Here is a 57,671-nt window from a genome sequence, read left to right as displayed (position 1 = left end):
CGCTTAAGTGGTCGTCGTTTCTCGCTTACCCTAGGTGAACCTGTTCGCTTTAACCTCCTGACTTCTACCCACGACACCTTAACCAATAACACCGCTATTCAAAATGGCGTGATGGTTGACGTTGACCCCGGCTTATTTGCTCCTCTTCCGCCTTATATCACCACCCTTGAAGGTGAAGGCGCTGAACTGCAAGCCAACCAGAAAGAGCGTGTAGAAGTACAACTGGCGTGTCAGTTGACCGAAGTCGGCACGCTTAAGATGGAATGTGTCAGCGCAGAAGACGATAGCAAACGTTGGGAGTTGGAGTTCGAAGTTCGTAACAAGCAAACCGACGACAACGAGCAAGTTAAGCTTCACCCTAAGCTGAACGAATGTAAGGAGCTGATCGCTCGCCTTTACAGCGGTAATAAGAAAAGCGCGGAAAGTAAAGAGATCAAAACCTTAGCCAAAGATCTTGAGAAGAAACTGGGCAAACGTGATGAATGGGATTTCACGACCCTACGTCAACTGTTCGATACCTTTGCACAGGGTCGTAAGCGTCGTCGCCGTTCTGAACAACACGAGAAAAACTGGCTTCGTTTGGCTGGTTTTGCACTGCGTCCTGGCTTTGGCGATCCAACCGACTCATGGCGCATTGAGCAAGTTTGGGGTCTCTACCAACAAAACATTCAGTTCAAGAACCATCAAGGTTGGACTGACTGGTGGGTGTTCTGGCGTCGTATCGCAGGTGGTTTAAGCCAAGAGCAACAAGAGACCATCTTGGCGGACATCGCGAAATACCTACACCCTGGCGCGATGAAAAACCCACAGTCAGCCAAAGCGGCACAAGACATGGGTTATGAATCCATGGTTCGATTAGCTGCATCGCTTGAACACCTAGAAGTCGAAGACAAGGTTCTATTGGCTACGTGGTTCTTGAGCAAAGCCATCAACCATAACCAGTTCGAACAAGCACACTGGTGGGCAATGGGTCGCTTGGCATCACGTACGCCTTTGTATGGCAGCCAGCATAACGTCATTCCTCGTGAACAAGCGGAACAGTGGTTGCCTAAGCTGTTAGAGCAGAACTGGCAGAAAGAGCCAATGATCGCTTTCGCAGCCGTAATGATTTGTCGTAAGACGGGCGACCGCCTATTCGATATCTCAGACGACTACCGTGAGCAGGTACTGGCTAAGTTGAAGCAAAGCAAGGTACCTGAATCTTGGGTATCACTGGTTGAAGAAGTCAAAGAGCTATCTGAGAGCGAATCGAAGCGTATCTTCGGTGATGCACTACCAAGCGGTCTGACACTGGTAAATAACTAGGCTCTCACGCTTATAAACGCAACAAAGCCCTTCTCGTGAAGGGCTTTGTTTTATCTGATTCTAATAGCTGACGAAAGACGACTCGTTAGTTCATTTCCGTATTGATCACCACATCACGCGTTTCATTATCCATATCACTGATGCCGACCACTGAGATTTCACGGTCAGATAAATTCTCAATCATGCTGTCTTCTAACCCACCGTCCGTCATCCACGCATAGAATTTTTCCGCAATACGATCCGAACCTTCCCCGACAAACGTTAATGTGACCTTCTTCATTTGTGACACTCCATCAATTTACGATTCAACCACTTAAGCGTAGTATGTTTCGCAAATATCGACATAAACTAGGACTAACTTCTTTTATGAGTATCGAAAAATTTGACGCGATTTATCAGCGCGCTGCCGAGCGTAAAGGTGGTGAAGATCAACTTGAAGCGCTTTTGTCTCATCCACTAAGCAAAGAAGAATTGGCGGCGATTCCAGATGACCGTTGGCTGGCCGCTTTTTCGATGAAGGTATTCCAAAGTGGGATTTCGTGGAGCGTGGTTCGCAACAAGTGGCCGAACTTCGAAGAAGTGTTCTTCGGATTTAAGATTGAGCCGTTGTTGATGCTGTCAGACGAGCAATGGGAAACCAAAGCAACCGACAAACGCATCATTCGCCACCTCACTAAAGTCATGTCGATTCCTGCTAATGCTCGTATGATCCACGAAGCAAAAATCGAATACGGCTCGTTTGGCAAAATGGTTGCCGATTGGCCGCAAGAGAAAATCACCGACCTATGGGCGTATTTGAAGAAACGCGGTAATCGCCTAGGTGGGAATACCGGTCCTTACACACTGCGTCAAATGGGCGTTGATACCTTTATCTTGTCTAGCGACGTTGAAGCTTACCTGCGTAATTGCAAGATCATTGAAGGTGGCAAAGATACGAAGAAATCGCTCGATGCCACCAACAAAGCGTTTGTTCAATGGCAGCAAGAAAGTGGTAGAAGCCTGTCTGAGATCAGCCAAATCATTGCGTTCAGCACTGGCGACAACCGCATTTAAGCCAGCTGAACATAAATAGAAACGGCGCATTAAATATTGTATTTAGTGCGCCGTTTTTATTTTCATTGGTCTATTTCACCTAAACACAAGCTTACTTTGAAGCCAGTGATTCCCACTCCGTCAGTAGCTGCATGATACGGTGAGAGTCTTCCCATGTGGCACAAGGGTTCTCTAACGATGTACGCCCCGCTTCAACCGCCTGGCGGATATTGCGCACTTGATAGTAAAAAGCATCCCCTGCTGCCGGAACAGACACTTCACGCTTCGACGTCTCGTAAATTTCCACACTAAACTGGTTATCTTGCGTTGGTAACCATGGATTCGAGTCTAACGTAATGCATCCTGTACTACCCAGGATGGTGAATTGGTGTTTTAATCCATGATCTTCGGCAGTGTGTACGCTCGCCGTTTGCTGCTCTCCGAATTGCATCATCAAGCTCGACTCGCAGATATTACCGTCATGGCCTCTTCGGCCAATCGCTGTCATAGAACGGTTCTCAAAAGCTTGCTCACCCAACATGGTTTTCACCACCAAGTGCACCAGTGACATTGGGTAGCAGCCCAAGTTATACAAAGCACCTTTACTGTCTGGATTCACAAACTGTGCAATCGACGCGATATAAGACGTATGGATCGAGCGAAGGTCACCAATCTCTCCCGATTTAAGCACCGAAACCAACTCGCTGATCAACGGGTGATGCAAGTACATCAAACCCTCAGCAAAGAATACCTTGTGCGATTCGACTGCTTTTAAGGCCAGCTCGGTTTTTTCCATATCTACCGACAGTGACTTCTCACAAAGAATCGCTTTACCCTGCTCTGCCGCTTTAACGATAAAGTCATGATGAAGGTGATTTGGCAATGCTATGTAAATAATGTCGACTTGCTCATCGGCAATCAACGCATCGTAATCGTTGAACGTATTCTCGATGCCATATTGCTCAGCGAATGTCTTTAAGTTCTGCTCCGAACGCCCAGCAACCGCGTACAGTTCACTCTTGTCATCGCCTTGGATTGCCTCAGCCATGACACCTGAGATAAAGCTTGTGCCTAAAATACCCCATTTCATGTTCGCCTCTCCTATTGAGCTTGGGTTTCGAATGCTTGAACTAACTCTGCCATTTCAGCTGCAATGAACGCTTGTGTATGCGGCATAGCAAAATGCGCTTCAATCGCGGTGCGGTTTTCATATCGCTCCCAAAGAATCACACGTTGTGGATCTTTAGAATCGTAGGTCGCATTCGCTTGCAAGCACCCCGCTTCGCTTTGCATATCAAGGCAAAATTGTTCAATGGCTTCAACTACTTGTTGTCTTGGCTTATCGGCATTCATTTTCAGTTCGGCGGTAACAAAAATCGTCTCATTCATGATGGATCTCTTTCTCCATTCTTAATCATACGCCCACTGTAATTAACCTCGTTTGATTGATAAACTCTGCTTTAGTTATTTCTTTATCAACTCTGGGTGTGCAATGGATAAATTAACAAGCATGAAAGTTTTCGCTTACGTGGTCGAACACGGCAGCTTTCGTAATGCTGCACACCACTTTGATATTTCACCGACTATGGTTGGCAAGCACGTGAGCTTTCTTGAGCAAAGCTTAGGTACACAGCTGATTCATCGCACCACGCGTAAACAGTCCCTGACCGAAGCTGGCAGACTCTACTACCAAGAGTGCCACCGCATTATTGAAGACATCACCAACGCAGAGAACCTGATCCAGACGCTGATCAACCGTCCAACCGGAACTGTAAAAGTTAACTGCCCTGTCACGTATGGCAAAAAGGTCATTGCTCCTATCGTGGCTGACTTCTTAGCTGAATTTCCCGATTTGAACGTTGAGCTGATGTTGGACAACAATTTGATTGACCCATATCGAAGCGAAGCTGACGTGATTATTCGAATCGGTGAGTTGGTCGATTCGTCGTTAGTCGCGAGAAAATTGGGTGAATACCACATGACTTACTGCGCCTCACCCTCTTACCTTGAGCAACATGCCCCTATCCAATCACTTGATGACTTAGCACAGCATCATTGTTTGGGGTTTCAGTATCACCAAGGAGAAAGCCAACAAGTGGTGAACATGCCATCTAATACCTTTGGAAACAGCAACACCCGATTAACGTCTAATAATGGCGATGTACTTAAGTTTGCCGCGTTAAAAGGCTCTGGTGTTCTTCTGCAACCAAAGATCTTAGTTGAGCAAGAAATCCAATCTGGCGCCTTGGTAGAAATTCTCCATTCACACATTCCCAAGCCAAAACCGATCCACCTGCTTTACCGTTCAAAACAGCTTTCCCTTAAAAATCGCACCTTAGTCGATTTTGTTCTTTCGCATGTGAATCCGTAACGCCACACCATAAAGCGGCGACAATTTAACCATTTAATTAACTTTTATTGTCGATATGACAAATATTATTGCTTATTAATTGTCTTTATTTTTCATGTTGTTAGTAAAGAACGCTCATTTAGTGAACATCATTTATTGATTCACACCAATTGCATTGCTCTGACAAAGTGACTACGATTGCCGCCTTTCCTGAGTGAACTATCAAAAAAATATCGAGAAATTTAATCTAATTTCTCTTCCTGTTCGTGTGCAATCACAACATTTACACTCATTTCAAATTGCATAAGCACATTCCTTTGCTTATGAAAACGACATTGATTTCTCAACGCTTTTAGTCACGTATGTGACTTTTTGGCTTGAGAGAGATTTTTATTCAAGGTAGGTCACAAGGACGCTACCCCTTGACTGCATTTACTGGAGGATAAGATGCCTAAAGGTCTAATGCTGACTGACTTAGCCATCGCTGGCTTACTATTGATTTTGGCAAAAGTCATTCGCGTTCACGCGCCATTACTACAGCGTATGTACATTCCATCGGCGGTTCTCGCAGGATTATTCGGTCTAATTTTTGGACCAGCCCTGTTAGACGTACTGCCTTGGACCGATACGTTTACCGCTAACGCAAGCCTATTAACTGCTGCACTTTTTTCTGCGTTAGGTCTGGCAACGGATGTTCCATCACCTAAAGCCGTCGCACAGCGTGCTGGCTCATTGTGGGCATTTAACCAAATCGCTTCTGTTTCTCAGTGGTTGTTTGCGGCAATGTTTGGTCTAGTTCTCACAACCTTCTTCTGGCCAGAGATTAATCCCGGCTTTGGTGTGACAATGTCTGCGGGTTTTATGGGCGGACATGGCTCTGCATCTGTTGTTGGTGAAATCTTCACGGGGCTTGGCTGGGAAGATGGCTTCACACTTGGCTTAACGTTCGCAACCGTGGGTATTTTCATTTCAATTTCTGTCGGCATGCTCATGCTGCAATTCGCATTGAAGATGGGTTGGATTCGTAGCTTTACGACATTCGATAGCATGGATGAACACGAACGCAAGGGGCTCGTTAAGCCTGATGATCAAGAGCCGGTAATGAAAGACACCATGTCTTCCCTGTCGGTTGATTCTTTTGCGATTCACGCGGCGTTGGTTGTAGTGGTAACAGCTTTCTCGTATGTAGCGGCTAACTACTTATCTTCTTTCCACGATAAGGTACAAATCCCTACGTTCGTAACTGGCTTCCTTGGCGGCATGCTCGTGCGAATCGTCGCGAAACAAACGAAAGCTTCACGCTATCTTTGTGACGGTGCATTCAAACACGCTGCGGGCATCAGTACCGATTATTTGATTATCTTTGGTATCTCAGCCATCAAGATTACCGTCTTAGCCCAGTATTTAATGCCGATGGTAGTGCTTGCAATCGGCGGTATCGCCTTCACACTATGGCTAATCTTCTGGGTTGCCCCACGTATCATGGGAGAAGATTGGTTCGAGAAAGGCATTTTCTCTTGGGGTTGGTTAACCGGTACGGTTGCCATGGGTATTGCGTTGCTTCGTATTGTTGATCCAAAAATGCGTAGCAAGGTGCTTGATGATTACGCCATCGCTTATGTCCCTGGCTCAATCACTGACATCTTCATCATCTCTTTGATGCCAATCGCGATGTATAACGGCATGCACTGGCAAGCGCTTGGTGTAGGATTAGGTTACATCGCAATTGTCTTATTTATTTGGCGATTCATTTTTAAACGTAACAGCAGTGCTCTGACACACGAATCTTAGTCGCTTTACTCGGGAGGATTTTATCCTCTCGAGTTCATTCCTTGGTTTTTATCAAAATCACTCCTCACCTCGAAAGTAAGCAACTTGTTTTATATTTGAGATTTGCAATCCCGATCTCTTACTATCATCCTTTTTTAATACTTGACCTGAAAGTTTCTATATCAGAATAGCCGCCTATTCGTTTCTAAAACATGGAGAAAGGCTGTGCGTCGCTCTCAAGGATTTACTCTTATTGAACTCATTGTGTGCATCATCATTCTTGGTATTGTAAGCGTCGTTGCATTTCCTAAATTTCTTGGCTTACAAAAAGATGCCAGAGTGGCGGTTCTATATGGAGCCAGAGAAGCACTCATGACCGCCAACAACTTTGTCTACACCAAAGCAGTGATTCAATCTCAAGAGACAGTAGATGGCGGCATACAATATAACATTGATCTAGATAATGACGGCCATAACGACCTAATTGGTTACTTTGGATTTATCAAAAATGTTATTCCAGCAAAAGAGCTAGCAGGCTTTGATCCGCAACTCACTATCAACACTTGGTATGGGGTAGATAGCCCAGACGAGCCCTACTTCCTTATTGGTTTTGCAAACAAGCCTGTTGGTCCAGAACATATGTGTTATGTCGAAGTTTACTACCCAGAAACTCCTGGTGGCCAAGTGAAATACAAAATACAAACTGACGATTGCTAATTCCCATAGAGAGTGGCAGTAACACTTTTACTTTTGGTGTCTTCATCGTTATTGCAAGGTCATGGCTCCAAAACCACCATTAACAACTATTTCACATAATGTCGTCGCACAGTTAGCTCATAGAGATAAAACCAGTAATTTGCGCCGACACATGGTTATAATTGAAACAATCTATCGTTTTTAAACCCGCCTATAACTTGTGCTTGTAAACTCATCATTTCGCTCAATAATAGTTCTATAACAAATTCAATAATTTAAAGCGGGAGGCGTAATGAGAATATTCTGGCAGCTACGTTGGTATTTCCAACAAAAGTGGAGGCACTATGTCGGATCCATTCTGCTTTTCGCTGTGATATCAGCACTACAGCTTGTTCCGCCCAAAGCAGTTGGCATCATAGTTGACGGCGTCGTAGACAACACTTTAGATACAAATACGCTGATTCTATGGCTCTCAGGGTTAACTGTACTGATCTTTACCATTTATGGGTGTCGCATCTTATGGCGAATTTGGCTTTTCGGCGCAAGCTGGGAGCTCGGGACCATTCTACGTAACCGTCTATATAGGCATTTATCGACACAGCCACCTCGTTTTTTTGAACGTTACAAGACGGGGGATCTGATGGCTCGTGGCACTAATGATGTGCGTAATATCGTTATGACAGCCGGCGAAGGGGTTTTAACCGCCGCAGACTCTTTGATCACTGGTATTGCGGTTTTAATCATTATGGTAACGCAAGTAAGCTGGAAGCTCACCGTAATGGCGCTTCTTCCAATGCCATTTCTTGCCATCATCATCTTCTTTATTGTGCGCATCCTACATCAACGCTTTCGTGTCGCTCAGGAAGCCTTTTCTACCATGTCAGACATGACACAAGAGTCACTTAATGGCGTGCGAATGCTGCGTGCTTTCGGATTAGAAAACCAAGAGCAGCAACGTTTTGAAGAGGTTGTGGATGATACTGGCGAAAAGAACATCGCTGTTGCAAGAGTCGATGCTAGATTTGACCCGGCAATTCAGTTAACCATCGGTCTTTCTTTCCTTCTTAGTGTCGCTGCTGGTGCTTACCTTGTTGATAAAGGTGAGATCACGCTTGGTGATCTGACCGCATTTACGATGTATTTAGGGTTGATGATATGGCCGATGCTGGCATTCGCATTCCTATTTAACATTTTAGAAAGAGGCTCTGCCGCATGGAACCGACTACAAGAGATCTTTGATGAAAAGCCAGAAATTATCAGTGGCAATAAGCCAATAGAAAATAAACCACTTCCGTTGAAAATTGATATCGACGATTTCCACTGGTCTAGTGATTTACCACCCGCTTTGACGGAAGTAAACATCGAACTGGAACCCGGAAAAATGTTGGGAGTTGCAGGGCCTGTAGGAAGCGGAAAATCGACCCTGTTAACACTACTTTTGCGTCAACATGATTTAGAAAACGGCTCAATTAAATTCGGTGATGTCGAGATCAAGGATGCCTTACTACCGCAGTGGCGCAACCGTTTTGCCGTGGTTAATCAAAGCCCGTTTCTATTCTCCAAATCTATCTTCGACAATATTGCCTTAGGCAACCCTAATGCAGAGAAAGAAGAAGTCTATAGAGCAGCAAAGTTAGCCTGTATACATGACGATATTGAGAAGTTTCCTGAAGGCTACCAAACAGAAGTCGGCGAAAAAGGCATTACACTCTCCGGCGGGCAAAAACAACGTATTGCGATAGCACGCGCTATGCTGCTGAATGCCCAAGTGTTGGTTTTGGACGATGCACTTTCCGCTGTCGATGGACGGACCGAACATCAAATCCTTAAGAATTTAGAAACATACTACCGTAATCAAGCCCTAATCGTTATTGCGCACCGCCTCACCGCTTTGGAAGCAGCAGACGAGATCATTGTATTGAATCACGGACACATTACTGAACGTGGGCAACATAGCGCTTTATTAGCGCATAAAGGCTGGTACGCCGAGATGTTCGAGTACCAAAAACTAGAGCAGGCGATGGAGGAATAATGAATGAACCACACCAGCACGTTTAAACGGTTAATGTCTTACCCATTATCTCAACCAAAGCCAATGATTAAAGGACTCGCCTTACTGTTTATTGCAGCGTTAGCCAGCGCCGGCGGCCCTTGGTTGATTCAATATTTCATTGATGAGCACATCGCTAAAGGTGACTATTCACAAAATGTTCTGATTTCGCTAGCAGTAGGTTATATCGCTCTTCAGATCGTATCGGCAACATTCCAGTATTTTCAGTCATTGCAATTTAGCATTGTCGCGGCTAACACGATCAAAGCGATTCGTAAGCAAGTATTTTCTGGCGTGATTAAGCAGCCGTTGTCTGCGTTTGATTACACTCCTGCTGGAAAATTGGTGTCGCGAATCACCAACGATACGGAATCTTTACAGCAATTTTATGAGCTTTTGATCGCGACCGTGGTGAAAAACGTGGTCATGATTGTCGTAATGCTTGGCGTTATGTTTTTCATGAGCTGGAAGCTCACACTCGTTGTGCTTGTATTGCTGCCGATCGTCATCGGCTTTATGTACTTGTTTAAGCAGCTAAGTACAGAAAGCTACCGAAAGATGCGTGACCTATTGACCGATATAAATGCGAATCTGAGTGAATCCATTCAAGGGATGAGTGTCATTCAATTAATGCAACAAGAAGAGCGTTTTAATAAACAGTTCAACGAGCTAACCGCAGAGCATCTGGTGGCATCTAAACGAGTGATTCGGCTAAACGGCTATCTGCTAAGACCATTAATGGACTTACTCGCTGGTCTTGCGTTGCTTTGCTTGGTTGCGATCTTTGGTTTTAATGGTATTGAGTTGATTGGTGTGGGGGTACTGTATGCATTTATCAGTTATCTTGCGCGAGTTACTGAACCACTAATTGAGATGACTCAGCAACTTGCTCTACTTCAGCAGGCGTTAGTATCAAGCGAACGTGTTTTTGAATTGATTGATGCGAAAGAACAAACTTACGGGGGCGATCATCAACCATTAAGGTCAGGTGCTATCGAACTTAAAGACCTCACATTTAGCTACGATGGTAAACAGGACGTCCTAAAAGACATTTCGTTGAAGGCCAACCACCAAGACTTTATCGCGCTTGTCGGGCATACAGGAAGCGGTAAAAGCACCTTAGCGTCACTGTTAATGGGCTTTTATCCAACTCAATGTGGTGAACTGCTCATAGATGGTCGTCCACTTAAAACATTAGGGAAAGACGTACTTCGCAAAGATGTGGCAATGGTTCAACAAGATCCACATATTCTCCCTGCTTCAGTCAGAGAAAACATCTCTCTCAGTCGGGCGGTTGATGACAATCAAATATGGGATGCGTTAGACAAGGTAGGTTTGGCAGAACAAATTCATCGTTACCCTAACGGGCTAGACACGCAGTTAGGTCAAGGCGAAACTAATTTATCTGCAGGTCAGAAACAGCTTTTGGCGTTAGCACGTGTGCTTGTGGTAAAACCTAAGATATTGATATTAGATGAAGCAACCGCAAATATTGACTCAGGAACAGAGGCTTTAATCCAAAAGAGCTTGGCGGTCCTCAGACAAGACATGACGCTCGTTGTTATTGCTCATCGGCTTTCAACTATCTTAGATGCAGACCAAATCATTGTTCTTCATCATGGGGAGTTAGTCGAGAAAGGCACACACAAAGCACTCTTAACGCAAAATGGTCGTTATGCTCAAATGTATCAGTTACAGCAAGCAAACCGACATCTACAACAGATTGAAGAAGACACCAAGCAACTCGAAGAAGCGGTGTGATTTTAAGCCCGTGCCTTCTTTTTATTTAGTCGGCATGGGCATAATTGGTGTAACTTCAAAATTTAACCTTGTTAGCTTCCAATTTCTTCATAATGTGAACTAATTTTCTATTTCTTACCTATTATTGACATAACCCCTCGCTATATCACGCAAGGTCGTTGTAAAATCGTACGGTACTTAAGTCTACTGCCTGTGGCATTGGGCTGAATTCCGCTTTCTAATTATGCACATTAATCTCATGACACAAGTCCATGGACAAAGATAAGTTTACTAACATCTATCGCTTGCCTGGTTCGATTCAAATTCGTATCGGTAAATGGCAAAAGACGTTCCGCGGCACCTCTGATTTAGTTTTACATCAGGCGCTAATGGAGCGTAATAAGCAATTTAAGAAGCCAGACTTTTTACCTAAAGGCTGGTGTGTCACTCCTATTGATGAAAACGACATTACCATTACGCATCACGGTAAATATATCCAAACCGTTATGCGCACAATGCTGGACAGAAAGGTCTCATACAAGCGACTGTTCCTATCTCGAATGAGTCTCGAAGAAGGTGAAAAAGTGCTCCACAATTACAAGCTGGAGTGGGTAAGAAAACATAACCAGATCGCCAAAAAGTACAATCAAATTAAAAAGAAACAATATATGAACTTTGCAAGAGAAGAAGAGGAAACCCTCTACCCTTCGATTCCAAAGGGTGAGTTTGACAAAACGTTATGGAACAAACTTGTCGTATCATCGTTTGGCCCGCAGAAAAAGTACAAAAACCCGCACTTTGTCCGTAAAGCCGATTTCTAAATAAACACCCCTAAAGTTAGGGGTGTTTATTTATACGTTAACTCACCAGTCGTAAGTTAAACTTGCAATAACATTTTGTCGGTCGCCATACCAACAAAAGCCATCACATGTCGCTATGTACTTTTTATCCGCGATGTTTTTAGCTGCGACTTGTAGCTTGTAATCGCCGATTCGATAACTGACCGTCGCATCCATTAAGAAATAACTTGGTACTTTTAGTCTCTCTTCATTGTCTCCGTATGACTCACCTGTATAGCGCGCGCCTAAGCCAACAGCAAAGCCATCAAGAGGTCCATCAAAGAAACGATAATGTGCCCAAGCTGATGATACGGTATTCGCCACTTGGGAAGGTGTTTTGCCAACCCATGCCTTATTGATGTCTTCTTTTATCTCTGCATCAACGTACGCAATGTTCCCGATCAATGTTAAGGATGGTGTCACATTAGCTACAGCTTCAAACTCAACGCCGTTATTTTCTATTTTTCCTATTTGCGTTAATTCACTCAAGTAGATACGAGCCAAGTTTTCTTTTGTTGCCCGATACGTTGCAACATTGAAATAACCATCAAATGAATCCGGTTGGTATTTCATACCGATTTCAAATTGATCACCGCTTTCAGGCTTCGCTGGCTTACCATTGCTGTCTTCTTGAATAATTGGATCAAAGTACTGAGAGTAACTAAAGTATGGCGTGAAGCCAGAATCAGAAATATAAGCCGTTCCCACGCTAAACGTCCACTCTCCATTATCGACTTTCGTGCGAGCACCCGTGGTAACATTATGTACTTCATTACTTGTATCGTCGTAACGTGCCCCCAATAACATCGCCCATTTATCGTTGATCAGCATATGATCTTGAAAGTAGACGCCGAGTTGCTGATTATCGATTTTCGTTCTTTGCTTATCGGTTTCGCTCAATGGTTGTAGCGTATTCGGATCGAGTAACATTATGTTATCCGAATAAGTAGGATTAAATACATTAAACCTAGGATCGGGCAAAGCTCCCATTGGTGTGTTTAATAATGCACTACCATTAGCAACGATAGGGTCATTGGCAAAATCTTTACCATCGATACTGATCATTTGAAAATCTATGCCCAACATCAAGTTATGCTCAACACTTCCCCAATTTACTTGGTGCATCAAACGATTATCGATATTAAAAGCATCAGATGACCCATCTTCTGTTGAAGCACCCCGAAGTATGGTTTTGCGTTCATTTGATGGGTCCAAAGCCGGCCCCAACGCAGGCACGTCAGCCGAGTAAACGTACGAATACATTTGTCTTAGCTTAACATCCATTTCGCTGTAACGAGCTGCTTGAACAAATGAAGTGGTATCATTAAATGCATGAGAAAACTCATAGCCTAAAGACACCTGCTCACGCTCAAACGTCTCCCAGTTAGGATTGCCTATCGCTAAACTATCACTGATCTTTCCATTTTTGTTTGGCGTTAACGTTCCTTCAACTGGCAAAAATTGCAGATAAGGATCTGAGTCGTCTTTTTGATAGCTCGTTAGAAAGGTAATTTCAGACGTCTCATTAAATTTGTACGTCATCGATGGAGAGAGAAGAATGCGCTCTGCTTCTACACCACTAATTCTCGTCCCATTTTTTCTCGCTAACCCTTGAAAGCGAAAAGCTAGCTGCTCACTCACCTCAGAGTTTACGTCAAGAGAAAGTTGTTTACGGTCTTCAGAACCGTACTCCAAAGATACAAGTCCTGACCCCCCATCAAATTGAGGTCGCTTACTGACAAGATTGATAACCCCACCTGGAGGGTTTTGCCCATAAAGAACAGACGCTGCACCACGTAAAACTTCAACCCTCTCTAACGCAAACGGATCTATTTGCCAACTATAGAAGCCAGAAGAATATAAACGGGTACCATCTTGATACAACCCACTGTTCGCCTGTTTAAAACCACGAATAATAAACCAATCTTGCTTGTTATCTTCGCCGAAATAATTAGTTTGAATGCTTGGTGTGTACTGTAGTGCGTCAGAAATGCTAATAGAGGCACGATCATCCATTTGCTCTCGCGTAACAACAGACACCGCTCTTGGAGTCTCATTGATAGCAATATCAGTTTTCGTCGCTGCCCGACTCTTCGCTCCGAGATAACTAAAATCTGGACCAACTGCACTGTCTTGCTGCTGTCCAATCACAACTATATTTTCATCTTCCTGAGCCAAGACATTTGGCGTTGATACAGCTAATACAACCGCCATCGACGTTGGTGTCAGCATAAACTGCCGAGTCATATTCTCTCCTTTTTGTCGGCAGCCAAACCAACCCTTCATGACTTCAGCGACCGCTGAAAGAAAAGCGAGTTACGGCATCGCCAGTTGTTTCCGTAAAAGACAAACCAGAGGTTTTGCATAAAGCACTCGCATAGGTTACGAATGCCACTACGAGTGCTTATTTGTATAAGTACTTTCTTGGTTGAGGCTTAGCTCATTTCTATAAGCGGCGTAAACCCCACATTAAATACAAACCGCCAATGAGAGACGCCATAAGCCCTGTTGGTATTTCTTGCGGGTAAAGGACCTGTCGTCCCAACCAATCAGCCAACAACATCACCCCTGCCCCCAGTATCGCGGCGCATAACATGTGTTGTGACGCTTTGTTAAAACCAAATAAGCGAGCTAAATGCGGAGCCAACAACCCAACAAAGCTAATCGGGCCAACAACCAATGTCGCACTGACCGTGAGACAAGCAACTAAAAGAAGCAGTATTGCGCGTGAACGATCAACTCGAATTCCAAGTGCTTTAGAGGAAGCGGCACCGACAGGAAGAATATCCAGCCATCTTACGCAGAGAAAACTCAACCCTATAAAGACAAGTGCAGATAAAGACAATGGGAGTAACGTTTCAACCGAGACATAGTAGGTAGACCCAGACAACCAAGCCAATGCTTGATAACTTCTTGGGTCACCAGTGGCTAGAATAAAGCTCTGTATTGCATTCATCAGTGCGGTTATCGCAATACCAGTCAACAAAATACGCTCCGGCTGAAAGCCTGACTTACGGTTTAGCAGCACAATGACTAATACCGTCGCTAATGCACCTACGAGCCCGCCTAGAGAAAGAGTGAAAATTGACGAACCAAACCCAGTAAACATCGCGATGATCAATCCCATTGCTGTCCCTGAACTGATACCGATCACTTCAGGACTTGCCATTGGGTTTCCACTTAGGCGTTGAATCATGGTTCCAGCAATCGCTAACATTGCCCCCGCAATTGCTGCTGCAAATAATCTAGGTGCGCGCCACTCCAAAAAAATCCAATTTTGGCTAGCAAATAAGTTTGCCCACCCTTCATTTTGCACAGCAACCGTGGCAAAAAGAACAACAGAAATTAACGTGCCGATCAACGCCAATGAGATCGCTTTAGGGTTTAGCTTGTAAACATGTTCACGATGTCGAGTTAACACTGTTTGAGTATGGCCCTGCGTCTTTTGTGATAAGCGAGGTAACAGCCATAACAGTAGCGGAGCGCCCAGTGCAGCGGTTGCAGCTCCCGTTGGTATAAAACTCGCCATTAGCCCTGGCAGTTGCTGAATAACCAAATCGGTTAAAGTCAATAACATGGCACCAATCAGCATTGATACCCAAAGCTTATACTGGATTTTATTGATACCTATCAATCGAGTAATCGCTGGCGCCGCTAACCCGATGAAACCGATGATTCCTACCGCAGAAACCACCCAAGAAGTGATTAACACCGCAAGCCCAAGACAGACAAAACGCAACTTAGCTAACGAGACACCTAAACTCTTGGCACCTTGCTCGGAGAGTTCCAACAGACTTAACGGCTTTGCAATCACAAATGCAATGATCGTAGCAAGTGCGATTCGAGGGGCAAGATACGAGAAATCTCCCCATCCACTCTGAACAAGCGAACCCGCTCCCCATATCATTAACCCATTCAGCTTTTCGGTATTCATCATCAGAATAACCGTACTTAATGATGCAAAGTACAGGTTTATCACTAACCCAGAAACGACGACAACCGTTGGAGATAACGCTCGTCGCCATGACAACAGCATCACCAACCCCATCGATATCACACCGCCGATGAGAGCAACCAAATTAGGCGCGATATCCAACATCCAAGGTGCGAATAGCGTAGCTAACATCAAAGCAAAACTTGAACCGCTCGCCACACCAAGTGTCGTGGGTGAAGCGAGAGGGTTACGCAGCACTTGCTGCATCAATACCCCAGCAACCGCTAATCCAGCACCAGATATAATCGTGGTGAAGACTCGAGGCCACCAGCTAAAGTGAAGTAAAACAGAATCGATAGATTGAAAGTTAGGCTCCCATAAACTGATTAGAGCCAACGAAAATGAGCTTACTTGGTACAATTGGAAAGCACCAATAGAAAAGGTAAATGCCGAAAGTAACACCACAAAGCTTAAAGGCATCGTTTTCATTGTGTTAACTCCTCGACCTTACTCGCCGTAACTAACTCTGCGAAACGGAAGGCTGAAGGCATAGAACCAAAACTCCAAACGGGCGCGACTTGCATTACCTTTTCACCAGATTGTTGAACAACATATTGCCAAAATGGGTCTTGAGAGAGCTGCTCCGCTCCACCGTAAGGTAATGGCTCTACGATAACAATTTGAGCTTTTATGCCAGCTAACTTGTCGATGCCAACTAGGCTAAAGCCCCAGCTATTCGTCTTTTCATTCCATGCATTACTCAGCCCAATCTTTTCGATAGCCTGAGAGTAAAGACTATTTTGACCAAAAACACGAACGTGCTTCGTATCCATAAACTGAATCATTAAAAGCGGCGGCTGGTCTTTGTTTATGCGCTGTTTTAATAAAGAGAAACGTTTTTCATATTGTTGGATAAGCGCCTCTGCTTCCGCTTCTCTTCCCAGTTCTTCACCAAACCTCCGAGTGAAACGAGTAAGTACCGACCAATCTGTGATCCCGCTTTCATATAAGTCAATGGTGGTAACGGGGGCAATATCGACTAAACGATGCTTCATTGAGGAGAAGTACGGGGCAATAAAAATACGGTCAGGTCTGAGCTCGTAAATACGCTCTATATTGGGTTGAGTTCTTAACCCTACATCCTTAGTTTGAGGTGGTAACGGTGGCGATTTTACCCAAGCATCGTAATCTTGCCCTTGAGCGACGCCTACGGGCACAACCCCTAACGCCAACATCGTTTCAGTTTGTGTCCAATCAACCGACATCACCCGATGTGATGCGTCAGCTAGTGCTTGAAAAGAACTGACCAAAAGCGCACTAAGTGAGAGAGCGAAAGAGAAATGTTTAAGTCGAGTGTTTGTACTGCTCATTATTCCAACCTTTAGCTTGGCATCGCCACCGGGTAACCCGCAGGGTGGTCAGAGATCATCATCTCTATCCCATATATGTCCCTCAACTTAGGTTCAGTAAACACCTGTTCAACATTGCCTTGTGCAATCAAATCACCTTGATGTAATGCAACGATGTAGTCGCAAAATCGTGCAGCCAAGTTGATGTCGTGTAATACGATAATAACGCCCAAGCCCAGTTCTTGACTGAGTTTAGAGATAAGCTTCAACATATCGACTTGATGGCTGATATCTAGCGCAGACAAAGGCTCATCAAGAAGCAAATACTCGGTTTTTTGGGCTAACAGCATAGCTAGCCACACACGTTGACGCTCTCCTCCAGATAACGTGTCCACTAAGCGATCTGCGTATTTTAGTGTGCCTGTCATCGCCATTGCTTCTTCAACAATGTCGTGATCTTTCTTACTCAAACGTCCAAGTAAACCATGCCATGGATAACGACCAAAACCGACTAAATCTCGACCTAAAATACTGTCGGTCACTGGAAGATGCTGAGGCAAGTAGGCAATATGTTGGGCGAATTTTTTCGCTGAGAGATCGTTAATGCTCGTTCCATGCAGAACCACGTCACCAGCGGTGTATGGCTGTTGCTGTGCCAACAACTTTAACAATGTGGATTTTCCTGAACCATTGTGTCCAACAAGAGCGTATGTTTTTCCGGGTTCAAATGTCACATCAAACGCTTTTAGCAATGACTTGCCTTCAATCTCAAACTGGAGTGCTTTAGCTTCCAACATCCCTACTTCACCTAATAGCCATTTACGAATAACAGTTATTCAGAGCTCTCATTCGTTGATCACGTTTGCCGTTCTTATTCAACAGAACGATTAATAAGGGAGGTTTTATATAACAACAAAGATACAAATGCAAACCGTTGTCATTATCATTACATCAACAAGATCATTGAGAGAATTGCTAAGTGTTAGTGATAATTTGCTCTGCTGAACTTCATTAGTAAATTATAGGCAGGTCAACGAGAGCAGCGGTCTCCCACTGCTCTCGCATAAATTTCAACGAATACTGCAGCGTATGAAGAAATGAAAAATGCCGCAGTGAATACATTAATGACGAGCGTCAGCGCCAAACTCTACTTCTTTATAGATATCGGCCAGCGACTTTTTACCTTGTTTGTCTTTGGCTGAACGCTTTTTCTTAGTTTGATAATGGTATTCTTGCTCCTGAAGTGCTTGTTCGTGCTCTTTTGCTGACTCAACAAACTCAGGATTTGCAAGTGCTTGTTGGCGTAAGCGGTTTACTCTTTCAAGGGTTTCCCACAACATACTTCACCTCCAAACTTATTACTGTATATAAAAACAGTATTGTTTAAATGTTCCTCCTCGTCAACATTTCAACTTTGTTACTGCTCTTCACATTAACCCCAAGCCTGTATAGTGCTCGGGATATTTGTGGATGATTTGCTTTATATAACCTTGATGCTCTCGCAGAGCATCAACACATTCTCGAGATAACCATCCCTGATATACCCATTTTTCAAGTTCTAACAATGCGTATGGGATGGACCACGCTTGTCTGTACGGATGGTGCGTCGTCATAAAATCAAAGGCATTCGCGACAGCCATAATTTGCGCGGCGATTGGTATATCATCATTGGTTAAACCATAAGGATAACCAGTGCCATTTAAGTTTTCGTACTGATAAGTAACCATCTGCAAAAACAAAGTCACACTCGGGTGAACCGGATTTCCGATACGGGCAACTATGTCATCCGCTGAATCGATACAACGCTCAATATGTTGAATCAATATCGCCTCTTGTTCTTGAGAGTAATTTGTTCGGCGGCTAGCAATTTCAACTGGCAGCTGACTATCACCGAGCGCATGGAACTGAGCAAAAATACCAATATCTTCGACCATTTCGTCATTCAGGTGATAACGATCCGCTAACTGCGTTGCGATAATTTGACTGTAGTACTTCATGCGTTTGGTATGCGCGTAATACTCAGGTGAATAGCCTGGCATCATACATTGCATTCGGTTCGCTAGCGTTTCTATCGCATTGACTACTTGAGTCTCTGATTCAACCGCAAATCGAATCATTTCGAAATAAGGTTTAAGACCATTCAGCGCTTCTAAACTAAACGCATCACGTTGAGTGGAGTTCAAAAATACAAAACCAGTAAAAGCTTTATTGTCATAACAAGGAATAGCAGCCGACGACTGATATCCGTGTTTGAGTAAAATTTGAACCCGAGGACAGTGCTTAATATCATGAAGGTCTTCGACGATACGAGGAACCGCGTTTTTAGAGGCAATATTGAGGTGGTGGAGTTTACGGAATGCTGATTCGTGATGGGCTAAACACCAAGTGTCGAACTCACTTTCTGCAAATGACTTGAGCACATCTTGGTCTGGGTGATATTTTGCAAATGACACCCTATCAATACATGGCAAGTGCGCCTGCATCCTGCCTTTTAGCGTTTGCAGTTGCTCGTTAAGCGGTTTTGCAAACGGGTAAAAACTCCGGTGCGCCATGCTTCACCTCCACACCAAAGCAGAGAAACAAGAAAAGCTCATTGTGTTGCAAATTCAATGGTATTTTGAGCGGTTTTCTCCACTTAAATTATCGATATACCACAACTTAAGTGTACGAAATAAAAGCACATTTCTACCAATTTTTTCACCGGATATCTTACGGTAATTTGATCCAGATTAAAAAAGCCAACGAGCGAAACTCGTTGGCCTAACAATACTGATTGATTACGATGGATTCAGTAACTAGAAGTTATTCAAAGAACGTTCTAAACAACTAGCCTAGAGCAGGAAGCACACCCAGCGTAATTAACACCTGAGCGAATACGATGCCAGTGCCAGCGATGCCCGTTATCACTAACGCACCTTGACCACCTGCGACGCGGTACTCCCCAGTAAAATCATCCGATTTACGAACCTTGATCACCATAACCAAAGGCAAAAAGATGGCTAAAATCGCTAAGGCAATCGCTGCATAGCCCAAAGCCATAATAAAGCCTTGAGGATAGAAAAGTGCGAAGCCTAGCGGTGGAGTAAACGTCACTAGTGCCGCAATCAAACGATTAGGCTTATCGTTACTTCCTTTGATGGTATCACCCAAAAATTCGAATAGACCCAAACTCACGCCAAGGAACGATGTCAACAATGCCAAGTCAGCAAACACACCAACAATGCTACCCAAATTTGATTGGTGTACTGTCTGAGATAGTTGACCAATCAGTGCGCTCAACCCTCCGTTCTCAACAAGCGTACTTTGGCTAACCACACCCAACGTCACGATTTGCCAAAAGATATAAATAACGAGTGGAATCGTCGAACCAATAATAACGGCTTTGCGTAAAGAAGAAGTGTCACCGTCTAAGTAATTCACAATTGCAGGTATACTTCCGTGGAAACCAAACGAAGTAAAGATCACCGGAATCGCCGCTACAACAAGGCCTTGTTCGATTGGCATACTTAACAAGTAAGATTCCGTAACGTTTGGAGCAAGAAAAGAAAGCACCGCAACCATCGCAATGAGCTTCATCGCGAACAGAACTCGGTTTACTTTATCGACCGTACCGGTACCCACTGTCACAACTAAAGTCACAATCAAGGTAAAGATTATCGTTGATGTAGGCCCTGAAATATCGAGGTCAAACCATTGTGCAAGGCGGTCTCCGAACTGAGCACCACCGCCAGCGATATACGCTGCACATAATGAGTAGAAAAGAAACAACATCGCAAAACTTGCCACCCACTTGCCTTTTTGACCTAGGATCTGTTTCGCCAAAGTATGAAGTGTAGCACTACTCTCCGCATGTTGATGAAGCTCAAGCATAAGCAAGGCAGTGAAAGCCATCAGAGCCCATAAGCCTAGCATGATGATAATAGAAGTTGAAAAACCAATGCCGGCAGAGGCAAGTGGAAGCGCTAGCATACCAGCGCCTATTGTAGTGCCCGCAATAATTAGCGTACTACCGAATACTTTAGAACGACTCATTGTATATTAATCTTTACACTTTATTAGAAATTATCAGTATTAGATCGGGCAACGGCGGACCGAAACCAACACCATATTTGTATTGCCGTCGATATTGTAGGATCTTTAGCAGAAGATCAAGCAAAGTGTAAGGATAAAAAACCACACATGTAAACTAAAATTTACACCCTACTGATAGTTAACAATAACTGTGTGCATTCTTCCCTGTTCATGAACTTGGGAACAGGGTAATTCCAGTGCGCCTCTTTCAGAATTAAATCAACAAGCGCATCAGCATCTTCACGTTGAATGAGCGCACTGGTTTGCTCAATATCAATAGTTGAAAACAAGGACTCCAGATTCGCCAAAAAATGCTGAGCACTTGCGTTACCTAACTGCCCCTCGGCCGTCAACTCATCGAGCTTTCTTAGTTGAGGCTCAATCTCTGATAATGAAAAGCGCAGCACAGGCAACAAGGCTAATCCGTTTGCCATACCATGAGGTATTCCATATCTCGCACCGAATGTGTGAGCAAAGGCATGAACATAACCCAAACTCGCTTTGGTAAATGCTAAACCCGCGTAATAGGATGCCATAGCCATTTTATGACGAGCTTCGACATCATCCCCTTGCATCACAGCCCTAGGAAGATATTTAAAAATGAGTTTAATAGCGGCAACCGAATAAGCCATCGTTTCTTGAGTAGCGTTTTTCGATACATAGGCCTCAATAGCATGGGTTAATGCATCAACGCCAGTATCAGCCGTGATCTTAGGAGGTAAACCAATCATTAAATTCGCATCTAAAGCTGCCATTAGTGGCACCAACTTTGGATCCATTAAAGGGGTTTTAATGTGTGAGGAGGGATCTGACACGACCGCAGCGATAGTAACTTCACTTCCGGTTCCAGCCGTTGTTGGAATAGCAAAAAGCGGCGCTGGCATTCGCCATACCTTCAATAGTCCAGCTAATTTTTTTATTGGCCGTTTATTGGTAACTTTCGCAGCGATGACTTTTGCACAATCCATTGCAGAGCCGCCACCCAAAGCTAATATGCCCTCACAATGAAAACGATGATAAGCCTCTAGACCGCTCTCTACCTGATCATAGGTAGGATCGGGCTTAACTTGCGAGAAAACATCTAACTGTAAATCGAGTTTTGCTGCAGCCTCAAGCACCTTATCTACAATACCGACTTGGACTAACCCTTCGTCGGTAACTAACAAAACGCGTTTAAATCCCAGCTCGGTCATCGATTCTAATAGCTCATTCATCGAACCAGGGCCGGAAAACAAGGTTGGTCTCGGCATAGGAAGGATAAGGGCTGCTATTTTTAACCCTGCGGTGTAAGTCCGATATAAACGATGCTTCAACATACGAAATCCTTTTCATTTAGAGCTATCATTCTAGCTACTTTTACCACCTATGCTTACTTTGCAATCACACATTTTCAATAAACTTATCTCACCCAAAAGGCTAACATCGCTGGGAAGCCGTACCATTTTATTATCTTTCCTCAACAACATGAGCTACAGAGAAAATATTTTCAACGACGCTCTATTGTCATGTTGTTAACAAGCTGCTTTACCTAATACTCTGTTAGTTACAGAGCAAGCCTCGAAGAGGTCTTCTTATTTTTTGCCTTCAAGAACAACAATATAAATTCTGTTAATCACACATCAATACCGTGTGTCTCTGGTTGAGCCCGAACACGATTTACAAAAATAAAAATAAGAATGCGTTACATCATGATTTATTGTCGTTTTCAAATAAGTCAACAAGAGCAACAATAATCTTTCAAAACTTATACTTAGTTCAAATATCTGACTCTTAACCATGAGCTTCAGGTGATATTATTATGCAACTAGGATTATTATCCCGCCCATAATCAAAACTATGTCTAAACGCCCACCTTTTTGGGGTCTATTCGCTGTCGTACCCAATTTTTCCTATCACCTTCTGATTTGGGTTTAGCGTGGGCTAATTAGCAATGTCGGTATAAACCATGAATCATTCTTGCCATTCCCATACGGACATGGGCTTTGAAGTCGATCTGAAACAAGCACTTATCTGGGTTGCTCGAGCACTCGACTATGTAGGTGTTGATGATACGCACCATAGCCACCGTGTCGCTTACATCGCTTACCAATGTGCTCGGGTCATGAACTGGGAACCAGAAAAAGCGGAGTTTTGCTACTTCGCAGGGATGATCCACGATTGTGGGGTCTCCGAAACACAAGAACATAAAATGTTACTTGAGGAGTTGGTGCCACAAGATGTAAAAACACATTGCTTAAGAGGATACCGAAGCCTCAAGCAGTGTCGTTTGTTGCGTCAGTTTGCGACACCTGTTCTTTACCACCATACACATTGGAGTGAACTAAAATATCTTGATTTACCGCCTTTTGAAAAAGAGGTCGCTGCCCTACTCTATTTAGCCGATCGTCTCGATTTTATGCGTTCCAAATACGTCATGAACTGCCACTGTGACATTGTCACACTTCATGAAGAACTAATTGCAGAATGCATCATGGCAAACGCTGGAACTTTGTTTAATCCAGACATGGCTAAGGCAATGGTTAAGCTCGTTATGACCGACGCATTTTGGTTCGCGATGGAGTCTGAAAATATAGAAACCATCGGATTAAACTTTAAAAGCATTGATTGGCTTCAAAAACAGCTCACCATCCAAGATATGAATAGTTTGGGCATCTTTATCGCTCGAATTGTTGACGCAAAAAGCCCATTTACTTATCAACATTCGCAAAAAGTGGCGGAGTTATCTCGGTATCTAGCCATCAAGCTTGGGTTCTGTGAGCACGACCAAGAGATGTTATTTATTGCTGGGTTGGTGCATGATATCGGAAAGTTAAAAACACCAGATGAGATTCTTCATAAAGAAGGCTCTCTTAATAAACAAGAGTATACGCGTATTAAACGCCATACAATTGATACTCAGCTCGCATTACACAAAGTGTTTCCCAACGCTAAAATAGCGGAGTGGGCCTCTAATCATCACGAGCGTTTGGACGGTTCTGGCTATCCTTATCATAAAACAGGAGACGAACTCGATGTACCATCACGTATTGTCGCGGTTGCCGATGTTTTTCAAGCTCTGTCTCAGGACCGTCCCTACCGAGGACGAATGGCTCAAGCACAAATCGCCGCGATTATGGGCGAGCAAGTCGCTAAACAAGAACTTTGTTCTGACGTCTATGCAGTGCTAGAGCGAAACATGACCGAGTGTTACGAGCTATCAACTAATGTTTAATCGATAAAGGGCGTATCTACGCCCTTTGCTGATTTTGTGCAGGTTGCAAACCAATCATTTTGCAATATCAAGTACATTGTCTCGCACACCATTGATTCTGAACCAACCTGCAATACTGAAACGCTCAGCATTGGTCGGTAAAACCTCATGCGGGAATTGCTCAGATAAGAATAAAAGTAAGCGTCCCGATTGAGGAGGGATGGTTGCTATCTTATTATCATTTAGATCGTAAACCACCAATTCACCTGCATCCTTTTCCGTCCAAGATTCGTTCATGTAAAAAACGGTTGTCAATCGACGGTTTTCATTGCCCTTAAAACAATCTAGATGCTTTTGGTAGAAATCCCCTTCCTCGTACTTGGCAAAGTGAGCTTCATACTCAAAAAGTCCTAGAAACAAGTGACGGTTCACTTCTTGGCGTATTTCTTCCATCTTATCTAAGTAAGAAGTAACCGCGTGCCCCATATTGGGCGATAACCATTGAATTTTGTCACTTCGAATTGACTCAATACGAGTCACATCGTCATTACGACCAATACGCGCTTTTTTCCAGTTACTTGGAATGCAGTCTCGTAATTGAGCCACTTCTTGTTCAGAAAGAAAATCATCCCAGATATAGTAGCCATGGGTTGCTAACGCATCGATCATTTTATCCATTATTGTCGTTCACTCATATTAGTTGGGCGGTCTATATAAAAAATCTTCAACCTCACAACAAATGCGATTTTTTGTCGAAACGACAACAAAATAAAAAGAGAGCAAAAATAGGTGATGACGAATATAAAAATGCCGCTCATATGAGCGGCAATATCTTTTATTATTGACGAGCTTCTAATCTCGTTGGATGAACTCGCAACGGACTAAGACGTTTAATAGTCGGGCGTTGTTTGTTTTTTAACTGGATATGACAAAGTTCCAGAATTAAGCCGAATGCCATCGCAAAGTACACATAACCTTTGTTGATATGAATTTCGAAGCCTTCTGCCATCAATAAACCACCTAACAAAACGAGGAATAACAAAGCAAGTGTCTTAAAACCAGGGTAACACGACACCAGGTTATTGATTTTTTCTGCTGTCATGACCATCACGATAGCAGAAGAAACAATCGCTGCGACCATAAGTGGGACATCACTTGTCAAACCAACGGCGGTTATCACCGAGTCCATCGAGAATACAGCATCCACGGCAACAATCTGCAACAGAACTACCGCTAAACCAGTACGGGCGTGAGTTGAGTGAGCAGACTCGTTGTGATTTAACCAACTCCACAACTCTTTCAGGCTTTTAGCCAAGAGGAATGCACCACCCGCAATCATGATGACGTCTCTTCCGGTAAACGCTTGGTTCGCCAAAGAAAATAGCGGTTGAGTCAATTGCATGATCCAAGAGATTGAAAACACTAAACCAATACGAGCAATAACAGCAAGACCAATACCAAGGTTTCTTGCCAGCTTACGTTGGTGCAGCGGCAGTCTTTCACATAAGACAGAGATAAAAACGACGTTATCAACGCCTAAGACAACTTCAAGCGCAAACAAAGTGGCGAAAATAGCCCAAGCTTCTGGTTGCATAAAAAGTTCTAGCATGAGCATGTCTCCAATAATAAGAAGACATATGGTGAAGGGTTTTGTCGACTAAAGGGGTCGTCCATTAATTATTTATACCTTTGTTACTGAGGGATCATGAGTAAATCACCAAACAATCAACAAAACAATATCTATTTTAATTAACAAGGAACAAGTTTAATTCGTGTACAAATCAATCAACTCCTCCAAACTGATTAAAATTACATAGAAGCTTTAGAATTGAATAAATGAAAGCATTAAAGTCCAACAAAACTAAGATAAATTTCTAGACTTATAAGCACCATCAATCCTTATGCAACCCATTAAATGCATTGAGCTCAAAGAGAAACAGGCGTATTTCCGAGATAAACAATAGTAAAAATTTGTTTCATGCTGATATACTGCCAAAAATCATAAGAAACCATGCTATTTATGGACTACATTGCTCTTTCGCGTATAAGCCTTAAACATCTAACTGTTTTACATATGTTGTTAACCACTCACAGCGTCACACTTGCGGCAGAACGCTTGTGTGTAACACCATCGAGCGTCAGTAAAACGCTCGGACAGTTGCGCGAAACGCTAAAGGATGACCTTTTTTACCGTGATGGCACTCGCTTAGTGCCGACAGCATTTGCGCTGCATATAGGCCCATCAATCCATGGCATACTCTCCAGTATGAATGGGTTATTACATCAAGGCTCTTTTAACCCGGCTTACTATCAAGGTAGTTTTTCATTAGCAATGCGTGAAAGTTCGTTTGAGCTCTTTGCGCCAGTTCTACAGCACTTGTCCCAACAACTGAGTAACCACGCGCACTTGAATGTCCATGCGAAAGAGGAAATGAGCTTCGATGCATTAGCAAGAGGTCAAGTGGATTTTTTGTTGCTTCCTCACGATCTCAGCCAACCACCCACACAAAATAAAGACTTGGTCTGGAAAACCATTTTGAAAGACGAAATGGTTTGCTTAATGAGAGCATCGAACCCACTCGCTGAGCAACCCTTATCTGTTGAAAGTTACCTTTGTGCAAGACACATCGGTATTCATGATAAAGATCTGTCACAACCTTATTTTGAGCAAAATCTCACCCAAAGGCATTCAAAGCGAAACTTGGCCATGCGTGTAGCCGACTTTGGTTCAGCTGCGGTGATGTGTCAGCACTCGGATTACTTGTTCACATGCTCCAAGCTTTGGGCAAGAGCGGCAATGCAAGCAAAAGGTTTGGTTGAACAAGCTCTTCCATTCGATTACGGGCAAGTAGCCTACAGCCTCGTTTGGAACAAAGCGAGCTTAAACGATCCCGCTTTAAAATGGTTACAGCAACAATTACTCGACGCTTGCGCCATGTTAGATGCCTGTGATGCGTAAGCATAGATAAACAACAGTACTACGTGAGTACTGTCGGCACGGTGATAGGGTTACTCACGTAGCATCGAAGCTCTGATTTTAAGCGTTCGATATCATGATGAGAGCACATATCCCAAGTTAATGCCTCCCCCATTACTCCGTGATGCTGAAAGGCATTTAAACGGATAAGCACCGATTCAGGAAGAGTACTCAAGTAACGTCCAATTGCTACGATTTCTATATCTAAATCACTTTTTTGGGGAATATGCAGTAAGCGGACCTCGTACAATTTTTCGTGTTCAACTAGGTATTGAAGGGTTTTAAATACACGATGATTATCACGCCCAGTTAGCCACTGATGCGTCTCCGTCTGCCACGCTTTCAAATCGATCATTGCGCCATCCAGAAAAGGTAGAATACGCTGCCAACCAGCAACCGCTAAAGAACCGTTACTGTCGATGAAACAAGAGAGGTGCCGTAATTCAGGATCTTGTTTTATCCCTTTAAACAGCTCAATAATGAAAGGAAGTTGTAAGGTAGATTCCCCACCGGATACTGTAACACCACTGATGAAAAAGCGATGCTTGCGTATCAAATCGAGCATTGTTACTACAGAGTAGTCAGTAATTTTTGGATTAGATTGGTTCTGACATATCTCTATACAATGATCGCAGTGGGTGCACTCCTCTTTAAGCCAAACAACGTTGTTGTTTTCGTCGAACTTCAATGCGCCTGCTGAACATTCACTCACACACTCACCACAATGATTACAATGGTTTATCGTGTGAGGATTGTGGCAGTTCAAACACTGATAGTTACAACCCTGTAGAAAGATGACTAGACGATTTCCTGGCCCATCAACACAAGAGAAAGGAAGGATACGAGTGACTTTTGCCAAAAGGCTTCCACTTCGTCTAGACATCTTGTTCTTTCCTAAACCGAACTTATGCCTGCGTGTAAGTCGGTGTTACTTCATGACTCACCACACGTGGTGAGCGTTCTAAAATTTTGGTATTTTTTGCTGCTTCTGCACCTAGAAACGTCGTGTTGGTTCTCGAACCTTCTTCATCATATTTCGCGACGTCTGAAAGTTTGATCATGTAGCCTGTCACGCGAATTAAGTCATTTGAAGTGACATTCGCGGTAAACTCACGATAACCAGCATTTAGTGCCCCTTTACATAAATTGAACATCGCTTCTGGGTTAGATTTCACCGTTTCATCAATCGTCAAAATATCGCTGATACCCGCACGATAATACTGATGATGCTTCGCCGTTGCTTGTACATAAGTGACAGGGTCTGGCTCTGCACCATAAGGCAGACGTACACCTGGCGTAACATCATGATCTAAGCTAATGCCGCCTTGTGCATGTAAGAGCGCTTTGCCATCTAAACCATATTTCACCGGGGTTGAGTCCACCAGTTTAGCCAGTGTTGCTGAAACATCATGAGCAAAAGTATTTGCTCGATCATTTTTTCCGTATCGCCCTATTTGCCCTTCTTTTTCAAATAGAAGGTTTACCGCTTCGGCCATGCCGTAAACGCCATACATTGGCGCGAAATAGGACTCTTTTATCAACCCTTCTTGCGTCAAAAAGCCTTGAAAGAAGTTCGATTTTTCATGCAAGTGCGTGCTTCTTGCGTTTATGAGCTCGACCATTAATCGATGGTAAGAAGGCAACGCACTGTTTAAGAAGTCGTTACAGTCTGATGCTCGTTTTGCAACTTCTTTTAAATTCATTCGCACCAATGTGTTCGAGCCACCTGCTAATGGAAGCGAGTTGTAGCAACTTACAATACCAAAGCGTGAGCCGTTGTAGGCTTTCGCGTGCATTGGGTAATTGGCGATATGCGGTTTACTGCATTCACAAATGTTCTGTGTCGCTTGACGAAGTAAATCATCAGGTGTAACTGTCTCGTCGTACATAAAGGTGAGATTCGGTGCGATCTGCTTGAGCTCCGCATCTACTTTTAAAACAGTGCGACAAATAATGTTGTCTGTCGGTCCGACATTCACATGCATAAACGCATCTGGCAATGTGCGATCCAGCATGATCCAAAAATGTTTTAACTTTTTGTAAATCTGGCTCTCTGTTAGGTCGCCTATGTAAGGCAACAAGACATCATCTAACTGACCTAAGTAAACCGGAATGTTCGTTACCGAAGGAACATGATGGTAAATGATGGTAAGCATATTCAACGCATCATCGAAATCATCAGCCGGAGACAACTCTAAATAGTCTGAGCCTTGCGATAGAAATTTAGCGTAATCAGGCAACACATAGCGAGGTTTAAACGGTGCATGACCTTCAAACATATCGCAGATGATGCCTTCATCCATTGCTTGTCTCAGTGATGGAGATACGGTCATGTAAGGAATGCACGCTTCCGCCTCTAAAGCTAAAAAACTCGACTTCTGTTTTGGAGAAAGACGGACGTCGGTCGCGATATCTAGAAAACGTTGTTGTAGTTTAGAAAGGCTTGTCATCTAAGATATTCCTACAAAGTAACCACAAGCCCACAAGACAAAATACGAGCTCTACCCCTAAAGAGTAACGTGATTTTACTCCTGCTTGGCTGTTGCCACTAATGAAAATAAACAAAACGTCTATTTCCATTCTGGAAATAAGACAAAGCTAAATTAGCGCATTCCAACTTACTATATGGGAAAACCTAACTGCGTACCGAAGTCTGTCTTATTTATCGGTTTGCCGTCGACAACATCACGCCAGCACCAATAAATACTCCACCAGTCAAACGATTGAACAACTTCGCTCTTCCAGCGACAAACAACCAATCAGAGGCTTTTACCCCTAACAATGCATAAAATGTTAGCCAGCTAAGCTCAAAAACCACAAATGTAGACGCGAAAATCGCGTATTGAGCCAGTAGCGGTGCGGAAGGTTCAATGAATTGAGGAAACAAAGCGGTGAAAAAGACTATCGCTTTGGGGTTACTAGCGCCAACAATGAAACCACTAGTGAACGCGCTGAACGCTGTCGCGGAACTTTGAGTCGTTGCCGTTTTATTAAAATCTGTCTGAGATGAGCGCAACGCTTGAATACCTAACCAGATTAAATAAGCGGCACCACACCATTTGATAATATTAAAAACTAACTCAGATGAAGCAATGACAACTCCCAGCCCGGTAAATGAGAGCGTAAGGATGATCGTAATCGCAGACAAACTGCCAAGTGCAGTCATGAAAGCAATACGAAACCCACTACTCACTCCTTTACTTAAACACAACAGTGAGCTTGGTCCTGGTGAAGCTGTGAGCACGAGAATGGCAAGAGTGTAAAAAATCCATGTATCTATTTGCATTGGCATCCCTTCCAGCAAAATGAGGTTTATAGCCCATTGTGTATAGAACTATTTTATCGCCCGGTTTCTATCCATGAAGCCGAGGTCTTAATAACCATCTTGCATCTAAATAACTTAGAAAAAATTAATAGATAGTTATGCAAATAAAATACGATCTACATGCAAGGATGTAAAGCCTGTTGTATAAGCTTATCTATTTCTCTTAATCATAAAAAGGCTTAGGATCGATCTCTAACGATGAAGGCGCTATCGCTCTTTCAATTTTGTACGCACTCGTTTTTAAGTCCACCATCGTGACATCAATGTATCGTTTATACTTGCGGGAGTAGAAACATTTCACTTCTGGCTTTAATGCTTGAGATTCATTTGAAGACCAAACAATACCAACACGCCCATCGTTCAACTCAACAATGGAGCCTACGGGGTACATCCCAATGCAATTAATGAATTTGTAAACTAAGTCGGCGTCTAAATGAAATGGCGTTAGACTCAACAAGATTTTAAACGCTTCCGCAGAACTCATGCCTTTTTTGTAACAGCGATCAGCCGTTAGCGCATCGTAGATATCTACAATACAGCTCATACGGCCGTGAATTGGAATCTCATCCCCCTTCAAGCCTCTAGGATAACCATTGCCATCTAACTTCTCGTGGTGCATCAAACAAACATCACGGCTTACGTCACTAAGCCCTTTTACGTGAAGGATAATCTCACCTGCGAACACTTGATGTAGCTTCATATGTTCAAATTCTTCAGGCGTTAGCTTCGCTGGCTTGTGCAAGATCTTATCATCGACTTTAATTTTACCTACATCATGAATAATGCCACCTACAGCAAGCTGTTTTAGCGTTGGCTTATCCAAGCCCAAGTACTTACCGAATGACACTAAAAGACAAGCGACATTGACGGAGTGTTCCAATAAGTAAGAGTCTTTTTTTCGGAGTGCAGAGACACACTGCAACGCATCTGAGTCAATCAAAACACTTTCAATCACATCGTCAGCCCAAGCTTCTACTTCATCAACTTCAATGATTTTTCCTTCAAAAGTTTGATTCAATAGTTTTTGCGCCAAATCTTTTGCTTCGGCGATCAGCTTTTTGGCTCGCTTGTGTTGGATGTCTCTCGAACGATAAGCTCGTTGATCCCTCTTAAAATCGGAGTGTTTCTGCTCTCGCGTCTCTTTAGTGGCATCAGTTGATTCATCTACAGGCTTGAAGACACACTGCTGCGAAGATAATGTTTGATCTACCCAAACATACTTTACGCCACTTGTAGCAAGCTTCTTAATGCCTTCAGGGCTAGATATCCGCCCTGCATTGGCTAAATTGACGCGCTTGTTGTGCTCTATCGCGGTAACAAACATACCAACGCCGATATCAGCGAGCGCAATTTTGATTGAATTTTTCGGATCGTACTGCATATAAAGAAGGCTTACTCGATATTAACGTCCGCATTATAAGAGATTTGATTACTTGGCGTGATAATAAATTTGAATTGATTACAATTAATGAGCATCCTGTCAATTAATAATCGGTCGCGCTCATTAAGTCCTTTTTGTTATTATGGTTTTATCCAAGATAACATATATACAAATGACGTTAGAAAACAGCACATTGATACCGACACAACTGAAAATAACTTTAGGATAATTATTCATAAATATTTATAGATTGCGGACGGCATCAATAACTGTATTTTATAAATGATTTTTACTGTTGACTATTTTTTATAAATGTCGATGATTAGCCGCCTAATCTTAGTATGTTATTAACCTAGTAGCGCATAAAATGATAGCCAAACAATTTGAACTGACACTTTTGTGATTGTAATGTACGCCAGCAGATCAACTCTATGTTATCAACCCCAACACTCATCTCTGATGCTAAAAGGCTCGAGGAGGAAATATCTTGACCACCATATTTGACCAACAAGTCTCAGATAGTGACCGAGAGTTCCTAAAAATCGTCGAAGAACGATTCATTCATATCTTCGATGTATTTAACGAAGGCCTCTTTTACATGGATGAGTTTGGCACCATGGTATTTTATAACAAGGGCTTTTATGAGCAGCTTGGTATCAACGCTGGTCGAATCAGCTTAGAGCAATGGTTAGACCTTGTTCACCCTCTCGATCGAGAAAGACTCTCCACTCGGGTCGATGCTCACATCATTACCAACAACACGAGAGTCACAACGACCTACCGCGTGCGTAAACCCAATGGACAGTACGTCTGGATTGAAGGCGTAGCCATGACCAAAGAAACAGAACATGGTCATTATATGGTTGGTAGCCACCGTGATATTTCCGAACGCAAGCTGATGGAAAGCTACATTCATCAAGTCGCATTTCATGACAATGCGTCAGGTATGGCTAATCGCGCCCATCTCTTGCTGGATATTGAAGATAGTGTGCGAGCCACTGATTCTTGTGCATCTATCTGTTACATTCAGATAGAAGAGATTAAATCTTACTTAAATCAATATGGCAGCGAGTTGGTCGATGGGTTAGTGGAAAAATTGCTACAAACTCTCAGTCACCTACCTTCTCCAAATAGTTCTGTATATCGCGTACATGATGATGACTTTGCGATTTTGATTCACGATGAATGCTCGGTAGAAACGCTGCAAAGTTATGCCGAAAGTTTAAAGGAAACCTACCACGAGGCAGTGATTGAAGAGGGCCAATACTTAGGAAGTAACATTAGTATTGGTTTGTATCCTTGCATAGATCCAAGTCACTCAGCAGAGGAAATATTACGTAAAGCAGCACGAACTTGTCAGTACGCAAGCGAGCAGAATAAAGACCGTGTTGCGGTTTACAGTGAGAAAACTCAGCATGCCGTAGACCGTTATTTCTTTATTGAGCAAGGTCTAAAAAGTGCACTTGAAAAACAGACATTAAGCGTTAAGTTTCAGCCAATTATTGACGCCAAAAGCTCAAAAGTAGTGAGCTTCGAATCTCTGGTTCGCTGGCGTAGCAAAGAGTTTGGCGAAATTTATCCAGACGAATTCATCCCCGTCGCAGAAAACAAAGGTTTGATTGTCGAACTCGGATATCAAGTCTTTGCCAAAGCGTGTGAATTTATCAAAAACTACCGTGAGCGTTACCAAAACCAAGTTCGTGTCAACGTGAATGTTTCTGTACTCCAGTTAATGAATAGTGAATTCCCTGCGCGAATTAAAGCCATGGCGGATGAGGTTGGTGTCGATCCTGAGTCTATTGTGTTGGAACTAACAGAAACGTTTATTTTGGATAATAATCAGACAGCCATTGCCCCTCTGAATACCCTCAGGGAACTAGGATTTGCACTCTCTCTGGATGACTTTGGATCTGGTTACAGTTCATTAAATAGCTTCTTCGACCTCCCGATGACACAAATCAAAATTGATAGGTCGATGGCGTGGAAAACACTAACCAACCGCTCTTCACAAGAATATCTGAAGTTTCTTATCACTATGTGCCAGGAAAATAATATTGAAGTAGTGATTGAGGGAATTGAAGACGCCAAAATGTGTGAATTTTTTACCGAAATGGGCGTCGATTATCTGCAAGGTTATTGGTTCTCTAAGCCACTTTCTGTTGCCAGTGCAAGCCGCTATTCGTTGAGTTAAGCATACTAGAGCAATATTCCGCACGGCCACGTTAAACATGCTGAACTATTCACTATAGATTTCAGACACTAACTGGCCGTGACGAAAACAAGCTTAATGTCTCCCGATTAACGTAGACGTTCAAACACCACACTCTGATCTAAATGTTCGTGATACTGAGTGTAATCTAAGCCCACATCAAAGATATATTGGGTCACCAAGTTTCTAACGCACTCTATTAATTGGCTTGCTTGCCATGGTTTTTCAAAGTAGCGGTCAATGCCTGCGGAGTTGATCGCATTAATCGTATCGGTGTGCGTCGCTTGCCCGGTAAGAAGCACTTTCCTCGTAAAGCCAAAACGACCGTCTTTTGATACATCGGTCAGCAGTTCTACTCCCGTTTTACCTGGCATCACATGATCGGAAATAATCAATGCGATCATCTCGCCTTCTGCATCAAATTCATCCATCAGTTCTAGAGCCTCACCTGCTGATTCGCAGTCTTCGATATTCAACCATTGATTTAACGGCTCTAAATCTTGTAGAACCGCGCTTAGTACCTCTCGTTGGTCATCAACGCAAATTACATTAAGCTTCTCCATGTTCACCCTCTACTGGTAACTTGATTCTAAAAATCGTTTTTTCACTGTCGCTCTTTACCACAATAGAGCCGTTATATCCGGCGATAATGCGCTTCACAATCGACAGACCTAACCCTAAACCAAACGACAATCCTCCCTTTTTAGTGGTGAAGTTTGGCCGGAAAATTTTTCTACGTGTCGCTTCATCAATTTCTGGTCCGTTGTTAGCAATCGTGACCAAAATTTTACCCTTACTCTCCCGAGTATGTATTTCGATACCGGGTTTCTCCGTTTCACCAAGCGCATCGCACGCATTCTTTAAGATATTTACCCAAACTTGGACGAGTTCGGTTTGAGAACCAATAAAAGCAGGTAAATCCGCAGGGCTAAAACGAACACTCACTCGTCTTAAGTCACTTTGCAATAGAGCCAAGGCGCGATTGATTGAATCATTGATGTTAATCGCTTCATCCAAGTCGATATCCGTGCGCCCCAATTGTTTTACGGATCGCACAATGCCAACGGTATGTTTAGAAGCGATGCGTAAGTCATGGAGATCTCGCCCCATTTGCCAGAAACGTATCGCTTCTTCTGGTCTTTTTAGCCAATGTTCCGAAAGGAAATTATTTGGAACGGCACGTGCAAGATCACGAGCAACCTCCTTGGTTAAACCGTAGTATTTTTCGAAGTGGCGCCCCCGCTTTCTCGCTTCGCTAGAAGAGACTTTCTGCCCTTGCATTAAACCAAAATCAAAAAATTGACTCGCTTCCGGATGAACTTCTTCAAGCAGTTCCATGATAACTGTCTCTAGCCGTTCTGATTTACTGCTTACAACGCCTATCGCATTGTTCAACTCATGAGCAATACCCGCTGCAAGCTGCCCCAACGTTGTCATTTGCTCTGCGGTATGAAGCTTTTGTAGTGCTTTTTCTTTAGCCAATGCCTCTTGCATTGCGCGCCGTTGACGACGAGATAATTCGTTAACCATCACAGGCATAAATTGTGTCGTCAATGGTCCGTATGTCGCCTCTTCCACGGCAGGCGTATCACGCTGTATCCAAGCCAATTCAACATCTGTTTGAGCAATCACTGTCGAAGAGGCAGTCCACGTACCAGAAAAGAAACTATGTACGCCAATAAACGCACCTTGAGACGCAGAAAATACCTGAATCGGTTTCTTGTCATCTTCCGCGTAATAGCCCGCAAGTTCTCCCGACAGCACATAGTACAAGCGATCGTTGTAGCCAGCTTGCTCAATAAGCACCGACCCGGATAGAACCGTTAATCGGCGTTCAAGGTGATTAAAGTAGCGTTGTACTAACGCGTCTAACTTCGTTTCGTACATGGGTTATCCAATATGCCCAACAGTATGTAAAATCCACACCATCACAAAGCTGAGTAATACGCCAATCACGCCTAGCACGGCACCGATACGAGCCATTTGGCCGCTCTCGACATGCCCTGTTGCATGAGCTAACGCGTTTGGTGGCGTACTGATTGGTAACGACATACCGAGTGAAGCGGCAAATGTCACGACCAAGATCAGAGTAACTTCACCGCCGAGAGGCGTTAACGAAGCCATAGAGGTACCTAACGCAGCCATAATCGGCATCAGCAAGTTTGCGGTGGCTGTATGCGACATAAAGTTTGCCATTAACAAGCACAAGAAAGCCGCACCAAACAAGACAACATATGGCGAGAACTGATCAAACGGAATGCTGTGTACCACCAGCTTCGCAAGCCCGGTTTTATCTAGAGCAAGGCCCAGAGCAATACCGCCTGACACCAACCAAAGCACATCCCAAGAGATTTTCTTCAAGTCTTCTTTGTTGATGATGCCCGTCAATGAGAACACTGCCACCGGAATTAATGCTACTGTGTAAGAATTCATTCCATGTGCAGAACCCATCAACCAAAGAATAATCGTGCCGGCAAAGGTGACGTAAACCATTATTGCTTTGGGTGTTTTCAAAAACTTGCTTTTAATGTTCAGATCGATGGTGGTTTGTTCGGCTTTATACAAAAAGCCAATCAGAAACCAGGCTAACGCCATCATCACAATAACGAATGGCACACCAAATACCATCCATTCACCAAACGTAATTAAGTTGTCACCAACCAAATATTTTAGGGCGATGGCATTCGGTGGCGTGCCGATTGGAGTACCAATGCCACCAATGTTGGCTGCAACAGGAATACACAAGGCGAATGCAATTCGACCTGGGTCTTTAGGCCCGAAAACCGCTATCACAGGGGTTAAAATGGACAACATCATCGCTGTTGTTGCGGTGTTTGACATAAACATGGAAAAAACAGCGGTGATCAGCATCAACCCCAGCATAACGAACTTTGGTTTTTGTCCAAATGGTTTGAGTAACACTCGGGCTAAGTTGACATCTAACCTGTACTTTGTCGCCGCCATAGCCAAAAAGAAACCGCCGAGGAAGAGCATGATAATCGGACTAGCGAAGGTCGCCATTATCTCGTTGTATTGTAATAGCTCACCAAAATGTGGCTGCCCTTCTTGCAAACGAAAGAGCACAATACCTTTATTTGATACAAGCAATAGCTCTAGGACAATGATCACAACCGAAGTGGCGTAGATTGGAATTGGCTCGAATACCCAGCAAAGTGCGGCAAGCAAGAAGATTGCAATCACTCTTTGCTGGACGATAGTAATGCCATCAAATGGGAACGCAGAGAGAGGCATTAACCAAACAAGCAATGGTATCAATGTTGGAACAACGTATTTGAGATAAGGGCGCATAGTACTACTTCTCTTCCTGAGATGGTTAGCCAGACACATTTGGCGTTTGGAACGCTATTACCCGCCGTAAAACCAAAACTTTCAGACTGTTTTTAAGCCTTCAGAGACGAAATGCGGTAATGGCGTTCCAGAGAAGATTATGTACACTGTTTTCAAACAAAACGTTGGTGCGAGATCAATGAACTCGTTTTCACATTGGAAAACATTTTATATCTGTGTTCAAGCTCACTAAATGCTCACTATTTAAGTTAAATATACTTTTCCATCATAAAGTTAGTTAAGGTTTCTCCCCTAACCTCAACACGTTGTCGAGACTTAACTGTGAAACCCATTTTCTCGTAAAAAGGTCGGGCGGTAATACTCACTTCAGAATACAGTCGTTTTATCCCCTGTACTTTCGCCTGTGAAAAAAGAAAAGACATCAAATCACGACCAACACCTTGTCCTTGGTATTCATGATGGCAAAAGAAATGATCAATCAAGCCGTCACCTTGCAAATCACAATAGCCAACGACCTGCCCTTCTATCTCCGCGACGTATGGTTGAATATCGTCCATTTTTCGTTGCCACACATCGAGGTCAAAATCTGATGGTGCCCAAGCGGAAACTTGTGATTCCGTATAATCGCGACGATTAATGATTCGCACAGTATGGTAAAAGAGTGCCCACAGAGTTGGGGCATCCTCGGTGCGATAACAGCGTATTGAGAGCATCAATTTCCTCATTCCTATTCAATAAATACTAAGCATTAACGCAAAGTGATACTAGTGAACTCATGATTTTCAATGCCAATCACTAAAGGCTTCCCAATCTGATCACTGTTCATCAATACGGTAGTATTCAGCTCACGGCTTGATCTGCGTATATTGCTTTTTCTTATGATATGAATATTCACAATATAATCGGAATACTCCTTTGTGATTCCGCCGGAAAATTCTACGTGCTCACTTTCATTGTCTCGGACAACATGAAATTTTCGATTGGCTTGAATATCAGTACTGATGGAGGAATCACCATAGTTCAGCACAACGGACGTTGGTTCGCTATCTTGATTGGCAAAACAGCCAAATGCGAACATGCTTAATGCGAGTATACTTTTTGATTTAAACATTAATTATTCTATTTCTAGTTATTTTTCTGCTATTTGCATGACCAAACAGCACTTGTTCTGTGAGCGCCTATTGTGCCATAGCTGAACGCTGACTCTAAACGCGCAAAAAGATGAGCGATGAAAATTCCGCCCAAAACAAGCAAATGTGAGACAATGTGAGGGTCCCAAACTCACTCAATCAGTCAAAATCCACTGTAAACCTCTGTTTTTTAATGCTTTTAATTCATGTGGTCGTGTAAGGAATACATACAACCTCTTACTTTTTCATACGCAACTAGACGAATCGTTCGAGAAATACGGCATCGTCTATGCCACATGTTACAAATCGGCTTACCTTATTATTACGTATGAACTGGAATTATGGCACTAACTTCCCTCTCTCTTTTAATAAGGAGAGGATTTCAACAATCAGACTTGCCACGTTTTTATAGCTAAAATCAATAGAGCGTTACCAGCATCGGTTGGTCTAGGAGCAATAAATGAAAGACCCTCTCAACTTTACTCACCATGTAAAAATTTGGCTCATGTCAATCGCGGTTATGCTGGGTGGATGCACTCAAGGAGATTGGCGTACCGCTAGCAGAGAACCTGCGGGTATCGCACCCGATCCTTCCAATGTTAAGCATGCTGTGATTGAGTTTTACGCCGCAGACGCGTTTGGTTGGCGAGGCTGGTTTGCTGTTCATACATGGTTTGCAATAAAGCCTGAAAATGCGAACGAATATACAGTGTATGAAGTAGTCGGCTGGAGAGTGAATCGCGGACAACCCGCTCTATATCAGTACCAAACTGGGACGCCAGATCGATATTGGTATGGTGCAAAACCAGAAAAGATCCTCTCCATACAAGGTGAAAAGGCCCGCCAGCTTATCCCTAAAATACAAAGTGTTATTAACCAATACCCTTGGGCTGAAGAATATACGCTGTTTCCAGGGCCAAATAGCAATACATTTCCGGCTTGGGTGGGTAAACAAATTCCAGAGTTAGAGCTAAACTTGCCGTTTCGCGCAATTGGTAGCGGTTACGCCAGCGATTAACAGCAAAGGTTAGTCACTGGCTCGTTTTATGTTCAGCATAAAGCGCAATATCTATTGTGCGTCGTCACCCAACTCCGTTCTATTTCTTCCATTATGTTTCGCTTTATACAGTGCATTATCGGCGTCTTTCATTACCGCTTCAATTGGTGTGTCATTGCCTTTCCAGTGAGAAACGCCCAACGAAACCGTGACCTTACCAACCACCTGAAAGTCATGTTGTTCCACGTTGTGTCTAATACGCTCTGCAACATCCATAGCGTGGTTTACGTCTGTTTTTTCCAAAAACATCATAAACTCTTCACCGCCAGAACGACACAGGTGATCATTAGAGCGAGCTTGGTCTTTCATTAACTGCGCAAACTCTCTAAGTAAGTTGTCACCCACGTCATGGCCATAGTTATCGTTTACGCTCTTAAAGTGGTCAATATCTAGCGCCAAAACAGAGAACGCGGTATTTTCCTGCTTAAACAAACCAAGAACTTTATCTAATCCACGTCGATTCAATAATCCAGTCATCGAATCTGTTAATGTATCCAGTTGCAGCTTATCAATGGTTTTTGACACGATACCAAATGCTTTAAGAAAGCTAAGCTTCAAATGTGAGACCTCAAAATACCAAGACTTAACCAGTTTGAGATCATCGATAGAGGATGAATGTTCTTCGACACCTCGCACAGCACCCGCTAACTGCCAAAGTGGTCTAGAAATAAGAAGGGACAAGAACCAAATTAGCAACAAAGTTAATAAACCAATTGGAATCGACTTAAGGAAAACATTCCACATCTGTTCATCTAGCACAGATAACGTCATCGATTTCGGGCGCTGAGCAACAATTCCCCATCCTGATGACTTTACTGGCGCATAACCAGCAAGCATTTCGACGCCGCGAGAGTTAACAATTTCTTTGTTGCCGCTCTGCCCCATCGTCACCGCTTTGATTGCTTCATTATCGTCGATTACTTCACCAACCCTCGATTGATCTGGGTGATAAATCAGAGTGTTACTCTCATCGACAACGTAAAGGAAAGAACCATCTTTGTATGCGTGCTGGCTGAGTAACTCTGCAAGAATATTTTCTTTTTCTAGATAAATAGTGCCGCCGATATAACCTAAATATTCATTAGATTGAGAAAATATAGGGTATGAGATGGTTAACAAGTAATTTCCAGCTGGCGATATAAATGGTTCAGTAACAACCGGTGCTTGAGCGTTTAAAGACTGGCGTTTTCTTTCACCCACTAACCTTACACCTTTCACCTGAAGTGTTTCAGGGGATACAGAAATAATAACCCCTTTTGCATTAACGACAACCACAGAGTTAAATGATTTGGTTTGCGTTCTTAATCTCTCAGCCTCTTTATCAAGAAGCTGAGCGTCATGCATCTTGTCTTTTAGCACGTTCGCACTGTATTTTAGCTGCGACATTGAGCTTTCTATGAAAGAGTCTGTCATTTCAGACATTTTTTGGGCGTAAACACGGTTTGATTCTAACGTGTTATTGATGATGAGATCCCTTTGAACACGATAAATCGAGTAGAATGCGTTGATCAAAGTGACAAGCACACTGAACACACATAGGGTGACAATAAGATTTCTAAGATTGAGTTTTTCTTTTCTTCTAAAAGACATTGCCAATGGCCAACTTTGAAGGCTTTCTATATGAATGAGCGTATAGGTTATATGAAATTGATTTGATTTTCAGGTAGTAAGTTGGGATCAATGTTAATATTTGCTCACATTAAAGAACACTTTATGAGCTAAAAAGAGAATTCAGTAGCACGATAAAGAAACCGTGCTACTTTCATACTTTCATATTTGGCGTTTAAGAGGGTTTTGTCTCTGTCATCGTTTTTAATATATCCACAACTAGCTGATGATCATCTAACTGCGGTAAACCCGATACCGTCACAACCCCAACCAAACCAGACCCAGAAAGCCGAATTGGGAACGCGCCACCATGAGCGCAGTACTCACGAGCATCGAGATGAGGCTGATTTTCGAAATCACGTTGCTTTTGCTTGTTGTACAGAGAAAGATAGTAAGAGCTGTGGCCATACCTTAATACTGAGTTTCGCTTCCTACGGACCCAATCTACATGATCAGCGCAGGTTCCTGCCATCGCGTATTGAAATAGCGTTTGTCCAAAGCCGTAAACCTCAATAGCAACAGCCGCGCCGCAAGCTTCAGCCTCTTCTTTTAGAGCGAGGCCGATAGACCACGCAATATGGTGATTAAATTCCGCCAACTGAAGTTCATGCTCTTGCAGGGCCACGAGTTCAAGCGTCAAACTCATGGTTTCACCTGAATCGTTTTACCCGTTTTACTGCTTTCCAATGCCATCTCAATCAGAGCGATATTCTGTACTGCTTGAGCGGCAGGAACCGGGTTATCAGTGCCCAAACGAATGGCGTCTGCCACACCAACAAAGTAAGCTTGGTACGCGCCTCTCTCCGTTTTGATAGTTTGCGCACCGTCTTCGTCGTAACGGACGCCGTATAACGCCTCATCTTCTTCCGACCAAGCATCGTTTTCCGGCAAACGGCCTTCTTTTAAGTAGCCCTCTTGAGGATCTAATCCGAACTTTTCATATTTAGCTTCCGTACCCAATACTTTGTAACGGAGGTTCGGCTCTGGGCTATACAAGTTTGAATGTAAATGCACAATATGGTCTGGGTAATGAAGCACCAAGTTGTAGTAATCAATCGTCGTCGCGCCCGGACGCATCATTCGACATTGTGCGTCTATCGCATCTGGCAAGCCAAACAACACCAATGCTTGATCGAGAAGATGAGGAGCAAGGTCGAATAGAATACCACCACCATCTTGAGCTAGCTCTCGCCATCGTTGACGAACTTCAGGGCGGTAACGGTCAAAGTGTGACTCAAACAGCTTTATATCACCTAACTTACCTTGTTCGATAAGAGATTTAACCGTGAGAAAATCTCCATCCCAACGTCTATTGTGAAAAACGCTCAGCACTAGACCTTTCTCTTCCGCCAAGGCGATAAGTTCATTACCGTCTTCTATCCGAGTAACAAACGGTTTTTCGACGATGACGTGTTTCCCATTGTTCAACGCATGCTTTGCAAGTTCGTAATGTACGTCATTTGGCGCAGTAATGATTACGAGCTCTGCATCACTATCATCGAGTAAAGTATTCGCATCAGAAAACCACTTAGCATCTGGCCAATCATTTTGAACCGCCTCCTGTTGACGCGAGCTTATCGCGCTCAGCGTTAAATTTGGTAGCGCTTTAATGAAGGGTAAATGAAACGTTTTTGCTGAATATCCGTAACCAATCACAGCGGTTTTTACGGGATCGTAAGCCATTGTAAGATTCCTTATTTCGGTGACACAACAATACATTCAATATCATTGTGATCGAGGAGTTGTTGAAAATCTGATTGAGGGGGATGATCGGTAATAATGATGTCGATCTTTGACAAATCACATACGTGGTGGAAATTGTCGCTACCAATTTTTCGGGATTCACAAACGACGATGACCTGCTGAGCTTGAGCAATCATCGCTTGTTTCAATGTTGCTTCTAACAAACTATTTGTTGTCAGCCCTCGGGATGACAATGCACACACGCCAATGAACGCTTTGTTCACGTGATAATGCTGCATTTGCTGCTCTGCTTGCGCCCCTAAAACTGCTCTGGCATAAGGGTCAAAGTGTCCGCCTAAGAAATGAACGTCCATTGTGTCGTTTGTCTCAGCAGCGGTCAGCACATCAATGCTGTTAGTGACAACGTTGAGCTTGTTTTCTCCACAACGCGCTTTTCCTGCATAGAGTGGGAGCAGAGACAAAATGGTGCTGGTATCAATAACAAGATGGTCGCGCTCATCCAACAACGCTGCGGCAGCTTGAGCTAGTCGATGTTTAACGTCACTCACGGGTCGACTCGCGTATGCCTCGGTATGGGAAGAGATCGGCGCAAGCATGACACCACCTCGTATTCTTTGTAACCCAGGTTGCTGACTCAACTTAACTAAGTCTCGGCGAGCTGAATCTCGCGAGATACCAAAGTACTCACAAACTTCAGACAACGTTACTTTGTTTTGCTGCTCCAGCTTCGCTCTGAGTGCTACGAGTCTTTCTTCTTGTGTCATAACTTAAATGCACTTAAGTGATTTTAAGTGAACTTGCCACAATAATAGAAAAATTACCAACAAAACCACTTACAACCAACTCAATTGACCAAAGGTTAACCAAAGATAAATGAGCAGCAAGGCAAAACTTCCTAGAGCGGTACGTTCACTCAAGCCCACATAGTTAGGCGTATGAAGTTTATTTATACCCGTTTAAAACAACTGGCTCATCTAGCCCTAACTTCACCCTATTTATTTTAATAAGCGCTTTTGGTAGTGGAATAAACCCAGCATTTCGTACCTGTTGTGTATTGTGGTCGGTTGTAAGGAGTTCAAATAGCTTTGATTTTTTGGTCTTCTGATTAGTGTCGAATTGTTTACTTATATAAACGTAATAGACCACGGAAAATGGATAGCGAAGAGAATAGATGCAATCTGTGCTCAAAGAGCATGAGTCATCGTTATGATGAACAGAGAGAGCCTTGTAGCTCGACCACTGTTCTGAGTATTTAAAATCGGAGTATCGCATATAAGCTTTGGCTGACAAGTCGTCGCTTAAAGCCCGTTTCAATCGGTCTTCATCAAGCATTTGAATCGATGATTGACAACCATTAGAGCTCACACCTGGGTTACTTAAACGCATCTCCCCGAAAGCATACGTATTTGCATCACAGCGTTTCAATTCACTAACGGAAACACTATCTACCGTACTCTTTTGACTATTGATTACGACAATAGCGTTTGCCATTAAAAACAAACGTGTAGGCCTGTGGCCTCTTTCTCGTTGAAATCGGGAGATGTTTTCATCTGACCATTTCTTAGATGTGATCGCAATAGAGGTTCCGTCATTTAGCATGTCGTTAAAACCACCAGACTGAGATGCAAGCGCTACATTTACACTTGGCTCATCTATCAATGTTTCTATCGTTTCTAGTATCTCTGGCTCGACAAAAATCGATGTTCGAGCCTCAGAGTCAGCAAATGCCAGCGGTGAAATCAAACATGAAGCTAGAGCAAAGAAAGGCAAGACTTTAATTTTCATAATTCAACTCCAACTTCGAATTAGGTGTCAACTCGCTGTCCGAACTAAATATAGTCCACGCTTGTTCAGTACTTTCAGCTTTCGTGTTTACAACAGCAATTGTGCGCCTTTCCCGTTTTTTTAGTTGTACCGTCAATGCCGTATTCTGATAAAACTCTTGCTCTTCAATTCGATTGTCTTGAATTCCGTTTCTCACTAGCAATTCTCGTATAGCTGCCGTTCTTTTCTTTGCCAACGCTTTGTTGTATTCGAGTGACGCTTCAGGGCTTGTGTCTCCTATCAGTATGACTTGCGCATTTGGGTTACTCTGAAGCAATGCTTTCAACTCGCTTAGCGGCATATCATGAGATGGCGTTACCTGATGCTCATCCATCGCAAAGAAAAAACTGATCAGGTGTGTCTGCGAGTCGTTGACCCAATTCGCACAGCCCTCACTGTCAACAACGACACCTTTTGGCGTATCTGCGCAGTTATCTCGTTGGTTTATCACACCATCACTATCATTGTCTTTAAGGTCGTAGTACTGGTAAGTGGTCAACGTCGTATTCGGTGATTCAGCACAGCCTGCTAACATGAAAACTAGAAGACTCGTAACTGCGAATTTATCCATTATTGTTCTCCTTCCAGTTCTCTGGATACTCAACTCGCAACGCATAAGTCAGAATCCCCATCGAGTTGAATAAACGGTAAGTGGCAACCAAATGATCGTACTTTGTTCGGGTATAGTTCCGTCTCGCAACAAACGTTTCAACTTTGGCATCTAATACATCTAACAAACTGCGTCGCCCTACATTGAACTGCTGGATGTACCCTAATTCAGTTACTTTCGCCGCATCAACGTTGACTTTTAAAAACTCCATTTGCTGTTGAAGCAATGTATGTGCGTCCCATGCCAGCCTTACACCTTCATTCGCATCTAGTTCTGCATTTGCTCGAATAGCCCTCGCCTCCTCTACTCGCCAGGCAGATGACTCCACTCGGGAGTCTGTAGAAAAGCCGTTAAAAAGATCGTAGTTGACCGTCAGCATAACCTTTGCATCTTCGTTAATGCCTTCAATATTATCCACGTTGTCTGTTTTGTTGGCTGACAGCTCAAGCTTGAGCTCTGGGTAGTAATCCCCCTTTTCTCTTTTTACTTCATGTCGAGCCGCCTCTAAATCTTTCATCGCCGACTGTATGGATGGGTGCAACCTAACCGCTTGTTTAAGTGCTTCGTCAAGCTTATTCGGAAGCAATTCCTGCGGGTAAACAGGCTCAACTAAGTTTTGCGGCGCTCGACCAACTAAACGTACAAATCTTGTTCTAGCATCAGAAAGATTGTTTTGGGCGGCAATCAATGATGACTGTGTTGTCGCGACACGCGAAGAAACCTGTGCTAAATCGGAGTTGCTGGTTAAACCTTTTTCTTTTTTATCTAGAATGAAACGGTAGATCTCTTGGTGTTCACTTAAGTTTCTTTCTGTCAGTTTCATCAACTCTCGGGCATGTAAAACGTCCACATACGCTCTGACAGTATCTAATGCGACATTTTCCGCAGATGCCAATAAGCCTAAGCGTTCAGCTTCAGCCCCGTAAGATAGGCGATCAACATCAGCACTTGTTTTAAATCCATCAAATAACAGTTGGGAGATTCTTACGCCCATCTCCGTTCTTTCTAATGTTCTATCTTCACTGTCGATGTAGTTTCCGTTGTTATATCGAGTACCTTCGTACCCTGCTGCTGCATACAAATTAACCTGAGGAAGAAATGAACCATTTATGGCATTTCGGTCTCGTACCATCGACTCATAGCGAGAATAGCGAGCAAGCAAACTGGGGGAGCTATCGAGAGATAACGTAACTGACTCTTCTAAAGTCAAAGCGTTTGGCGACGATGATACTGCAAACAAGACCAATAACGTTGATTTAAGCCGCATCTTATATCCTTATGTCTATCTTTCTCTGAGCGAATTCTCTTTCGCACGTAATATAGGTTTTAACCAATAATTCAGTACTGTTTTTTCTCCTGTAAGAATGTCTACCACAACCTGCATTCCCGGGATGATCGTAAACTTATCATCAACCTTGAAAGTAACGTTGGCACGGTAGTAGGCATTGCCCTCTTCATTTTGAAGTGCATCGGCGCTTACGTAGGTCACTTCTCCTTCTAGGCCTCCGTAAATGACAAAGTCATAGGCAGACAACTTTACCGTTGCCGGCAGGCCAGGCCTTATGAAGGCGATATTCTGAGGAGAAATTCTCGCTTCAACGATTAACGTGCTATTACGAGGGACTATTTCTAAAATAGGCTCACCCGGCTTAACCACACCTCCGATGGTTCTGACAAAAACATCTTTGATGGTTCCATCGACCGGAGAAAGTAACTGCGTTCGATTCAACTGATCCGCAATCGCCTGACGACTTTCATTGAGCTGCGCTAGTTGCGTCACAACTTCATTGAGCTGCCCTTGTGCCTCTGCCCTAAAAGCAAGCGCAGTACCACGATAATCTGCGATGGATTCAGAATACACAGCCCTTTGCTTTTGGGCAGCAGCTTGTGAACTCGCGATGTCTCCTTTGAGCTTTATAACGTCTCTATTCAGTTTTAATAATTCCACTTCAGCCACCGCGCCACTAGAAACCACCTCTCTCAACATATCTCGCTCTTTCGAGACAATAACCAGACTGCTTTTTAGTGTTTGAATGGTATTCAAGGTATCTAGATAAGCTTGCGATTGTTGCTCAATTCGCAATTTAGCCTCCTCCAGCTCAGACTCCAGTTGGCTCAACCGCTCAAGATAGTTTGCTTTGGCATTCAGATAGGCAGAGTGGCCGGTCATCGAAATATCAAATGGCTGAGGCTCGATACTCACTTGTTGTTTCCAATCCAGTTGGAGGCTATTCACTTTTACCGTTTCTAATTCAATTTGAAGCCTCTGCTTTCTGGCGAGCAAAGATTCAACTTGTTCAGAGGTCTCCGAATAGGTCGACTTAAACCTTGTATCATCCAGAATGGCGATGGTTTGCCCCTTAGTGACGCTTTCACCAGGCATGACAAGTAACTCCTTTAGAATGCCTCCCTCTAAGCTCTGAATCGTCTGAACAGACAAAGTAGGAACAACTTTTCCTTCGCCGACAACCACTTCGTCTAACCTCGCCCACGAGGCCCAAATAATCACACTCAGCACTAACGCGGCAGACAACCAAATCAACGTTCTCGAACGGTTTGCTAAATGAGCATTACTCCAACGAACTGTGCTCATCATTGACCTCCTTCGCGTACAATTGATACTGCGCGTACTCTGTTCGTCTTCGCGTTAGACTGTTGTTTAGCAAAAATTTCTTGGGGCGATCCTTCCCTCAAAATTGCGCCTTTATCAAGCACAACAATTCGATCACAAAGCGATAATAAGGAATGTTTATGAGAGCTAATAATCATCGTCGTCGAGTGCGGCAACGATTTAAGAGCATTAAACAACGCATTCTCAGCAGGTTGGTCTAAGGAACTGGTTGGCTCGTCTAAAATTAATGCTGCTGGGTTTCGATAAAAAGCTCTTGAAATCGCTACAGCTTGCCTTTGCCCCCCCGACAAATAACGCCCTCCTTCTCCGACTTGCGTTTCTAGACCATGAGGAAGGCGACTCATGTACTGGTTCAAACCCGATAATTCTATCGCACGGCGTAATCGTTCTTGATCAATAACATGATGTCCTAATACTATGTTTTCCATAATGCTGCCGTATATAAGATGCGAATCTTGGCCAACCCAACCCGTTTTCTCTCTTATCAATTCGGCGGGCCAAAGCTGACTGTCAATGTCATCAAAATAAACGCTACCCTGTAAGGTACTGAGTTGATTGGCAATAATAGAAAGGAGTGTAGACTTTCCTGCTCCTGCACTACCAATAACGCCAACGCGTTCGCCTTGCTTGATAGTAAGATTAATATCTCTCAAACATGGCATATCAACATCTGGGTATTGGAAGCTCACGTTTTCTAAACGTATATTCCCTGTAAATTCGGCAGACGTAATGACCTGACTGCGTTGCACCTCCTGAGGTAAAGACATGATAGAATTTAAGCCTTCAACCGCTGTTTTTGTCTGTTGATAGCGAAGTAACAGCATAGCTAACTGGTTAATCGCCCCTGCAGCACGACCGCTAAGCATGACAATAGCAATGAGCCCCCCCATGCTGAGCAATCCCTCAGAAATTCTGTACACGCCTGTTACAAGTAACATTACGGTAATTATCTGCTGGCTAGATTGAATGGAGTAAGCAACGATATTCGAATAGTTTCGCGATTGATTTTGCCAATCAGAAAGCATGGATACCGTTTGCTCCCAACGCTTTTGTGCTTCTCCCGTAGCGTTATTTTGCTTAATCTCTTTTAAAGAGGACAATGAATCAAACAAGTGAGCTTGTCGCTTCATGGATAGTGCAGCACTTTCCGTATGTGATTGTTCTATTTTTGCTTTTACCGCAAAGCCAAGGATCAGCAGGGTAAACATGACGGCAATAGGTATGAACATCATTGCCCCACCTAGCCAACCTATTAAGACTAAAAATAACAACGTAAATGGGAGATCAACTAAGGTCACAAGAGATGCAGAAGTAAAAAAATCGCGAACACTATCAAAATCTTGTAGTTGTCGAGCGAATGCACCGACTGATGCAGGACGGTGTTCAAGTTTCATCCCCATAACTTTAGAAAAAAGTATCGAAGAAAGCTTGTTATCGATGTACTTACCCGCGGTATCAGTGACAACTCCCCTTGCTTTACGCAATAGCCAATCAAAAATAATGATGACGGAGACACCAGCGACCAAAACCCATAATGTACTGAAAGCTTGATTAGGCACTACACGATCGTAAACGTTCATAGTGAAAAGCGGAATAACTAGCGCTAGCGTATTGATAAGGAAAGAGGCAATCAAAAGATCTCGATACCACGGAGACATTTCTTTCACTACGGCGAAAAGCCAATGTTCATTATAATCCGCTTGAATAGAACTTATCCGTTTGTCCAGCTCTGGACGCATAGAAACTTGCCATGCTTGAGGATGGAATTGATTATGCAGCTCCTCGCTCGTGACGTATTGCGTTTCACCTTGATCTTCACTAAATAACGTGACTTGATAATCGCTGTTATGTCGCTCAGATATAATAGCGGGTTGTAACGTCTTCCTATTGATTACCACCAATGGAAAGCTCAACATTGCGGTGGATTTTAAATCGATTAATGTGAGTTCAAGATCGGCTCGCTCAGCGGCTCTGATGAATAAGTCACTATCCAATCTACCCTCAACAAGAGGTAATCCAGAAAGCACCTTTTTTGTATGGTGTCTAACCTCAAAATAACGCATCAACCAAGTTAACGATTGCCCCCAAGGATCGTTAGTCAGCTCACTTGATGAGGATGAGTGATGCTTCATGACATACCACCTACTAGCAAGTTGTTGTCATCAATCATCTTCTGTAAGACATTTTCTTCGGCTACGCCAGTCGAGTCACCTTTGTAAAGCTGATCGAGAGTGACGCCCTGCATAAGAATCTGTTGTTTTGTCCCCGTCTCTTCTGGTTTTATGTGAAGCGTTACGCCATCATCATTCTCTGTTAAATCGAGCTTATTATCGACTTCTGTTATCGAGGTAGCGGTGATTATCGAGGCGATGTTAATTGTGTCATTATCATCACCAATAACGGATATTTGGAAATCGTTGATCACATCGTACGAGGGCTTTAACTCGTTACCGAGCCCTGAACTGTCAAACTGGAATACATCGCTGCCACTTCCTCCAATAAGCAAATCATTAGCATCTGTCGCAAGTAATGTTTGGCCCCCCTCTTCCACTAAGGCAACATTGACTACCTGAGCAGAACCTTCTGCGACAGTGGCGCCCAGTGTTGCAATCGGTTTTATCGACAACGTAAAATCACTTGCACCGCTAAACCCGCCAACGATGGAAAGATCAGCGACATCCTCTTGATCAACAGCATAAATGCCGTTCAATCTTTCACCATGACTCAACTCTAGATCTGTTGGTAATCCGCGAATCTCCACACTTCCAAACTCTTCGGGTGCAGGGTTGACTAAATTCATGCTCAACCCTAAAGGAATACTCCCAGAAGCTTCAGACACAATAGACTGATAATCGGCCGTTAGTGTTGGCTCATCAGCTTCAGGGGTAACAACAATGGTTAGATCGGTGGTTTGCACATCTCCAAAATCGGTTTCGAGTGTCCCTGACACTATCGCTTGATCAAACGTTCTAACATTGAGAGCAACATCCATCGTTCCAAATGCATCCTTCGGAACGAACTCCAAACCTGACACTTCATTTGCTCGCACTAATACCGTCGCCACGGCATTGCCCGCGTCATCGAAAGTAAAGGATGAGAATTGAGTTCCAATACGAATCCTACCTAAGCCTTCCAATGCAGAGGGTTCAGAGCTTGCTTTGATCAACATCGACGCTTCTATATATTCGTTGCTATTTGTTTCAAAACCGCTCGCTAAAAAGTCAATCGAAATGGAATCACCTTCATCTCCAGTGAACGTGTTAGAGGTTGTATTCAACGATACATCATCGCCAATCGGTTTTACGCCGACGTTGAACTGAGAAGTGGTATAGTTATAGTCGTTTGATCCAGACTCTTGGGTAATAGCTTGCAGTGTTAGTGAAATATCCCCACTAAAATCTAGTGGCGGTAGAAAGTAAACCTTATCAAGTTGTGCTTGAGTTAGCTGCCACTCCTTGCTCTCACCATCCGTTGAACCGTTATCAGGGAGTAATTCGAACGTCCCATTATTGTCCCAAACCAACACGGCTCCGTCTGGCACTCCTGTCATGACCAAAGACATCGACTCAGAACCATCTTGATCGATTAATGATGCAGATAAGTTTCCTAAATAAATATAATTATCTTCATTACCAACTACGTCTTCTGTTTCCAGAACCGCTTTATCAACCACTGGGGCAATGGTAACGGTAACTTCTGTTGATTTAGTTTGAGTATCTTTCGCACTGTCAGTACTTAAACAACTTCCCGTGACTTCATCAGTAATGTTTACGTCAACGGAAATAACAAGCTCTCCACTGTAGTTTTCAGGTGGGATTAGCTGAATTTCGTTTAGACGCGTAACATCTGTCACTACCCATGTTCCATCACCGTTGTCAATGAGTAGGCTCGGGTCCACGGCAGTAAACCGCGCATTCTCGTCAGACACAGATAAAGAAACCCAATTGACACTTTCAAGGCCAGTCGCTGCGTCACCTTCTCCAGTAATGGACTGCATTGGCCCTTCACTATCGCCCAATACAAGAGCAAGATTCAGGTTGGTTATAGTATCTTCTTGAACCGTAACTTGGCTTGGTGCTATCGCGATATCATCGACAGCAGGAGAGATTTGTACCGTAATGGTCTGAGAGGTTGTTTTCGAGTCACCATCGCATGGGGCCGTTTCTGTCACTTCTAAATTGAAAGTAATGCAACCAGCAAAGTCCTCATCCACGCCAGTAAGCGTCAAGGAAGACAATCCAGCGCTAGAAATTGAATAACCCAACAGATTGCCCGCATTATCATAAGCAGGTATCACACCTTCGCCAGTAAGCTCGACTCCTTCAGGTAAAGAATCTGCGGCGACAAAGAAGGAAACTAAGTTACCATCACTACTCGCTACATCAGGGTTTAAAAACGCCCCAATTGAGACATCTTCACCTTCTTTACCTACAATATCCCCACTTTGAACGCTTCCTGGTTCACCAGGATCAGCACACTGGTCTCCATCTCCTTCATGGCCAGTAATTTGAATTTGGAACTGACCTGTGATGTATTGAGCATCCGTTCCATCTCGAACATACGCTAACACATTCACATCAAGTATCTCTGTATTAGATGGGCTATAAATCGATGCGCCAGCAAGCAAATCTTGAGCGGTTTCCAACACGCTATCACTTGTGATTCCTTCCATTGGAATCAGCCAGTTCCCATCGGCATCTTGAGAAGCACCATTCGGATGAGTAACAATGAGGTCTTGGCCCTGCGGTATCTGTAAAACGATGTAATCGAGATACTCTGAACCATCAATATCCGCTTCTGTAAATGTAATGCCTCCACTCACGTCAACAGCAGACCCATCCGTACTTGTGAATACTTCAGTCGCGCCTTCTAAACGTGTTTTGTCAATATCTTCATTACCAATATCCACTTTTCCAGAAACCACGACGCTCAAAGAACCGTTGATTGCCTTTACATCAGTCTCCAGCGTAGGAGACGTGTCTGTCACTTCGTACTGAACTTCCAGGCTAAACGTCCCACTTAGGTCTTCATTAGCTTTTACAGTGATTCGTCCACTGTTTAACAACTCAGATAATGTTGCCGAGCTACCATCGAGTAGTTCATTGAGTTCTAACGGTAAATTACTTTCCTCTACTGCATTACCATCAAAGTAAAGTGTTAAGCCATCTGGAATGGATACAATGGTGTATCCTGTCAAGGACTCACTAGAATCTATATCTTGATTAACGACAGGCTCAAGATTTAGTGTGATGAAATTGTCCTCAATACCATTGCTTTGTAATTCTTGACCGTCAGTTTGATCAACAATAGGTGAGATTTCCATTTCCACTTTAAGAGGGGTTTCAGCAGAATCACCATCCGGCTCTGTTGAAACGACGATAACATCCATGCTCAGTGTTCCACTAAAATCTTGCTCTGTTTTGAGGTAAGTGTTTTCAAGAACAGCGTTTGAGACCTGATAAACTGGCCCCGTTATTGGGTCCACGTAAGCAATTGGAAGAACAATAGGGTCACCATTTACATCTGTCAGTTGTGTTCCCACAGGGATGTTCTGAAGCAAGATATTAATTTCTTCTGATAGATCGTCGTCTGATGTCTGGATGATAAAATCCAGTTGTATCAGGTTATCTTCGTCTAACGTAGAGAGATTACTAATTACTTTAGTCGCTTGATCATATTGCCAATTCCCCTGTCCACCATCTAGAACAATTGGTTCATCGACCACGCCTTTTAGCTTAATGTCAATGGTTGCAGATTGGCTCTCGGCGGTTTCATTAAGAGGTGCTAAGTCATCAATAGTCGACTCTGTTGAAATGGCGGTTACTTGAAGGGATAGAGATTCAGTAAATGAGCTGATATCCGATTTTGGTTGAAGTAACGCCTCCGAATTGGCTAGAGCATTGGAGGTCACTAGGTAGGTATTAATACCGATAAGCGTAATCCCAGCTCCGACAGGCAATGTCCAACCATCTTGAACTTCTATGCGATAAGACAGAGACTCCGAGCCATCTGTGTCAGTGAGCCGCCCTAAGATGTACTCTTTTAAGTCAATCGCTTGGTCTTCAAGCCCCTGAATGTTTTTAACGGTCAGCGCAGGCACATCGGCATCTGGAGATATATCGATAACAACTTGCTCAGTGATCTCCGCTGTTTTATCTTGCTCATCGGCAAACACACTACCCGACTCAGTCGTTACTGCCGTTACATCAAAAGTAAATCTTCCGGCTAAGTTTTCGTTAGATGTGATTTCAATTTGATCTAACTCGGATTGGCTATACGATTTCCCTTCCTCAATAGCACTTCCGTTAAGTGTTAATATAAGTCCATCTGGAATATTCGAAACTTGGTAGTGGAGCGTTTCAGAACCGTCTTGGTCAAACTTTTCAGCGACAATATTGAGCGAAAGTGATTCAGCGGAATCTTCAACACTTTGATAAGAAAAGTCCGAATCATTAGACCACTCTGGCAAATCTGCAACCGGTAAGACGTTAACATTTAACGTGTTATTGCCTTGTAATACAAAACCATCTGGTTCGACATCAGATACGATTAATGCAGACACTGCTAACGAAACTTTGATAGTGTTGCCCGACAGGTTTAGCGCTGGTTGATAAGTGAGATCACCATTTGGAACGGTGAATATACCCACCCCCATTAGCTCTGTACCAGAAAGACTAATAAATCCGTCATTATCATCATCTTCAAGGCGCACTCCGTCTAAAAACAGAGCCCCTCCTTGTAGAGATTCAACAGAGATCCTTATCGCTTCAACACGCTCATTATTCTCCGTATCCCCAGGAGAAACTCTAATCGGTAACGCGACTGGCGTGGGGTCTCCACTATTATTCGCGCCATTATCTTCTAACGTATCTACATTAACGGTTCGAATAAAGCCCCTGGCATCATCAAGAATTAATTGAGCTTCACTGCTTGCTTGGTCACCGTCTGCATCCGTCACAGTTATCGTTAGATCATCAAGCAAACCACCTACAGGCGTATTAACAATAAGCTCGGTAGTTAGCGTAAATGTCCCATCTTGAGCAATAGTCAGCGTTCCATATTTTAAGTTACCATCACTACTATTGATTAAATCGATGGTCCAAGCATCATTGCTAAATACCGAACTCGCCGTATCGTATGTTTCACCTGCATAGGTCAAACTTGAAATCAACGTGCCATCTGAACTGATTAAGTCGGCATTATTGCTAAACCAGTTTCCCGAAAACTCATCCCCCTCGGTAAGTTCAATTTCTATTGGTGAGCTTGTGTCTTCAGGGATATCATCTACTACACTAACGGTATATGTCTCAGCTTCAGACTGGTCGCCATCCTTATCAACGGCATAAATTGAAAAACTGAGTTCTAATGTGTTCTCGTCCGCTGGAACACCGTCAGGTTCATCGTGTTCAAGTGCACGGTATAGATCAAACTCGACAGTCCCATCGGTATTAAATCTAATTCTAAAGACGTCTTGCTCGCTTTCATCTCTTGCATATAACCAACCATTCGAGTCCGGTGAATCAAGCGAAACCAAGCTACCACTACTTGTTTTATAGCCGAGCACATTGAACATATCGATATTCACGTTCACACTGGCGATAGAGTCTGAACCTTGTAATAGCGTAATGGATGGTGACGAGCCCTCGATGCCAGAATCAAGCGAATCATCATTCAACCCACTTTCATTGACTGTGATTCCCTCTGTAATTACTAGTTCCGGAAACAAGCCATCATAGACCAGTATGTTGGACTCCGTAGAGATCTCGCTTCCATCAGAATCTCTCGCCACGATGGGCATAGAGATCGACAATTGCGTCCCATCACCTAAAACATGGTCAAGCGAGTGATAAAGCTCTACAGTTACATTAACGGTAGACGTATCATTTGATGGCAAAGAGAAGTCACTAGGTAACGTGACCCTAAATATAACGTCTCCAGTGTCAGAAATTGCGTCAAAGCTTCCATCATTGTTATCGTACCAAGTGACAGCCTCTCCGTTATAAGTAACAGCATCACCAAGTGTAGTTTTGACAGTATCTCCATCATTTATGTCAACACCCAGATACACAATCGGATCGAATGATGACGTAACTATCACATCCGTATTCGCTATGGCTGAAACACCATCAGGAGCAATGTTTGTATCGACAGGTGTTTCGGTCAACTCGACATTGCCACTATTGATTAGCGCTTGTCCATTGTCGTTATCTATCACATTAATGTCTAAAACGACCGACGTGTTATCTTGGTCTGAGTCCATTGCAGTAACAACGAGAGGTACGTTTGGATCAGTATTTTCTTGTTGGTCGAGAGCCTGAAAAAGCTCAAAGGAGTAGGTAATGTCGCCATTTGCATCAATAGGTAATGAAGCATTGAGGATAGCTTGAAAGATGGGAATCTGAGTTTGCCCATCTTCGTCAAGAATATAACCATCAAGTGTTTTGCCATCCGCAGAGACTTGATAAAGCACAACTTGTTCACCACTCGTCAACAAGGGTTGTTCAGAGACGATGAACGACAAAGATTCGAGGTAATCGCTGCCAACCTCAACTTGAAAATTCCCTGAGCTCAACACACCTCCATTTGCGAGATCAGATTCTTTTACTTCTACCCCATTCAAATTATTTAAAGTTGGGTCTGCGCCATCCTTTAGAACATAGTCAATTTCATTCTCTACAAGCGGTGTGGCATCTAAATCTACGCCACCAATGGTCAACGGGAAAGTGACCGTATCACTGCTATTGAATTGATCGATAGGGTGCTCAAGAGTAAGCGAAATTGAAGCTAATACATCGTTACCCGATTCAACGCCACTCAATGTTAACGTAAATACAGTGACACCATTGGCAAATGCTGTAATTTGCTTTCCACTAGAGCTTAACGTGTAGCTAAGCTCATTATCAGAGACTGAGCTTGTAAGCCCTAATGCTTCTAACTTAGTAATAGATGACCCACCGAAATACAAACTACTCGGATCCGGATTGTCAGATCCCGCGACAATATTAACAGTTCCTTCAAAGTTCAATATCGGGCCATCCAAAGGGACTTCTGTTACGTCTATAGTCGCATTGCCTACGTAACCTGCTTGTCCATCACTAATATCAATCGTCGCGTTAGCCAAGCCATAGTCTTGGGAGTCATCTGCAGCTAAATAGCTGAAAGAAACACTTTGCTCGACCGAATGATCTAGGTTTCGACCTGCATCAAACTGCCAAGAGCCATCAGAAAATACGGTTAATTCGCCTTTTTCTAAACTAAAACTTACGGATCCCCCCTCTAGAATTGACTTCTGCTCCCCGCCAGCCTCTACAAATTTCACATAAAGTGTTCCATCAAGATCAATATCATTTTCAAGTAGATTGCCCGTAATTGTTTGATCTTCTACGACTGAGTATGTGTCATCTCTAATCACCGGATCAGAGTCATAAATAGTAATCGTTAACGGTGCCACAACCGTCTCTTGTGTACCGTCAGCATCACTTTGAATGCTTTCAACCAATACGTTAGTCACCAGCTCATCTTGACCTACACCATGATCAATCGCTTCATAAAAAGTAATTTGAACCGTACCATCATCAT

At 43.4% G+C, this 57,671-nt stretch carries 44 protein-coding genes (1 of these 44 running past the window's edge); 12 read left to right on the top strand and 32 right to left on the bottom strand.

Going from position 1 to position 57,671, the window contains the following annotated elements:
* On the top strand, positions 1-1,305 hold the 3' end of the coding sequence (locus R7O12_RS06530; protein WP_318104521.1) for an Hsp70 family protein. It extends 1,506 nt beyond the left edge of the window; only the last 1,305 of its 2,811 coding nucleotides appear in the window; its start codon lies off the left edge, out of view; the stop codon is at positions 1,303-1,305.
* A gap of 85 nt (positions 1,306-1,390) precedes the next feature.
* On the opposite strand, the gene R7O12_RS06525 is transcribed toward R7O12_RS06530, so the two are convergent.
* The gene (locus R7O12_RS06525) at positions 1,391-1,585 is read right to left on the bottom strand and encodes a hypothetical protein (RefSeq protein WP_005377692.1); all 195 of its coding nucleotides are present in this window, start codon (positions 1,583-1,585) and stop codon (positions 1,391-1,393) included.
* Positions 1,586-1,671: 86 nt separating this feature from the next.
* Here R7O12_RS06525 and R7O12_RS06520 point away from each other — a divergent pair, with 86 nt between their 5' ends.
* On the top strand, positions 1,672-2,358 hold the full coding sequence (locus R7O12_RS06520) for a DNA-3-methyladenine glycosylase I (protein ID WP_005377694.1): 687 nt from the start codon (positions 1,672-1,674) through the stop codon (positions 2,356-2,358).
* Positions 2,359-2,449: 91 nt separating this feature from the next.
* Here R7O12_RS06520 and R7O12_RS06515 read toward each other — a convergent pair whose 3' ends face one another.
* Complete coding sequence (locus R7O12_RS06515; protein ID WP_017634034.1) at positions 2,450-3,427, bottom strand: Gfo/Idh/MocA family protein; 978 nt, start codon at positions 3,425-3,427, stop codon at positions 2,450-2,452.
* Between the two features lie 11 nt (positions 3,428-3,438).
* Entirely contained in the window at positions 3,439-3,726 is a 288-nt protein-coding gene (locus tag R7O12_RS06510; protein WP_017634033.1) for a putative quinol monooxygenase, read from the bottom strand.
* A 103-nt stretch (positions 3,727-3,829) separates the two neighbouring features.
* Between R7O12_RS06510 and R7O12_RS06505 the strand changes: the two genes are divergently transcribed.
* The 6 genes from R7O12_RS06505 to R7O12_RS06480 all read left to right on the top strand — a co-directional run bounded on the left by R7O12_RS06505 (position 3,830) and on the right by R7O12_RS06480 (position 11,764).
* Positions 3,830-4,708 (top strand): LysR family transcriptional regulator, encoded by an 879-nt coding sequence (locus tag R7O12_RS06505; RefSeq protein ID WP_025998568.1) that lies wholly within the window; start codon positions 3,830-3,832, stop codon positions 4,706-4,708.
* 426 nt (positions 4,709-5,134) lie between these two features.
* Positions 5,135-6,478 (top strand): sodium/glutamate symporter, encoded by a 1,344-nt coding sequence (locus R7O12_RS06500; protein WP_017634031.1) that lies wholly within the window; start codon positions 5,135-5,137, stop codon positions 6,476-6,478.
* Positions 6,479-6,682: 204 nt separating this feature from the next.
* Complete coding sequence (locus R7O12_RS06495; protein WP_005377704.1) at positions 6,683-7,174, top strand: type II secretion system protein; 492 nt, start codon at positions 6,683-6,685, stop codon at positions 7,172-7,174.
* Positions 7,175-7,445: 271 nt separating this feature from the next.
* Positions 7,446-9,185: an ABC transporter transmembrane domain-containing protein gene (locus R7O12_RS06490; protein ID WP_025998567.1), complete on the top strand. Its 1,740-nt coding sequence runs from the start codon at positions 7,446-7,448 to the stop codon at positions 9,183-9,185.
* Positions 9,186-9,188: 3 nt separating this feature from the next.
* Positions 9,189-10,964 carry an ABC transporter transmembrane domain-containing protein gene (locus tag R7O12_RS06485; RefSeq protein ID WP_017634029.1) on the top strand — a complete coding sequence of 592 codons (1,776 nt, stop codon included), beginning with the start codon at positions 9,189-9,191 and terminating at the stop codon, positions 10,962-10,964.
* Positions 10,965-11,215: 251 nt separating this feature from the next.
* Entirely contained in the window at positions 11,216-11,764 is a 549-nt protein-coding gene (locus tag R7O12_RS06480; RefSeq protein ID WP_017634028.1) for a hypothetical protein, read from the top strand.
* 42 nt (positions 11,765-11,806) lie between these two features.
* On the opposite strand, the gene R7O12_RS06475 is transcribed toward R7O12_RS06480, so the two are convergent.
* The 8 genes from R7O12_RS06475 to R7O12_RS06440 all read right to left on the bottom strand — a co-directional run bounded on the left by R7O12_RS06475 (position 11,807) and on the right by R7O12_RS06440 (position 22,452).
* A complete protein-coding gene (locus R7O12_RS06475; RefSeq protein WP_191116336.1) occupies positions 11,807-14,029 on the bottom strand; it encodes a TonB-dependent siderophore receptor in 2,223 nt (740 codons plus the stop codon).
* Between the two features lie 199 nt (positions 14,030-14,228).
* Positions 14,229-16,205, bottom strand: a complete 1,977-nt coding sequence (gene fhuB / locus R7O12_RS06470) for a Fe(3+)-hydroxamate ABC transporter permease FhuB (protein WP_318125704.1) — start codon at positions 16,203-16,205, stop codon at positions 14,229-14,231.
* Positions 16,202-17,086 (bottom strand): iron-siderophore ABC transporter substrate-binding protein, encoded by an 885-nt coding sequence (locus R7O12_RS06465; protein WP_256903198.1) that lies wholly within the window; start codon positions 17,084-17,086, stop codon positions 16,202-16,204. The genes fhuB and R7O12_RS06465 overlap by 4 nt, the downstream gene beginning before the upstream one ends.
* A gap of 11 nt (positions 17,087-17,097) precedes the next feature.
* Positions 17,098-17,862 (bottom strand): ABC transporter ATP-binding protein, encoded by a 765-nt coding sequence (locus R7O12_RS06460; RefSeq protein WP_005377721.1) that lies wholly within the window; start codon positions 17,860-17,862, stop codon positions 17,098-17,100.
* A gap of 324 nt (positions 17,863-18,186) precedes the next feature.
* Entirely contained in the window at positions 18,187-18,405 is a 219-nt protein-coding gene (locus tag R7O12_RS06455; RefSeq protein ID WP_005377723.1) for a hypothetical protein, read from the bottom strand.
* Between the two features lie 87 nt (positions 18,406-18,492).
* Positions 18,493-19,617: an HD-GYP domain-containing protein gene (locus R7O12_RS06450; protein ID WP_318125703.1), complete on the bottom strand. Its 1,125-nt coding sequence runs from the start codon at positions 19,615-19,617 to the stop codon at positions 18,493-18,495.
* 274 nt (positions 19,618-19,891) lie between these two features.
* Complete coding sequence (locus R7O12_RS06445) at positions 19,892-21,097, bottom strand: aromatic amino acid transport family protein (protein ID WP_033905238.1); 1,206 nt, start codon at positions 21,095-21,097, stop codon at positions 19,892-19,894.
* 161 nt (positions 21,098-21,258) lie between these two features.
* Positions 21,259-22,452 carry an iron-containing alcohol dehydrogenase gene (locus R7O12_RS06440; RefSeq protein WP_318125702.1) on the bottom strand — a complete coding sequence of 398 codons (1,194 nt, stop codon included), beginning with the start codon at positions 22,450-22,452 and terminating at the stop codon, positions 21,259-21,261.
* 629 nt (positions 22,453-23,081) lie between these two features.
* On the opposite strand from R7O12_RS06440, the gene R7O12_RS06435 reads away from it, so the two are divergent.
* Positions 23,082-24,347, top strand: a complete 1,266-nt coding sequence (locus tag R7O12_RS06435; RefSeq protein ID WP_318125701.1) for an HD domain-containing phosphohydrolase — start codon at positions 23,082-23,084, stop codon at positions 24,345-24,347.
* 54 nt (positions 24,348-24,401) lie between these two features.
* Here the strand turns inward: R7O12_RS06435 and R7O12_RS06430 are convergent, their stop codons facing one another.
* Together R7O12_RS06430 and R7O12_RS06425 are read right to left on the bottom strand one after the other, a co-directional pair.
* Entirely contained in the window at positions 24,402-25,004 is a 603-nt protein-coding gene (locus R7O12_RS06430) for a 2OG-Fe(II) oxygenase (protein ID WP_005377733.1), read from the bottom strand.
* A 160-nt stretch (positions 25,005-25,164) separates the two neighbouring features.
* Positions 25,165-25,935: a TerC family protein gene (locus R7O12_RS06425; RefSeq protein ID WP_005377734.1), complete on the bottom strand. Its 771-nt coding sequence runs from the start codon at positions 25,933-25,935 to the stop codon at positions 25,165-25,167.
* Positions 25,936-26,346: 411 nt separating this feature from the next.
* Here R7O12_RS06425 and R7O12_RS06420 point away from each other — a divergent pair, with 411 nt between their 5' ends.
* Positions 26,347-27,285 (top strand): LysR family transcriptional regulator, encoded by a 939-nt coding sequence (locus R7O12_RS06420; protein WP_005377737.1) that lies wholly within the window; start codon positions 26,347-26,349, stop codon positions 27,283-27,285.
* Between the two features lie 19 nt (positions 27,286-27,304).
* Here the strand turns inward: R7O12_RS06420 and R7O12_RS06415 are convergent, their stop codons facing one another.
* From R7O12_RS06415 to R7O12_RS06400, 4 genes are all read right to left on the bottom strand, one after another.
* Positions 27,305-28,186 carry a YjjW family glycine radical enzyme activase gene (locus tag R7O12_RS06415; RefSeq protein ID WP_239938422.1) on the bottom strand — a complete coding sequence of 294 codons (882 nt, stop codon included), beginning with the start codon at positions 28,184-28,186 and terminating at the stop codon, positions 27,305-27,307.
* Between the two features lie 22 nt (positions 28,187-28,208).
* Positions 28,209-29,753, bottom strand: a complete 1,545-nt coding sequence (locus tag R7O12_RS06410) for a YjjI family glycine radical enzyme (protein WP_258482024.1) — start codon at positions 29,751-29,753, stop codon at positions 28,209-28,211.
* 212 nt (positions 29,754-29,965) lie between these two features.
* The gene (locus R7O12_RS06405; RefSeq protein ID WP_005377741.1) at positions 29,966-30,589 is read right to left on the bottom strand and encodes a LysE family translocator; all 624 of its coding nucleotides are present in this window, start codon (positions 30,587-30,589) and stop codon (positions 29,966-29,968) included.
* 202 nt (positions 30,590-30,791) lie between these two features.
* Entirely contained in the window at positions 30,792-32,009 is a 1,218-nt protein-coding gene (locus R7O12_RS06400; RefSeq protein ID WP_318125700.1) for an HD-GYP domain-containing protein, read from the bottom strand.
* Between the two features lie 487 nt (positions 32,010-32,496).
* Here R7O12_RS06400 and R7O12_RS06395 point away from each other — a divergent pair, with 487 nt between their 5' ends.
* Positions 32,497-34,200 (top strand): putative bifunctional diguanylate cyclase/phosphodiesterase, encoded by a 1,704-nt coding sequence (locus R7O12_RS06395; RefSeq protein WP_005377743.1) that lies wholly within the window; start codon positions 32,497-32,499, stop codon positions 34,198-34,200.
* 107 nt (positions 34,201-34,307) lie between these two features.
* Here the strand turns inward: R7O12_RS06395 and R7O12_RS06390 are convergent, their stop codons facing one another.
* The 5 genes from R7O12_RS06390 to R7O12_RS06370 form a co-directional block, all read right to left on the bottom strand.
* On the bottom strand, positions 34,308-34,781 hold the full coding sequence (locus tag R7O12_RS06390; protein ID WP_053303110.1) for a response regulator: 474 nt from the start codon (positions 34,779-34,781) through the stop codon (positions 34,308-34,310).
* Positions 34,768-36,105: an ATP-binding protein gene (locus R7O12_RS06385; protein WP_005389108.1), complete on the bottom strand. Its 1,338-nt coding sequence runs from the start codon at positions 36,103-36,105 to the stop codon at positions 34,768-34,770. The genes R7O12_RS06390 and R7O12_RS06385 overlap by 14 nt, the downstream gene beginning before the upstream one ends.
* Positions 36,106-36,108: 3 nt before the next feature.
* On the bottom strand, positions 36,109-37,527 hold the full coding sequence (locus tag R7O12_RS06380; RefSeq protein WP_017634015.1) for an SLC13 family permease: 1,419 nt from the start codon (positions 37,525-37,527) through the stop codon (positions 36,109-36,111).
* Between the two features lie 248 nt (positions 37,528-37,775).
* Entirely contained in the window at positions 37,776-38,240 is a 465-nt protein-coding gene (locus tag R7O12_RS06375; RefSeq protein ID WP_017820619.1) for a GNAT family N-acetyltransferase, read from the bottom strand.
* A 35-nt stretch (positions 38,241-38,275) separates the two neighbouring features.
* Positions 38,276-38,638, bottom strand: coding sequence for a hypothetical protein (locus R7O12_RS06370; protein WP_318125699.1), 363 nt, complete (start codon positions 38,636-38,638; stop codon positions 38,276-38,278).
* Between the two features lie 479 nt (positions 38,639-39,117).
* Between R7O12_RS06370 and R7O12_RS06365 the strand changes: the two genes are divergently transcribed.
* A complete protein-coding gene (locus R7O12_RS06365; protein ID WP_033905229.1) occupies positions 39,118-39,675 on the top strand; it encodes a DUF3750 domain-containing protein in 558 nt (185 codons plus the stop codon).
* A gap of 51 nt (positions 39,676-39,726) precedes the next feature.
* On the opposite strand, the gene R7O12_RS06360 is transcribed toward R7O12_RS06365, so the two are convergent.
* The 10 genes from R7O12_RS06360 to R7O12_RS06315 form a co-directional block, all read right to left on the bottom strand.
* Positions 39,727-41,304 carry a sensor domain-containing diguanylate cyclase gene (locus tag R7O12_RS06360; RefSeq protein WP_005389121.1) on the bottom strand — a complete coding sequence of 526 codons (1,578 nt, stop codon included), beginning with the start codon at positions 41,302-41,304 and terminating at the stop codon, positions 39,727-39,729.
* Positions 41,305-41,497: 193 nt separating this feature from the next.
* The gene (locus R7O12_RS06355) at positions 41,498-41,968 is read right to left on the bottom strand and encodes a heme-degrading domain-containing protein (protein WP_054730877.1); all 471 of its coding nucleotides are present in this window, start codon (positions 41,966-41,968) and stop codon (positions 41,498-41,500) included.
* On the bottom strand, positions 41,965-43,005 hold the full coding sequence (locus R7O12_RS06350; protein WP_318125698.1) for an oxidoreductase: 1,041 nt from the start codon (positions 43,003-43,005) through the stop codon (positions 41,965-41,967). Before R7O12_RS06350 ends, R7O12_RS06355 begins: the two co-directional genes overlap by 4 nt.
* 11 nt (positions 43,006-43,016) lie before the next feature.
* Entirely contained in the window at positions 43,017-43,790 is a 774-nt protein-coding gene (locus R7O12_RS06345; protein WP_226083633.1) for a DeoR/GlpR family DNA-binding transcription regulator, read from the bottom strand.
* Between the two features lie 178 nt (positions 43,791-43,968).
* Complete coding sequence (locus tag R7O12_RS06340) at positions 43,969-44,811, bottom strand: phosphate ABC transporter substrate-binding protein (RefSeq protein ID WP_318125697.1); 843 nt, start codon at positions 44,809-44,811, stop codon at positions 43,969-43,971.
* Positions 44,801-45,421, bottom strand: a complete 621-nt coding sequence (locus tag R7O12_RS06335) for an OmpA family protein (protein WP_137281949.1) — start codon at positions 45,419-45,421, stop codon at positions 44,801-44,803. The genes R7O12_RS06340 and R7O12_RS06335 overlap by 11 nt, the downstream gene beginning before the upstream one ends.
* A complete protein-coding gene (locus R7O12_RS06330; protein ID WP_318125696.1) occupies positions 45,414-46,727 on the bottom strand; it encodes a TolC family outer membrane protein in 1,314 nt (437 codons plus the stop codon). The genes R7O12_RS06335 and R7O12_RS06330 overlap by 8 nt, the downstream gene beginning before the upstream one ends.
* 15 nt (positions 46,728-46,742) lie before the next feature.
* Positions 46,743-48,056 carry an HlyD family type I secretion periplasmic adaptor subunit gene (locus R7O12_RS06325; protein WP_021033865.1) on the bottom strand — a complete coding sequence of 438 codons (1,314 nt, stop codon included), beginning with the start codon at positions 48,054-48,056 and terminating at the stop codon, positions 46,743-46,745.
* Entirely contained in the window at positions 48,053-50,224 is a 2,172-nt protein-coding gene (locus R7O12_RS06320) for a type I secretion system permease/ATPase (protein WP_318125695.1), read from the bottom strand. Before R7O12_RS06320 ends, R7O12_RS06325 begins: the two co-directional genes overlap by 4 nt.
* Positions 50,221-57,671 (bottom strand): Ig-like domain-containing protein (locus R7O12_RS06315; RefSeq protein ID WP_411913079.1); only part of this gene is annotated, 7,451 nt, incomplete at its 5' end. The genes R7O12_RS06315 and R7O12_RS06320, both read right to left, overlap by 4 nt.

The sequence above is a fragment of the Vibrio sp. Vb1574 genome (genome assembly GCF_033338675.1).
The sequence above is the reverse complement of the archived record's forward strand: the minus strand, read 5'-3'. Positions and strand labels throughout refer to the sequence as shown.

Excerpts from the sequence above, each read along its gene's own strand:
- R7O12_RS06525 (WP_005377692.1), bottom strand. The coding sequence starts at position 1,585 with ATGAAGAAGGTCACATTAACGTTTGTCGGGGAAGGTTCGGATCGTATT.
- R7O12_RS06520 (WP_005377694.1), top strand. The coding sequence starts at position 1,672 with ATGAGTATCGAAAAATTTGACGCGATTTATCAGCGCGCTGCCGAGCGT.
- R7O12_RS06515 (WP_017634034.1), bottom strand. The coding sequence starts at position 3,427 with ATGAAATGGGGTATTTTAGGCACAAGCTTTATCTCAGGTGTCATGGCT.
- R7O12_RS06510 (WP_017634033.1), bottom strand. The coding sequence starts at position 3,726 with ATGAATGAGACGATTTTTGTTACCGCCGAACTGAAAATGAATGCCGAT.
- R7O12_RS06505 (WP_025998568.1), top strand. The coding sequence starts at position 3,830 with ATGGATAAATTAACAAGCATGAAAGTTTTCGCTTACGTGGTCGAACAC.
- R7O12_RS06500 (WP_017634031.1), top strand. The coding sequence starts at position 5,135 with ATGCCTAAAGGTCTAATGCTGACTGACTTAGCCATCGCTGGCTTACTA.
- R7O12_RS06490 (WP_025998567.1), top strand. The coding sequence starts at position 7,446 with ATGAGAATATTCTGGCAGCTACGTTGGTATTTCCAACAAAAGTGGAGG.
- R7O12_RS06485 (WP_017634029.1), top strand. The coding sequence starts at position 9,189 with ATGAACCACACCAGCACGTTTAAACGGTTAATGTCTTACCCATTATCT.
- R7O12_RS06480 (WP_017634028.1), top strand. The coding sequence starts at position 11,216 with ATGGACAAAGATAAGTTTACTAACATCTATCGCTTGCCTGGTTCGATT.
- R7O12_RS06475 (WP_191116336.1), bottom strand. The coding sequence starts at position 14,029 with ATGACTCGGCAGTTTATGCTGACACCAACGTCGATGGCGGTTGTATTA.
- fhuB (WP_318125704.1), bottom strand. The coding sequence starts at position 16,205 with ATGAAAACGATGCCTTTAAGCTTTGTGGTGTTACTTTCGGCATTTACC.
- R7O12_RS06465 (WP_256903198.1), bottom strand. The coding sequence starts at position 17,086 with ATGAGCAGTACAAACACTCGACTTAAACATTTCTCTTTCGCTCTCTCA.
- R7O12_RS06460 (WP_005377721.1), bottom strand. The coding sequence starts at position 17,862 with ATGTTGGAAGCTAAAGCACTCCAGTTTGAGATTGAAGGCAAGTCATTG.
- R7O12_RS06455 (WP_005377723.1), bottom strand. The coding sequence starts at position 18,405 with ATGTTGTGGGAAACCCTTGAAAGAGTAAACCGCTTACGCCAACAAGCA.
- R7O12_RS06450 (WP_318125703.1), bottom strand. The coding sequence starts at position 19,617 with ATGGCGCACCGGAGTTTTTACCCGTTTGCAAAACCGCTTAACGAGCAA.
- R7O12_RS06445 (WP_033905238.1), bottom strand. The coding sequence starts at position 21,097 with ATGAGTCGTTCTAAAGTATTCGGTAGTACGCTAATTATTGCGGGCACT.
- R7O12_RS06440 (WP_318125702.1), bottom strand. The coding sequence starts at position 22,452 with ATGTTGAAGCATCGTTTATATCGGACTTACACCGCAGGGTTAAAAATA.
- R7O12_RS06435 (WP_318125701.1), top strand. The coding sequence starts at position 23,082 with ATGAATCATTCTTGCCATTCCCATACGGACATGGGCTTTGAAGTCGAT.
- R7O12_RS06430 (WP_005377733.1), bottom strand. The coding sequence starts at position 25,004 with ATGGATAAAATGATCGATGCGTTAGCAACCCATGGCTACTATATCTGG.
- R7O12_RS06425 (WP_005377734.1), bottom strand. The coding sequence starts at position 25,935 with ATGCTAGAACTTTTTATGCAACCAGAAGCTTGGGCTATTTTCGCCACT.
- R7O12_RS06420 (WP_005377737.1), top strand. The coding sequence starts at position 26,347 with ATGGACTACATTGCTCTTTCGCGTATAAGCCTTAAACATCTAACTGTT.
- R7O12_RS06415 (WP_239938422.1), bottom strand. The coding sequence starts at position 28,186 with ATGTCTAGACGAAGTGGAAGCCTTTTGGCAAAAGTCACTCGTATCCTT.
- R7O12_RS06410 (WP_258482024.1), bottom strand. The coding sequence starts at position 29,753 with ATGACAAGCCTTTCTAAACTACAACAACGTTTTCTAGATATCGCGACC.
- R7O12_RS06405 (WP_005377741.1), bottom strand. The coding sequence starts at position 30,589 with ATGCAAATAGATACATGGATTTTTTACACTCTTGCCATTCTCGTGCTC.
- R7O12_RS06400 (WP_318125700.1), bottom strand. The coding sequence starts at position 32,009 with ATGCAGTACGATCCGAAAAATTCAATCAAAATTGCGCTCGCTGATATC.
- R7O12_RS06390 (WP_053303110.1), bottom strand. The coding sequence starts at position 34,781 with ATGGAGAAGCTTAATGTAATTTGCGTTGATGACCAACGAGAGGTACTA.
- R7O12_RS06385 (WP_005389108.1), bottom strand. The coding sequence starts at position 36,105 with ATGTACGAAACGAAGTTAGACGCGTTAGTACAACGCTACTTTAATCAC.
- R7O12_RS06380 (WP_017634015.1), bottom strand. The coding sequence starts at position 37,527 with ATGCGCCCTTATCTCAAATACGTTGTTCCAACATTGATACCATTGCTT.
- R7O12_RS06375 (WP_017820619.1), bottom strand. The coding sequence starts at position 38,240 with ATGCTCTCAATACGCTGTTATCGCACCGAGGATGCCCCAACTCTGTGG.
- R7O12_RS06370 (WP_318125699.1), bottom strand. The coding sequence starts at position 38,638 with ATGTTTAAATCAAAAAGTATACTCGCATTAAGCATGTTCGCATTTGGC.
- R7O12_RS06365 (WP_033905229.1), top strand. The coding sequence starts at position 39,118 with ATGAAAGACCCTCTCAACTTTACTCACCATGTAAAAATTTGGCTCATG.
- R7O12_RS06360 (WP_005389121.1), bottom strand. The coding sequence starts at position 41,304 with ATGTCTTTTAGAAGAAAAGAAAAACTCAATCTTAGAAATCTTATTGTC.
- R7O12_RS06355 (WP_054730877.1), bottom strand. The coding sequence starts at position 41,968 with ATGAGTTTGACGCTTGAACTCGTGGCCCTGCAAGAGCATGAACTTCAG.
- R7O12_RS06350 (WP_318125698.1), bottom strand. The coding sequence starts at position 43,005 with ATGGCTTACGATCCCGTAAAAACCGCTGTGATTGGTTACGGATATTCA.
- R7O12_RS06345 (WP_226083633.1), bottom strand. The coding sequence starts at position 43,790 with ATGACACAAGAAGAAAGACTCGTAGCACTCAGAGCGAAGCTGGAGCAG.
- R7O12_RS06340 (WP_318125697.1), bottom strand. The coding sequence starts at position 44,811 with ATGAAAATTAAAGTCTTGCCTTTCTTTGCTCTAGCTTCATGTTTGATT.
- R7O12_RS06335 (WP_137281949.1), bottom strand. The coding sequence starts at position 45,421 with ATGGATAAATTCGCAGTTACGAGTCTTCTAGTTTTCATGTTAGCAGGC.
- R7O12_RS06330 (WP_318125696.1), bottom strand. The coding sequence starts at position 46,727 with ATGCGGCTTAAATCAACGTTATTGGTCTTGTTTGCAGTATCATCGTCG.
- R7O12_RS06325 (WP_021033865.1), bottom strand. The coding sequence starts at position 48,056 with ATGATGAGCACAGTTCGTTGGAGTAATGCTCATTTAGCAAACCGTTCG.
- R7O12_RS06320 (WP_318125695.1), bottom strand. The coding sequence starts at position 50,224 with ATGAAGCATCACTCATCCTCATCAAGTGAGCTGACTAACGATCCTTGG.